Origin of the sequence: Nonomuraea sp. NPDC003804 (assembly GCF_040610675.1) — a bacterium.
Classification (GTDB): domain Bacteria; phylum Actinomycetota; class Actinomycetes; order Streptosporangiales; family Streptosporangiaceae; genus Nonomuraea.
In genome coordinates, this window is record NZ_JBEXMT010000034.1 from 1 (window position 1) to 56,108 (window position 56,108).

The window sequence follows — 56,108 nt, forward strand, 5'->3', positions numbered from 1 at the left end:
TACCCCGCTGCCGGGCGGCGTCGGGCGGTACGCGCCCGATGGCGGCGAGTTGGTGGGCTGGCGAGCCGGCCATGGCCCTGCGCTGGAGGTGCGGGGGGCAGGCGGGGCTGAGGGGTGGAAGTGTGGGAGGCCCGGAGTGCCGCCCGCCGCCTGCCGTCTGCTGTCGGCGCTGCGTCGCCGGGGCGGGCTGGTCACCGCGTGCATCGATCGGTTGCCCCGATGGTGGTGGCGGTGGGGTTGGCGACTGGCCGCGAGTTCGTCACGTTGTGTGATCGTGTGGTTCCGGTTGGGTGTGCCAGTAGTCGCGGGTTTCGACGGCGAGGCCGTCGGGGTCGAAGCGGGCGAAGACGCAGCCGGCCAGGACGGTGGGCTGGTCGCCGTCGAGGGCGTGGACGCGGAACTCGATGGCGGCGCGGTCGGCGTCGACGAGCGGGGTGTGGAAGGAGACGGTGATGGGGGTCTCGCCGTCGAAGGACCAGCGGATGTAGTCGAGGATGGCCGCTTTGCCGTGGTGGGGTGGGCGGAAGGGCATGCTGGTGTGGACGGCGTGGTCGGCGTAGAGGCCGGCGAGGGCGTCGATGTCGTGGTGCGTCCAGGCCTGCTGCCAGGTGTCGGCGAAGTGTTGGGCGGCGGTGCGGGTGTCCATGGCGTTGATTTAATCGGTTGCGGTTTTGTCGGTGGCGTTGGTTAGGGTGCGGGCTCGTGGCTGCTCTTCATCCTCTTATCTACGCGCGCGGGCTGGTCAAGCGGTTCGGTGACTTCACCGCGGTGGACGGCATCGATCTGGAGGTGGCGCCCGGCGAGGCGTTCGGGTTCCTGGGGCCCAATGGGGCCGGCAAGTCGTCGACGATGCGGATGATCTCGTGTGTGTCGATGCCGTCGGCCGGTGAGTTGCGGATCCTGGGGATGGATCCGGTGCGGGAGGGGCCGGCGATCAGGGCGCGGCTGGGTGTGTGCCCGCAGCTGGACAATCTCGATCCCGATCTGACGGTGCGGGAGAACCTGACGACGTATGCGCGTTACTTCGGGTTGTCGCGGGCGCAGGCGCGGGAGCGGGCGGCGGAGATGCTGGAGTTCGCGCAGTTGACGGAGAAGGCGTCGAGCAAGGTGGAGCCGCTGTCGGGTGGGATGAAGCGGCGGTTGACGATCGCGCGGGCGTTGGTGAACGAGCCTGATCTGGTGTTGCTGGACGAGCCGACGACGGGGCTGGATCCGCAGGCGCGGCATCTGCTGTGGGAGCGGTTGTTCCGGTTGAAGCAGCGTGGGGTGACGTTGGTGTTGACGACGCACTACATGGACGAGGCCGAGCAGTTGTGTGATCGGTTGGTGGTGATGGACGGCGGGCGGATCGTGGCCGAGGGGTCGCCGCGGTCGCTGATCGAGACGTATTCGTCGCCCGAGGTGGTGGAGTTGCGGTTCGGGGGTGCGCCGCTGCGGGGGTTCACGGAGCGGTTGTCGGGGGTGGGTGATCGGGTGGATGTGCTGCCTGATCGGATCCTGCTGTACGCCAAGGACGGGGACGATGCGGTGGCGGAGGTGCATCGCAGGGGGCTGGCGCCCTCCAGCGTGCTGGTGCGGCGTTCGTCGCTGGAGGATGTGTTCCTGCACCTGACCGGCCGGACGTTGGTGGACTGATGGCGCATCCGACGGTGGCGGTGCTGGAGCGGCATCTGACGCTGTACAGGCGGTTGTGGCGGGCGTCGTTGTTCTCGTCGTTCCTGTTGCCGCTGTTGTTCCTGGCGAGCATCGGGCTGGGTGTCGGCGGTTATGTCGGCACGGTGGGTGGCGTGCCGTACGTGGAGTGGATCGTGCCGGGGGTGTTGGCCTCGACGGCGTTCCAGATGGCGGTCGGTGAGTGCACCTACAGCGTGATGGGTGAGTTCAAGTGGACGCGGGGTGCGCACGCGATGTTCGCCACGCGGGTGTCGGCGTGGGACATGGTGCGCGGGTGGATGCTGTACATCGTGTTCCGGGTGCTGATCGCGGCCGTGGTGTTCTTGGTCGTGGTGGGTGCGTTCGGGGCGTTGGCGTCGGTGTGGTCGGTGGCGACGGTGCCGGTGGTGGCTTTGCTGGCGGTCGCGGTGGCGGCGCCGGTGACGGCGTTCGCGGCGTCGATCGATCATGACAGTTACTTCGCGTTGCTGTTTCGGTTCGTCATGATTCCCTCGACGTTGTTCGCGGGGGTGTTCTTTCCGGTGGAGCAGTTGCCGGCGCTGGTGCGGTTGGTGGCGTACGCGTCGCCGTTGTGGCATGCGGTGGAGTTGTGCCGGGCGGCGACGTTGGGTGCCGCTCCCCCGTGGCCGGTGTGGGCGCACGTGGGTTATCTGCTGGTGTTCTGTGTGGCGGGGCTGTATTGGGCGGCCGTCGCCTACCGTAAGCGACTTCAGGACTGATCATGGTGACCTTGGTGGTGGCCCGGCGGGTGTCGGCGGGGCGGGTCGGTGCGGTGGTGGGCCGCAATGTGGGGGCGTTGCGGAGCGGGGCCTCGTACTGGCTGGTGCTGGTGTCGGGTTTTTTCGAGCCGTTGCTGTACCTGCTGTCGATCGGGATCGGTGTGGGTGCGCTGGTGGGGCGGATTCCGCTGGGTGATGGGCGGGTGGTGTCCTATGCGGTGTTCGTGGCTCCGGCGATGCTGGCGGCGTCGGCGATGAACGGTGCGCTGGCCGAGACGACGTTCAACTTCTTCTTCAAGATGAAGTACGCCAAGACGTTCGAGGCGATCCTGGCGACGCCGGTGCGGCCGATCGAGGTGGCGCTGGGTGAGCTGACGTGGGCGATGATGCGCAGTGCGTTCTATACGGCGGCGTTCTTGCTGGTGATGGCTGTGATGGGGTTGGCCGAGCCGTGGTGGGCGCTGGCGGCTTTTCCGGCGACGATGCTGGTGGGGGTGGCGTTCGGGGCTGCGGGGATGGCGGTGTCGACGTTCTTGCGGGGGTGGCAGGACTTCGATCTGATGACGGCGGCGCAGTTCTCGTTGTTCCTGTTCTCGGGGACGTTCGCGCCGGTGGGGGGTTATCCGCCGGTGCTGGCGGCGGTGGTGGAGGTGACGCCGCTGTATCACGCGGTGGAGTTGGTGCGGGGTCTGGCGTTGGGGCGGCTGGAGTGGGCGCTGGCGGGGCACGCGCTGTATCTGGTGGTGCTGGCGGGGGTTGGGTTGTGGGTGGCGTCGCGGCGGATTCAGCGGGTGTTGTGTTCGTGAACGGCGGTCACTGAGCTGGTGGGCAGGGGGCCGTAGAGGTGGGGGAAGGTCTCGTCGGTTCCGGGTGGGGTCTCGTAGCGGATGTCGAGGCCGGTGGGGTCGATCTCCAGGAGGAGGAGCGGCTCGGTGACGTCGGCATAGAAGCGGTCGGTGACGGTTCGGGCTTGGCGGCGGTCGGCGCTGAGGTGGATGAAGCCTTCCTGGTCGAGGGTGCGGCCGCGGGTGGAGATGCGGTATTCGCCGCTTTGCTGGGCGTGGTGCCAGTCGGTGGCGTAGGCGATGTGCAGCACGGTCATGTCAGGGCCTCCAGGGCGAGGTCGACGTCGAGTTCGGTGGTGTAGAGGTGGAAGCTGGCGCGTAGTTTTCCGGCGCGTACGGCCATGCGGACGCCTGCGCGCTCGAGGCGTTGGGGGGTGTCGGGGTGGGGGCTGTCGAGGGAGACGATGGCGCTGTCGCCGGGCGGTTGGCCGAGGCCGGTGCGGAAGCGGTTGGCCATGGCGAGGTTGTGCCGGTGGATGTCGTGGATGTCGAGCTGGTTGAGCAGGTCGAGGGTGGGGGCGGCGGCGACGTAGGAGAACCAGGCCGGTGACAGGTCGAAGGCGCGGGCGTCGGGGTGGTGGGTGAGCGGCATGCCGTACATGCTGGTGCCGGAGTACCAGTTGGCGGCGGTGGGTGTCATGCGTTCGCGCAGGCGGGGTGACAGGTAGCCGAAGGCGGCGCCGCGGGGGCACATGAGCCATTTGTAGGCGGCGCAGACGAGGGCGTCGAGGCCGTCGGTGGTGAGGGGTAGCCAGCCGCAGGCTTGGCTGGCGTCGGCGATGACGAGGGTGTCGTGGGCGCGGGCGGCCTGGATGATGTCGTCGAGGGGGGCGAGCTTGCCGGTGGCCGACTGGACGAGGCTGAAGGCGACGGCGGTGGTGTCGGGGGTGATGGCGTCGGCCAGCCGGTCGGGTGGTGCGGTGTCGACGTGGGCGGCGACGGCCCACGGGTAGACGTTGCTGGTGAATTCGATGTCGGGGATGAGGACGCGGGCGCCTGGCGGGAGGGCGGTGGCGAGTTGGGAGACGATCTGGGAGGCGGTGGAGCTGACGGTGATGTCGGCGGTGGGGGCGCCGATGAGGGTGGCGAAGGCGGCGCGGGAGTGGGTGACCTGGTCGTCCCAGGGTTGCCAGTCGGTGCTGCCGTGGCGCCATTGGGTGAGTGCGGTCTGGAGCTGGTCGTAGGCGGGGGTGGGCGGCAGGCCGTAGCTGGCGGTGTTGAGCCAGCCGGGGGTGGGTTGCCAGAGTTTGCGGGCGGCGTCGAGGTGCATGCGGGTCAGCTTAGGTGGCGCGGGTGTGCGGGCCTGTGGGGAGGGCGGCTGTGGGGGTCGGCTCGGGAGCCGGTGTCGCCGGGCCTGCCGCAGGTGGAAATTGTGTCGCCTTCGGGGGGTGTGGTTTCTAGACTGCGGGCGTGCTCACGCCTTCTTTTCCGATCGTGACGGATCGGCTGTCGTTGCGTCCTTTCACCCGTGATGATCTGGCGGCTGTTCATGCATGGGAGCGGTTGCCCGAGGTGGCGCGGTTCCTGTACTGGGAGGCGCGGGATCTTGAGGGTTCGCGCGAGATGCTGGACCAGCGGGTGAGGCGGGTGGCGTTGCGGGAGGAGGGCGATCTGCTCGACCTTGCCGTGACGTTGCGGGAGTCGGGGCAGGTGATCGGGCAGGCGCTGCTGATCTGGACCAGCCGGCAGCACGAGCAGGGCGAGATCGGTTACGTGCTGCACCCTGACTACCACGGCAAGGGGTATGCGCCGGAGGCGAGCAGGGAGATGCTGCGGCTGGGGTTCGAGGAGCTGGGGCTGCATCGGATCGTGGGGCGGCTGGATGGCCGCAATACGGCTTCGGCGCGGGTGCTGGAGAAGCTGGGGATGCGGCGTGAGGCGCACCTGGTGGAGAACGAGCTGGTCAAGGGCGAGTGGACCGATGAGGTCGTGTACGCGATGTTGGGCTCGGAGTGGGCCGGCCGGTCGCGGTAGCGGGGCTGCCTGTTCGTAGCGGGTCGCCTCTTCATCGGAGGATTCGGGAGACCTGCGCCCCTACGGTCAGCCTGTGACCGAGCAGCCACCGGCAGCGCGTCGAGCATCATCGGTGCGACCGCGACCGCGACCGCGACCGCGGATCGGGAGGGGTGCAGGGTGCTGCATGCGGAGATCGCTGCGCTGTGCGGCGCGGAGGCGCGCTTGGCTGCTGTCGAGTGTGGGCTGGTGGAGGCGGCGTGTGATCTGGACGCATGCGGGCCGTGCTGGGTGAGGACCGTCTGAACGGTCTGCGGCGCCTTCTGCGGCGGTCAGGTGTGGGGTTTGCGCGGGGCGGGCAGGCAGGTGCCGCACTCCCCCGGCGATCCAGCGAGGGATTCCGTTTCGCCGTGGCTCCGGCATGCAATCCGTGGCGCCGTGGCTCCGGCGAGGGATTCCGTGGCGCAGGGTCGCCGTAGCGCAGGCAGGGCGCAGCGCCGCGCTGGAGCGGCCGGGCTGCGTGGCCGGGCATGAAAGTGGCCGGGCGTGGAAGGGTGCGCTCTCGGCTCGGCGAGGGCGGATCGCCCCTGGGCGAACTGCAAGGCGTCGACTCTGGCGCTCTTGTCCAGCGGCTGCACCGGAAGCGTGCTGAGCGGGATCAGCTATCAGCTCGGCGAGTCGCGGGCGTCTGGCGCGTGAGGGCGGCGCCGCGGACGGTGGATCGGTCCCTGGCGGGGTTGTAGAGCGTCGGCTGCCGGCGGCGCGCATCGGCGAAGTCGGCGAATAAGGAGACCTTCACCGACGCAGCCGGAGTCGCGGAACCTCTATGCCGCGCAGACGTGGTCGACGCGGGGCTCGGCTCCCCCGACCTGCTCTACGGCGCCAGGGGCAGCCTCGCGTTGTCCTCGCGCCTGGTGATCGCGGTGGGTAGGGTCGAGGAACCGGGAGAAGGGCTGGTGCCGTGGTGGCTGACTCCGATACGCGCAAGCTGCGGCTACGCACGTTCTGGGACCGCCAGGCCCCGGCCTACGACCGGAAGATGGCCTTCGCCGAACGCCGTTTCTTCGGCGACACCCGCGCGTGGCTCTGCCGGCAGGCGTCCGGCGAGGTGCTGGAGGTCGCGATCGGTACCGGCCTGAACCTCGGGCACTATCCGGGCGGGGTGCGGCTGACCGGTGTGGAGTGGAGCGAGGCGATGCTCGCGGTGGCCAGGCGCCGTGCCGGGGTGCTCGGCGTGCCGGCCGATCTGCGGCAGGCCGACGCGCAGGCGCTGCCCTTCCCCGACGCGTTTTTCGGCACGGTGGTCTGCACGTTCGCGTTGTGTGCGATCCCCGACGAGTCGCGGGCGCTCGCCGAGATGGAGCGTGTGCTGCGGCCGGGCGGTCTGCTGCTGCTGGCCGACCACGTCGCCTCTTCGTCGTGGGCGATCCGGGTGCTGCAGGCGGCGGCCGACCTGGTGAGTGTTCCGTTGCAGGGTGAGCACTTCCGCCGCCGGCCGCTGCCGCTGGTCCAGGCCATGGGGCTGGCCGTGGAACGGCACGACCGTTTCAAACTCGGCATGATCGAGCGGTTCGCCGCCCGTAAGCCCGTCGCCTGACGACGACCGCCCCCGCCCCGCCCCGTCTTCGGCGTCGCGCGCGCTGAACGTTCAGCGCGCGCCCGGGCCAGGGCGCCCGTCGTGGGACGAGGTTCCTGTCGCCCGCCTTGAGCGCGTCGAGCAGCGTCCTCATCGAAGGCGCGGCCGGCGAGGCGACCCGCCTGGACCACCTCGGGGTCGAGGTCGCCACCACCGCCGAGGTCGCCGCCGCGACGACCCGCCTGGCCGAGGCCGGGCTGGTGACGTTCGAGGAGAACGACACCTCCTGCTGCTACGCCCTCCAGGACAAAGTGTGGGTCACCGGCCCCGGCGCCGAGCCGTGGGAGGTCTACACGGTCAAGGCCGACGCCGACAACCTCGGCAAGAGCGCCGGCGGCGCCCCGCAGGCCTGCTGCACCAGCACCACCGCACCGGCCGACGCCACCGTCGGTGCCGGCGCGGACCTCGGCCGAGGGCGGCTGCGGGTGCGGCCCGTCCACGCCCTGACCGGACGAACGAGCTCCGGCAACCCGATCAACGGGACACCGGGGCTCGATGCTTCATCAACTTGGACCTGGATCCGGCCACCCGACAGCGGCCACGGGCCCCACTGACAGGAAGACCCTCCTTCGGGGCTGGGGACGCCTTCGGGAGCGGAGGGCCGGGTCGCGTGGGTGGGGCGTTTACCGGACGGGGACCTGGAGGTCGCGGAAGGAAGCGATCTTGACGTTGAGGATTTTGGTGTCCGGGAGGGCGAACAGGCTCCAGAACTCGCGGGTCTGGCCGGGAGCGAACTTCTCGGTGGCGAGGCGGACGCCGGAGACGTCGGTGCAGGCGCAGTAGGAGTCCACGCCGTTGTCGGTGGGGACCTGGAGGCGGCCGGGCAGGTACTGGCGGCGGGCGGTGGCGTCGGTCAGGCGGACGTTGCTGGCAGCCTGGTACTTGTAGGACTCCCAGTCCTGGGCGTGGTGGAGTTCGTTGAACCACGCCTCGGCCGAGCCCTCGTTGGTGACCTTGTAGGTCAGCAGGCCCAGGCCGCCGTCCAGGCGGCGCAGGCCGGTGATCTCCATGGCGATGGGCTGGCCTGCCGCCTTGCCCGTGGCGGTCAGGTCCGCGTCGGGGCCGAGGGTGGAGACGACCTCGGCGGCGGGGTCGGCGGGTTTCGGCTGCGGCTTGGCGAAGGTGACCGTAACGCGGCGGTTGCGGCGCTTGCCCTCGTCGGTGTCGTTGCCGTACAGCGGGCGGCGGGAGCCGTATCCCTTGGCCTGGAAGCGGATGCCGTTCCTGGTGAGATGGCCGGACAGGGCGCGCTGCACCGCCTGGGCGCGGCGCAGTGACAGGGGGTCGTTGATGGCGTTGTTGCCGGAGGAGTCGGCGTGGCCTTCCACCTTCACCACGGTGGTGGGTGAGGAGTCGATCAGCTTGGCCGTACGGGCCAGGACGGCCTTGGCCCGCGGGGTCAAGATTGCTTTGTCCACCGCGAAGAGCACGTCGGAGGAGAGGTTGACCTGGAGGTCGGTGCCGTCGTCCGCGGTCTCCTCCGACTTGTCCAGCGATTCCGACGGCAGGATGACGCGGCGTGTGACGGGGGTGACGGGTTCGGCGTCGGGGTCGGGGAAGTCGCCTGCCGGTGGGGCGTCGCTGATGGGGACGTCCGGCATCGGCACGCCCACGGGGGTGACGACGGTGGTGGTGGCGGGATCACCCGCCGGGGCGGGGGTGACCGCGTAGACGGTGATCGACTGGCCGGGGTCGATGAAGTAGCCGAGGTCGTCGCGGTCCTGGTCGCTGCACAGGCACGGGGAGCCGGCGGGCTTGTACGGCAGGATCCAGGTACGGGATCGGGCGTCGAGGACGCCGATCCCCGAGGCCCATTTCATCTCGCCGAGCGGGCGGGTCTGGTCGCCCATGTCGGCGGCCCAGGGCAGGTCCTCGGTGCCGGTGTTGGACAGGCGGATCTGTACGACCAGGTGTTTGCCCTTGACGCGGTTGAGCCCGACCACTTCGACCTTCATGGCCGCGTTCACGGTGCTGGTGGTCTCTGCCAGAGCCGGGCGGGTGTCCTGGCTTGACGGTGTCGCCGTGGCGGCCGGGGCGCTGGTGGCCGGGGTCGCCGCCGGTGGGGCCGCGGTGGGCGGGGCGCTGTCTGGTGGTGGCGGTGCGGCCTCGCGCAGCGGCAGGACTCCGCACCCGGTGGCGGTGAGGGTGAGGGCAGTGGCGAGGGCCAGGATGCGGTGCGGCATGGCGGAGATTGTGCCATGTCCGAAATATCTCCCGGGTCGCTTCCGGGGAGCGGCCGCCATCAGTCGCGTCCACCGGCCAGAACGGCGACGGCCTCCACCTCGACGAGCTGGTCGTTGTAGCCGAGCACGGTGACCCCGAGCAGGGTGCTGGGCACGTCGTGGTCGCCCATGTACTCCCGGTACACCTGCCAGGCCCGCCCCAGGTCGTCCTGCCGGGACGAGGCCACGTACACCGTCGTCTTGACCACATCGGTCAGCGAGGCGCCCGCCCCTTCCAGCGCGGTCACCAGATTGCGCATTACCTGATGGGCCTGGCCCGCGTAGTCGCCGATCGCGACGGTCCGGCCGTCGCGGTCGAGGGGGCAGGCGCCGGCCACCCAGATGGACCGCACGGGCGCGTCGGCGACCGCGGCGTAGGCGTACTCCACGGTCGAGGCGAGCTGGTCGTTGCGAATCAATCGGACGCCTGTCGTCACGGCATGCTCCTCAAGGTGAAAGTCGGTGCGGCCGGTTCGGTGGGTGGCCGCGGCTTGGCCGGCGGCCCGCGAAGAGGCTGCGAATTCGTAGACGTCCGCATATAATCTATATGTGCTTATTATCTGTCAACGAGTTTTCCCGGCCGCATGACAGAGCGCCGCGACCTCGCCGCCATGCTGCAGCCTCTGGTGCGGTCGCTGATCGCCGCCGAACTGCCGGTGCTGAAGGCGCACGGGATCTCCATGTGGGGCTACGCCGTCCTGAGCGCGCTCGACGACAGCGCGGTGCGTACCCAGGCCGCCCTCGCCGACTCGATCGGCGCCGACAGGACCCGCATCATCAGCACGCTCGACAGGCTTCAGGAGTCGGGGCTGATCTCCCGCACCCCGGACCCCCGCGACCGCCGCGCGAGAGTGCTGGCCATCACCGAGGACGGCCGCGGCGTCCGCAGGTCCGTGCAGGCCGGCATTCACGCCAACGAGGACCGCGTGCTCGCCCGCCTGCCCGCCGCCGACCGTCAGGCGTTCCTGCGCTGCGTGCGGACGCTGTCGGAGCTGTCCCGTGAGGACGTCACCGGCTGAGCAGCCACCGGCGACCCGTGGTCCCGCCGGGCCCGCCGGGCCCGCCTTCCCCCGGTCCGGAGGGCTTGGCCTCCCCCGGTCCGGTACGGCCGGGGCCGCTGGTGCCGGGCCCGGGGCGGGCCGTGGCTCATGCCGTCCAGCTCATGTCGTCCAGCTCATGAGGTGGAAGCGGCGGGTGACCCGGTAGCCGGCCTTGGCGTACAGGTTGGCGGCCGGGCTGTCGGCGCCGGTCCACAGGAACCAGGAGGAGTGCAGGCCTTCGGCGCGCATCATGGTCATGGCGAGGTGGAGCAGGATCGTGCCCAGGCCGGTGCCGCGCTCGCCGGGGTCCACGCCGAAGGGCCCGAACCGCTCGGGGATGCCCCGGTAGGCGCCGTAGAGGGCGAATCCGGCGAGCCGGTCGCGCCGGGTGGCGATGACCATGCGGGTGGTGTCCCTGTGGTGACGGATCGCCTCGCCCCAGTCGGGGTTGAACGTCTCGGCCGCGAACCTGATCAGCTGGGGCAGCCAGCCGTCGGTGGGGTCGCCGAAGCGGTACCCCTGGCTCTGGCGGGCGGCGCGCAGCCGGTGCACCTCGGGCGGCGTGTGGTAGCCGACCAGGGTGCGGTCCATGGCGACCGGAGTGGAGCGCGTGGTGAACCCCAGACTGGTCAGCAGGCCGAGCGCGGCAGGATACAGGTCGGGGTCGGCGCCGGGCAGGACGTAGTGGGGCGTGTAGGAGGCGAAGTCGATCCGGGTCCGCCCGGCGGCCCGCAGGAAGTCCAGGGCTTGGGTGAGCAGTCGCCGGCCGAGCCCGTGGCCGCGGTGCGCGGGGGCGACGAAGAAGAACGGGATCCAGCCGGTCTGCGGTTGCAGGTCGGTGCCGGGGGCCGGCGGGATGAGCCGGCGTACGGCGTAGGCGCATCCCACGACGTTCCCGCCGGACACGGCCACGCGCAGGCCGTCGGGGTCGAAGTTGGGGTCGAGCAGCACGCAGTCGCGAAACCACGCCGCGGTCGTCGGGTCGGCCGGGAGGCTGTGGTTCCAGGATTCGATCAGGGAGCGCTCGTCTCCGGGGGCGAACGCGCGGACTGTGATCGTCATGCCGACGAGCTTGGCGACGGGCGGGGGCGCGGATCAAGAGGGCGGCGGCCGTACCGGGGGCGCGACCGCCGCCCCGCCGTCGTCACGGCCTGATCTCGTACACCAGGTTGAAGGGGGTCTGCGCGGCCCTGCGGAAGCGGGTGAAGCCCGCCTGTTCGGCCAGCTCGCGGACGGCGCTCTCCCCCGCCTGGGCGCCCAGGGCGTAGCCGCCCGGCTGGGAAAGGCCGTTGGGCACGCACAGGAAGGTGGAGGCGCTGTAGTACAGCCGGCCCACGGGGGTGAAGTTGTCCTCGAGCTTGTCGCAGGCGTACGGCTCGACCAGCAGCCACGTGCCGTCGGCGGCCAGCGCCTGCCGTACCTGCCGGGCGGCGCCGAGCGGGTCGCCCATGTCGTGCAGGCAGTCCAGCGTCGTCACCAGGTCGTAGCCGGCGCCGCTGAAGGTCTGCGCGGTGGCCACCTCGAACTCCACCCGGCCGGCCAGGCCGGCCTCGGCGGCCCGCTCGCGGGCCAGCGTGATCGACTCGGTGTGGTAGTCGGAGCCGGTGACCGTGGTGCGCGGGTAGGCCTCGGCCAGCAGGATCGACGACGAGCCGAGCCCGCAGCCGACGTCGGCCACTCGGGCGCCGGCGGCCAGCTTGGCCTCGACTCCCTCCAGGGCGGGGATCCAGCTCGGGATGAGCTCGGCGACGTAGCCGGGCCGGAAGAAGGCGTCGCATCCGACGAACACGTCCTGGTCGTGCTCGTGCCAGCCGAGGCCCGCCCCGGTGCGGAACGCCTCGGTGACGCGCGGTTCGGCGCGCAGCATTCCCAGCGAGATCAGGAAGGCCGCCGGCGCGTTCGGGCCGTTCGGATCGGCCAGGCAGTAGGCCTGCTCCTCGCTGAGCATGAACTGTCCGGTCTGTGGTTCGTAGTCGACGTATCCGCCGGCGGCCTGGCCGCGCAGCCACTCGGTGAGGTAGCGCGGGTGGCAGCCGGTGCGTTCGGCGAACCGCTCGGGCGTGGCGGGCCCCTCGGCCAGCGCGCGGTACAGGCCGAGCCGCTGGCCGATCACGACCGAGCCGGCGGCGTCGGTGGCCGCCAGGTCGGACACGATCCGGCCCATGAACGCCGTCACCTTGTCGTGGTTCATCCCTGGTCTCCTTCCCGTCGGGCCGGCTGGTGCCTGCCTGTGGGGAAAGGTTCGGCGCGGGGGCTGTCACGGCGGTCGCACGGGCTATCTTCGTGCTAACAGGCTGAGATCTGTCCTGGTCGCGGGGTATGCCGGCCGTGGGGAGGTGCCATGTCAGTCCGGTGCGCGCCGCTGGTGCGGGTGGAGGTGCTCGGGCCGCTGCGGCTCCTGGTCGACGGCGCCCTCGTGGGGGTTCCCGGGCCGAAGCGGCGGGCGGTGCTGGCGCTGCTGGCCCTGGCCGAGGGCCGTATCGTGACGACCGATCGCCTGGTCGACGCGCTGTGGCCGGCGCAGGTGCCCGAGTCGGGGCGTCAGGCCCTGCACAACCACATCTCTCGGCTGCGGGCTCACCTCGGCCCGGCGGCGGTCCGGCTCGAGACGCGGCAGGACGGTTACCGGCTCGACCTCGGGCCCGACGAGCTGGACGTGGCGCAGGCGCGGCAGCTGCTGGCCGCGGCGCGTGCGACGGCGCGCCAGGACGCGGCCGCGGCGCTGGAGCTGCTGCGGCGGGCGCACGGGCTGTGGCGGGGGGCGCCGCTGGCCGATCTGACGGGCGTGGTGCCCATCGCCACCGCGGTCGAGGAGTGCGCGCAGCTGCAGCGCGAGGTGAGCGACGCGCTGGTCGCCGCAGCGGTCGCCGCCGGGCAGGCCGACGGCGTGCTGGCTCTGGCCGCCGCCTGCTCGGCCGCCGACCCGCTGCGCGAGCCCGGCGTTCTGCTGCTCATGCGGGCGCTGGCGGCCACCGGGCAGGCGCCGCAGGCGCTGCGCGCCGGCCGGGAGTACCGGCACCGGCTCGTCGAGGAGACCGGTCTGGACCCCACGCCCGCGCTGGACGAGCTCGAGCGGGAGATCGCCAGCGGGCAAGCCGCCTGCTCGCCGCCCGGCCGGTCCGAGGCGCCGGCCGGGCCGGCCACTGCGCTGATCGGCCGCGAACGGCAGGTGGCGGCGCTGCGCCGGCTGCTGGCCGGTGAGCGGCTGGTCACCCTGGTGGGCCCCGGCGGCGTCGGCAAGACCCGGGTCGCCCTCGAGGTGGCCCGGCAGAACGGCGCGGCCACGGTGCTGCCGCTGGCGCCGCTCACCGACCCGGCCGCGCTGCCGCACGCGCTGGCGGCGGTCCTGAACCTGCAGGTCGTCCAGGGCGATGTGCTGTCGGCCTGCCTGGCGCTGCTGGGTGACCGTCCCGGCCTGCTGGTGATCGACAACTGCGAGCACCTGCTCGACGGCGTCCGGGACCTGGCCGATGTGATCCTGTCGTGCTGTCCGGGCCTGTCGGTGCTGGCCACCAGCCGCGAACCGCTCGGGCTGGCGGCCGAGTACGCCGAACGGCTGGCGCCGCTCGCGCTGCCCGGCCCCGGCGAGGATCCGGCGCGGGCCGCGTCGGTGGCGCTGTTCGTGGAGCGGGCCGGCCGGGTGCGTCCCGGGCCGCCGCCGTCGCCGGCCGAGCTGGGTACGGTCGCCGAGATCGTGTGCCGGCTCGACGGGATGCCGCTGGCCATCGAGCTGGCCGCCGGCCGGCTGTCGACCTTCTCCCTCACCGATCTGCGTGACCGCCTCGACCGCTCGCTCGACCTGCTGGGCGGCGGCAGGCCCAGCGCCGACTCCCGGCACCGGACGCTGCGGGCGACCATCGAATGGTCCTACCAGCTGCTCACGCCCGACGAGCGGCGGCTGTTCCGGCAGCTGTCGGTCTTCGCCGACGGCGTCGACCTCGAGACCGCCGAACGGCTGGCCGCCGAGCTCGGCCTGGACAGCGATCCGGGAAGCGTGCTGGCCCGCCTCGTCGACGCCTCCATGATCGAGGCCTGTTTCGGCGGCGGCACCCGGTACCGCATGCTGGAGACGCTGCGGGCCTTCGGGCTGGACCGGCTGGCGGCGGCCGGTGAGCAGGAGGCGGCCGCCGGGCGCATGCTGCGGTGGGCGGTCGAGCTGACCGCGTGGATCAGCGCCGCCATGACCACCGAGCGGGAGCCGCAGGCCGACGCCGTCCTGCGCCGCGAGATGGCGAACCTGCGGGCCGCCTGGCGGCTGGCCCGCAGCAGCGGGTCCGTGGACGAGGCCGCGGCGATGGTGGTGGCGCTGTTCGACGCGATCGCCTACCGCGATCTGCTGGAGATCCTGGACTGGGCCGAGGAACTGGCCGAGGAACTGGCCGGTGATCCGGCGCTGGCCGCGCACCCGCGTGCCGGGGCCGTGCTCGGCACGGCGGCCGAGGCGGCCTACCATCGCGGTGACTACCGCCGGGCCGACCGGCTGGCCCGCGCCGGGCTGGAGAAGGCGGCCCGCGGCACCGGGTCGTGGCACTGCCTGGTGGCGCTGTCGGCGGCCGACCTGGCGCGCGGCGCCTACGACGAGGTCGTCGAGCACGCGCTGGCCGCGGCGGTCCTGGCCGACCGGCAGCTGGAGAGCTTCGGGATCGCGGCGCTGGCCAGAGCGTACGCGGGTGACCTGGAGCAGGCGCGCAGGCTCAGCGAGCGGCAGCGGCACGGCGGCGCGGGATCGCCCACGATGGCCTCCTGGGGCGCCTACGTCACCGGGGAGATCGAGAGCAGGGCCGGCCACAGCGAGCCGGCCGAGTGGCACTACCTTCGCGCGATCGAGCTGGCCCGCGCCTCGGGCGCGACTTTCCTGGTCGGTGTCGCCACCGTCGGGCTGCTGTCGGTGCGCGCCGGCGCCGGCCGCGTCCACGAGGCGCTGGGCGGCTACCGCGAGGTCATCGCCTACTTCGCCCGCAACGGCAACTGGACGCACCTGTGGGTCACCCTGCGCAACCTCGCCGGGCTGCTGCGCCGGCTCGGCGACGACGAGCCGGCCGCGCTGATCGAGGCCGCGGCCGAGCAGGCTCCCGACGCTCCGGCGGGAAGCGGCAGTCGCGACGCCGAACCGCTGCCCGGCGCCCCCGCCGGAAGCCGTCCTTCCGGGGGCGTCCCCATCGGAGGCGGCCGTCGCGACGGCGACACGCATGCCTGGGCGGCCGGGGCGCCGCCGGTGCCCAACAGGGTCGCCGTCCTGGAGGTGGCGCGGCAGGCGATCGAGCGGAACCTCACCCGCTCATGAGACTCCGCTCGACGAACGCCTCGTCGCTCACCCACGCCGTGTAGAGATCGACGCCCAGGCCGGCGATGAGCCCGGCGGTCTGGCTCTCCTGCGCCGCCAGGGCGCGGACCTTGCGGGCCGCGGTCGCCGGGTCCAGCACGAGGTCGACGGCCAGCCGGTGGGCGGGCGTCATGATCGGGTGTCCCGGCGGGAAGACGCCCAGGCTCTTGTTGAGCGCGCTCCAGCGCGGTGCCCGCCGTTCGGAGAAGGTGGCGTACAGCAGCCGCGCCCCCGGCGGGGCGGCGCGGTCGAAGGCCGCGCTCGCCCAGGCCGAGACCGCCCGATGGTCGGGGTGGCCGGTGATGCCGTCCGGGCCGAAGGTCAGCACGGTGTCGGGGCCTACCCGTTCGATCAGCTCGCACAGCGGCGCGACGGCCTCCGGTTCGGGGGCCGCCGCGCAGTGACCGTCGCGGTGGTCGAGCCAGTGATGCTCGGCGACGCCGAGGATGCGCAGGCAGCGTGCCAGCTCGCCGGTGCGGGCGGCGGCCAGCCTGGGCGGCGGCCAGTCCACGTGGGCGGTGCCGCGCTCGCCGCGGGTGGCGGTCACGCACACCACGCGCGACCCGTTGTCGCGTGCCATCGCCATCAGCCCGCCGGACAGGTAGGCCTCGTCGTCCGGGTGCGCCCAGATCCCCAGGACGGTGCCCAGCCCGGCGACGACGGCCGCAGGAGAGTCGATCATGACGTGCCGGCCTTTCTGGTGTAGATCTTGTGGAGGGCCAGCGCCGCGGCCAGGCACGCCACGGCCGGCAGCCACAGGCGGCCGGCGCCGGCCGTATCGACCAGGAGGCCGCCGAGCAGCGCGCCGGTGGCCGACCCGAGGTGGACCGCGCAGCTGTTGAGGGCCAGCGGCAGCGGCGCGGGCCCGTCGCCCAGGCCGATCAGGCGGTGCTGCTGGGCGGGGACGAAAGCCCAGGCCGCGATCCCCCACCCGGCTGTGACGGCCAGCGCCCCGGCCGGTACGGCCGCGACGTGCGCGAGCGCCGCGAACATGACCGCCAGGGCGGTGAGCGCCGGCACGATGACCCGGCCGGTGCCGCTGCGGTCGGCCGCGCTGCCGCCCCACCACACCCCTGCCAGGCCGCCGATGCCGAACGCCGCGACGGCCGCCCCGAGCTGTCCTGGCGCGGCCTCCAGCAGCGACGGCAGGTAGGTGTACATGCCGAAGGAGGCGGTCATCACCAGGAAGGTCACGCCGAGCGCCCCGGCCACGGCCGGCGAACGCAGCGGGCGCAGCCGCTCGCGCACGGTCGCGCGTGCCGGCGGGGCGGACCCGGCCGGGGTCAGCAGCAGAGCGCCGACGGTGACCGCCGCGAGCACGGCGACCAGCCCGAACGCGGCCCGCCACGACAGCGCCGCGGCCAGCGTCACACCCAGCGGGGCGCCCGCCACCATCGCCGCCGACGTGCCGGCCAGGATCACCCCCAGTGCGCGCCCCCGGTGCGCGGCGGGGACGGCGGCCACGGCCGCCGCGCCGGCGGCAGGCACGTAGACCGACGCGGCGAGCGCGGCCGGCACCCTGACGGCGAGCAGCGCGGGGAAGGCCGGTGCCGCCGCCGCCAGCACGCTCAGCGTCCCGAACAGCGCCATCGAGCCGACCAGCACCCGCCGTGGGGGCCGCCCTCCCAGCAGGGCGCTGAGCAGCACCGCGCCGATCGCGTACGCCAGCGCGAACACCGTCACCGTCAACCCGGCGGTGCCGATCGTGACGTCGAGGTCGTGGGCGATCCCGGCGAGGAGGCCGGCCATGACGAACATGTCGGTACCGATCGCGAACGTGCCGGCGGCGAGCGCCGCGACCGGGAGCCAGCGCTGCCGCCCGGGTGTGCGGGTCGTCCGGTCCAGGACCGTTGCCATCTCATCACCTCCGTGGTCCTGCTTGCGATGCTCGGAGCACGGCCTGGCACGGCACTACCGCGGCGCTGACATGGCGATAACACGGCGCTAACACGGCCCTGATGCAGGCGCGCGGTGAGAGATGCCCGGCGCCGGCCGCTCACTGGTGCCGCGGCGCGGGGTCCTCGCCGGCCAGGAAGCGCGTGATCTGGGCCGCTCCGGTCCTGGCCAGCCAGGTGCGCAGGTCCATCAGGCCGGGGTGCAGCGCGCGGGTGAAGGCGACGTCGGCGCGGTAGCCGCGTTCGTTGAGCCAGGTGTAGGCGTAGGCGAACTCCTCGCCGATCTGCGCGATCACCCCGATCGGGATCTGGACGTACGGCAGCCGCCGCCCGACGGCCTCGGAGACGGCCGCGGCGAGCCGTACCGGGGTCAGCTCGTCCCCTGCCAGGTCCACCGCCCGGCCGATCCAGTCGTGCGGGTGGGCGAAGGCCATGGCGGCGAAGACGCCGACATCGTCGACGGCCATGATCTGCTGCGGCACGTCGGCCGCGAACGGGGCGGTCACGCTGCCGTCGCGCAGGTGGTAGCCGCCGGTGTAGTTCTCCATGAACGAGACCGGGCGCAGGAAGGTGGCGGGCAGGCCGAGGCGGGCGATGTGCTGTTCGACGCGCCACTTGCTCACCACGTTCTGGGGCAGCTTCTCGGTGTTGTGGCGGCCCGCTCCGGCGACCGAGGCGTACACCAGGTGCCGGACGCCGGCGGCCTGTGCCGCGTCGGCGACGTTGCGGCCCCAGCGGACCTCGTCCTCGGTGGAGAAGCCGGCCGGGGTGCCCGGGGAGCCGACGGTGGGCTGCACGCCGAACAGGCCGTGCGCGCCGTCGGCCGCGGCGATGAGGGAGGCGACGTCGTCCATCTCGGCGCTCACGAGGTCGGCGCCCGCCGCCGCGAGTGCCCTGGCGCGGGCGCCTTCCGGGTCGCGGGTCACCGCGCGTACCCGCCAGCCGTCGGCCAGCAGGTGCGCCGTCACGGTACGGCCCTGCAGGCCGGTCGCCCCCACCACCACGATGGTGTTGTCCGCGGGGTTCACAGTGTTCACAGTGTTCACGTTGTGGCTCCAGAAGATGGGCATGCTGAGGCCGCCCCACTAAGTGGGGTGGTCCTCCGGTTATGGTCGGCTAGAATATGGAGGGACACCCCGTTTCTGCAAGCCCCCAGGAGAATCGATGCCGTCCGAGCGGCCGATGCGCGCCGACGCGCGCCGTAACTACGACCGCCTGCTCGCCGCCGCCGCCGCGGTCGTCGCCGAACAGGGAGCCGAGGCGTCGCTGGAGGAGATCGCCCGGCGCGCGGGCGTCGGCTCGGCCACCCTGCACCGGCACTTCCCCTCCCGCCGGCGGCTGCTGGAGGCTGTCTTCCGCGACAAGGTCGAGACCCTGTGCGCCGCCGCCACCGACCTGGCCGGCGCCCCCGACCCCGAACAGGCGCTGGTCAGCTGGCTCGGCGCCGTGGCCGCGCACGCCGTGTCCAACCGGGGCCTGGCCGCCTCACTGATGGTCGGCTCCGACGACGGCGATCCCCTCGTGGGAGCCACCTGCCACACGATGATCGTCGAGGCCGGACAGGGCCTGCTGGCCAGGGCCCGGCAGGCGCGCGCCGTACGGTCCGACGTCTCGATCGTCGAGCTGCTCACCCTCGTCCACGCCATCTCCCTGGCCGCCGAGCGGCAACCCGACGGCGCGGCCCTGGCCGACCGGCTGCTCACCCTCGTTCTGGACGGCGTGCGCCCCCGGCCGGAAGGCCCGCCTCGCTGATGGCGCCGCCGGGAGGGTACCGGCTCCCCGGCAAGGCGTGACGCTCAACGGCCACCCGCCGCGACGGACCGGAGAAGGATCTCAGCGGCCACCCGCCAAGCCGGCCCTGGAAAGGTGCGAGCCGCCCGCGGGGCGGGCGACTTCACCGGCCGGGCCCGCGAGCTGGGGCCGCTGCGTGAGCCGGCGGGCAAGGCCGCACCCGACCGCGCGCGAGGGGGGCCGAAGGAGTTCACCATCGAACGCTCCCGGTCACCGCAAGGATCGTCGTGAACGCCTCAAGAGGGGCGGCTCAGCCGATGGCTCGCAGGGCCAGGTCGAGCAGGGTACGGGCGTCGCCGGCCGGGCGCTGCTCGACCACGTGCTCCAGCCACAGCGCCGAGACGGTGGTGTAGAGCAGCCGCACGCGGGCGTCGGAGGCGGGCAGGCCGAGCGCGTCGGCGATGACGGCCACGCAGCCGTCGGTCCAGCGGCGGGCGATCTGTTGCAGGACGGGATCGCGTCCGGCGTGCACGTACAGCTCCCACAGCGCCAGCTGGCGCATGCGGTCGGCCGCGACGACCTCGTCGAGGACGGCACGCGGCCCGTGGTCGGCCACCCACCGGCGGGTGGCGGCCAGCTCGACGTCGACGAGCCGGCCGAACGCCTCGGCCAGCAACTGGTCGCGGGAGGCGAAGTAGTAGGTGGTGGCCGCCAGCGGGAGCTCGGCCCGCTGGGCGACGGCGCGATGGCTCACCGCGGCGAAACCGCCCTCGGTGAGCAGGTCGACGGCCGCCTCCAGCAGCGCGGCCCGGCGCTTTCGGGCGCGCGTCTGCTGCGGCCGGCCGGCCGCCTCAGGCCTGTCCCGCTGCGCGGTCCGCGCCGGCCGTTCCGGCCGCTCGGGCCCCTGGGGCTCCTCGGGCCGCTTGAGCTCCTCCGGCTGTTCGGGCTGTTCCGGCTGCTCGGGCCGCTCGGCCGGTACGGCGTGCCCGGCCGCCCGCCCCGTCAATGGGCACCGGCCAGGTTGAGCACGACCACCCCGCCGATGATCAGCAGGATCCCCGCGACTTTGGCCAGGGTGAGACTCTCCCCCAGGAACGCGGCGCCGATGAGCGCGATGGCGGCGGTGCCCACACCGGACCAGACGGCATAGGCGGTTCCGACGTCCATGTGCGCCTTCAGCACCTGGGCCAGCAGGACGAACGAGGCGACGTATCCGGCGACGACGACCAGGCTCCAGCCGAGATGGCTGAAACCGTTGCTGAGTTTGAGCGCGGACGTCGCCACGACCTCTGTCGCGATCGCGCCGAAGAGCAGCAGCCAGGCCATGGGGGACCCTCCCGCAAAAACTGGTACGACCGTACCAGTTTAGCGGGTGGCCTGCCGCGACGCCTAGCCCCCGGATCCCGTCGCCCGGGCCGGGCGCGCAGGACTGGGAGCCCCGGACCGGGCACCGTTGCCGGAGACGGGCCGGAGACGGGCCGGCCGACAGGGCCGACGACGGCGGAGGCGGCGCGGGGACGCGGGGACGCGGGGCCCGCGAAGATCTGGTCCGCGATGCGCCCCGCCCGTCCGCGGTCCCTGGGGCGAGGTGTACCCCGCCCGGCCGCGGTCCTGGGGCGAGTGGAGGCCGGACGGGTCGCGTCTGTTGTGCTCAGGCGGTCTTGACGGCGGACAGGTCGAAGTCGAGGGTGACCTTTTCCGAGATCATCACTCCGCCGGTCTCCAGGACGGCGTTGTAGGTGATGCCGAAGTCCTTGCGGTTGATCACGGTGCTGCCTTCGAAGCCGACCCGGGTCAGACCCTGGGCGTCGACCGCGGTGCCGGTGTAGTCGAGGGGGATGGTGATCTGCCTGGTCACGCCACGGATGGTCAGCCGGCCGGTGACCTCGAAGCTGTCGCCGCCGACGTGCTTGACCCCGGTGGACTCGAAGGTGATGGAAGGGTGGCCGGCGGCGTCCAGGAAGTCGCCGGTGCGCAGGTGGGCGTCACGCTGCTGGTTGCCGGTCTGGATCCCGGCCACGTCGAGGACCACGTGGACGCTGGAGGCGGCGGCGTCGCCGGCGTCGAGGAAGGCGGTCGCCTCCTTGACGGGGATGCTGCCGTGGACCTTGGTGACCATCGCGTGCCGGGCGACGAAGCCGAAGCGGCTGTGCGCGGGGTCGATGGTGTAGGTGCCGGTGGACGCGCTGGGATGCATGTCTCGCTCCAAGCCGATTAGTTCAGTGCTGGAAGATTCGGCAGGACAGTACATCGGCTTATTTCAGCGCGCAACTTTTGAGTACGATGGCTTCGTGACACGATGGCTCAACGACGACGAACAGCGCGCCTGGCGGGCATTCGGGCTGGCCACCCGCCTGCTGACCGACCGCCTCGAGCGCGACCTGCATGCCGCGGCCGGCATGCCGCCCACCTACTACGAGCTCCTCGTCCTGCTCTCCGAGGCGCCCGAGCGGACCATGCGCATGAGCGAACTGGCGCACTGGACCAACTCCAAGCCGAGCCGCATCTCCCACGCGATCAACAAGCTCGAGGCGAAGGGGTGGGTGCGCAGGGAGCACTACGCCGACGACCGGCGCGGCTGGCTCACCGTCCTGACCGACGACGGCCTGGCGGCCCTGCAGGCCGCGGCCCCCCGGCACGTGGCCAGCCTGCGCGAGCATCTGATCGATCTGCTCACCCCCGAGCAGCTCCGGCACCTGGGCGACATCAGCCAGGTCCTCCTCGACCACCTGACCGCCGACCCGGAGCCGGCCAAGGACGCCGGAGCCGGCCATGGAGAGTGAGGCCGTGGCGCCGAACCTCGATCGCCGGCTACCGGGCGGGGCCCCGAGGTGCACGTCGGTGAGGAGGGCCCAGGACGTGCGGTGATCTCAGCGCCGGCGTCGCCGTGTGGCCGGCACTCCATGCCGGGCGGCGCGACTCCAGCGGGGGGCCACAGCGTGGCGGCCTCAGGCCGGCAGCATGATGAGGCCTGCGACAAGCAGCCCGGCGACGACCAGGACCGCCACGAGCAGCGCCACCGTCCCGAACCGGCGGCGGATCAGTTTCGCGTTGTGTGCCATCGGTATTCCTTCCCTTCGCGGATGTCTGTCGTCTCGCCACGAACCGCTGTCGTGGCGCAGCGCGCCCGGGCAGGCGTCACCGTTGAGGGCCGGGGCGGCCGTTCACTCCTGCTGCCCGCCGGTCAGTTCCCGCACGCGGCGCAGCAGCGCCGCCCTGCGGGCATGGGCGCGCACGGCCAGCACCAGCGCCGCCGCGACGAACAGTCCCCCGACGGCCAGCGCCAGGACCAGGCCGGCGCCACGCTGAACGGCGGCCGCGGCCAGGACCGCCGTGGTCGCCAGCGAGGCGGCCAGGCCGATCGAGGCGGCGATCACCCGGTCGGTGGCGAACAGCGGCACCCGGCGCGTCAGCAGCCACCCGCCGTAACCCGTCCAGGCCAGGCAGAACACGGTGAACAGGGCGAAGGCCAGGTGGGTACGGCCGGGCAGCGGGCCCGGCTCGCTCCACCACAGCGCGGCCACGAACACCGCCCCGGCCAGCCCGGCCACCAGCGCCGTCACCGCCCGCAGGCGCCTGCCCGGTGACAGCGACGGCTCCAGCCGTTCGATCATCTCCTGCGCCGACAGGCGCGGTCGCTCCTCGGTCACGGCCGGTATCCCTTCTCCTCCAGGCGGGCGCGTAGCAGGCGACGGGCGCGGTTGAGCCGGGACTTGACGGTGCCGACCGGGACCCGGCAGATCTGCGCGCAGTCCTCCACCGGCAGGTCCTCCAGGTAGAACAGCACGAGGACCTCCCGCTCCGGCACCGGCAGGGCCGACAGCAGGCTCACCAGCTCGGCCCGATCCACCACGGCCTCCACCGGGTCCTCGGCGACCACGTCGCCGGCCGCGAGCGTCTCCTGTTCCCGGGCGTACTGGTCGCGCAGGCGGTCGGTCACCGACCGGCGGGCGATCGTGAACAGCCAGGGCGCGAACCGGGACGGCTCCCGCAGCCGGGGCAGCCCCCGGACCACGGCCAGCCAGATCTCCTGGGTCACGTCATCGGCCCGTTCGGCATCCAGCATGCGCCGCACGTAGGTCCACACCGGCATCCGCCAGCGGGCCACCAGTTCGGCCAGCGCCGCCCGCTCGCCCAGCTGCGCGCGCACCACCAGCAGCTCATCGGTCATCACGTCCTCCCGTCACCCCGAACAGTCGGGCGGCGCGCCGGTCAGGTTCACCACTTGCGCATCTTTCCGGCCATCGGGCAAGGGCGGCCGGGTCCTGGCTGCTCAGGCCGCGCGTCCTTGCCGCCGGCCGGGCCGGGTGCGCCGGGCGGCGTGAACCTGTCGCGGCCGTGACGGCAATCAACAGATGAGGACGCGGGACCGCCCTCCGGCGCCACGCCGAGCCGTTCCGCGTGCCACGACTCGGTAACCGTTCCGCCCGTGACACGACGGGAACGGCCACACGATCACGTCGGCGGGGGCTCGGGTGAGCAGCCCCGGCCGGCCCTGCCGAAGGAGCCTCCCCATGACGGCGCCGGCCGTTGTCTTCGTGCTGCCAGGAAAACGGCACCTGCCGCTGCTGATCGCGTTGGTGCCCGCGCTCGCCCTGAGGGGGCTGGCGATGCTCGGATACCGGCCGGCGCTGTGGTTCTGGGCCGACTCCTTCACCTATCTGAAGGCGGCAGCCGCGCCCGAGCCGGGCGCGTTCCGGCCGCTGGGCTACCCGCTGTTCCTCGCCGCGCTCTCCCCCGGTCCCGGGCTGACGCTGGTCACCGCCGTCCAGCACCTGCTCGGGCTGGGTACGGCCGTGGCGGCCTACGCGCTGCTGCGGCGCCGGGGGCTGCCCGGTTGGGGCGCGACCGCGCTGGTGGCGCCGTTGCTGTACGACGAGTTCCTGATCCTGCTGGAACACATGATCATGGCGGACTCCCTGTTCGTGGTGCTGACCACGGGCGGGATCCTGGCGCTGCTACGGCGGCAGGTCACCCCGGCGGCCGCGGCGGCAGGGGGCGCCCTGCTCGCCCTGGCCACGCTCACCAGGACCATCGGTGCCGTGGTGCTCGTCCTGGCGGCCGGCCACCTGCTGTGGCACCGTCACGGGTGGCGGGTCTGGAGCCGTTTCGTCCTGGCGGGCGCGGTGCCGTTGCTGGCGTACGCGGCCTGGATGGGCGCCACGAGCGGCACCTTCGGCCTGACCAGGGCCGGCGGCCAGTTCCTGTGGGCCAGGACGACCACGTTCGCCGACTGCGCCGTGATCCGCCCCGAACCCCGCCTGGCTCCGCTGTGCCCCCGCGTGCCGGTGGCCGCCAGGCCGGCGCCGCCGTTCTGGCTGTGGGCTCCGTGGTCGCCGATCAGGGCGGTGCGCGCCGACCGGAACGCGCTCGCCGGCCGGTTCGCCAGGGCCGCCATCCTGGCCCAGCCGGGCGACTACCTGGCCGCCGCCGGCGCCGACCTGCGGTGGCTGTTGCGCTGGGAACGCACCACCGAACGGGACCCGTCCGTCAGGCGGACCAACCCGTACTGGTTCCCCTTCGAGGCGCGGCCCTTGCGGGAGTCGGTGCGGGCCGTCGCCGAATCGTACGAGAAAGGCCCGGCCGCCACCAGGATCGCCGAGCCGTACGCGGGCTGGCTGCGCGCCTACCAGCGTGTCGGCTATCTGCCGTTCCCGCTGCTCGTGCTGGCTCTGGCCGCCGCGCTGGTCCTGGCGGTCGTACGGCGGCGCGGCGAGGCGCTGCTTCCCGGCCTGGCCGCCGTGGCGCTGGTCCTGCTACCGCCGTTCGCGGTCGGCTACGACGTTCGCTATGTGGTCCCGGCCATCCCGCTGACCTGCCTGGCCCTGGGCCTGGCCGTCACGCGCGGGCCGCGCGGGGAGGACGACGGCGGGGTGAGCCGGACACCGGGGGCCCTCCCGCGGGTCTCCTGTGCCGGTGGAGCGCGATCAGCGTGACCGTCTCGGGGCCGCCGGACCGGGGTGGCCGGGGTTTCGGCCGGGGTTCAGGCGTCGGCGCGCCGTCCGTCCTCGGTCCCGAAGCCGTCGAGCGACTCGCGCTCCTCCAGGGTGCGCAGTTCCTGGAACAGCGTGATGTGCAGGCCGCCCGGCGTGTCGAGCCTGGAGTTCAGCGACTGCCACGGCGTGACGGTGGGCGGCGCGACCTGCTCGGCGCCGGCTGCGACCAGCTCGTCGGTGGTGGCTCGGGCATCGTCGACCTCGAAGGCGACCCGGATCTTCGGCGCCACCTGACGACCCACCTCGACGTCGTCGATCATCTTCTTCTGCGCGGGATTGGCGATCTCCAGCGTGGCCTGGCCCGCGTCGAGGATGGCCACGCGGGCGCCGTCGCCGCTGGAGAAGGCGGCCTGCTCGGGCAGGCCCAGAACGTCCCGGTAGAAGGCCAGGGCGGCCTCGTAGTCCTCGGCCTCGACGACCAGGCGCAGCTGGCGGACGGCGGGCGGCCTGCGGTTCCCTGCATCGTGGGGCGCGGTCATATGGGATCTCCTCGTCCGAGACGCTGATGTCGGGGTTCACGATAGAGGGGCGCCGGACGCGCGCTCTCGGCGGCACGGGCCTCCCCTGTGGAACGGCGATCGCCGACCAGGGGACGCCTCGTCCAGCCGGCGAAGGCCGCCGAGCCCGCCCGGCGCGGGACAGTGGTGTCGCCCTCGTGGCCGGCCGGAGGTCCCGGCGGCGCAGTGGCGGCGCAGTGGCGGCGCGGTGGCGGCGCGGTGGCGGCGCTGTCGCCGTTCTGCTTGAAACCGGTGTCGAATGCGTGTTCTATGGTGGCTGTGGCTTGGGACGCGCTTCCGCTCGTGGACGTCGTCGACGAGCGCCCCGCGATAGAGCGGCGCGCCGTCGTGCGCGACGGGTTCTACGAGACGCAGGCCCGCACGATGATCGAGAAGGTGCCCGTGACCTCGGCCGTCGCCGAGCGGTGGGCGGTCAGCCCCTACCGGGGGTGCGCCCACGCCTGCCGCGGCTGTGTGGCCAGGCGCGGCCACCGTTCGCTCGGCTGGGACACCGGGCGCGACTTCGACACCAGGATCGTGGTCAAGGCCAACGCCGGCTCGCGGTTGCGCGACGAGCTGGCCCGCTGGCCGGGCGAGCCGCTCGCGATCGGCGTGGCCGGCGACTGCTACCAGCAGGCCGAGGCCACCTACCGGCTGATGCCCGCGCTGGTCACGGCGCTGGCCGAGGCGGGCGTGCCGTTCACCGTCTACACCAAGAGCCCGCTGGTGCTGCGCGACGCCGGGCTCCTGGCGGCGGCGCGGGCACCGGTGGCGGTCTCGATCGCGTTCGTCGACGAGAAGATCCGCCGGGTGGTCGAGCCGGGCGCCCCGACCGCGCAGCGGCGCCTGGAGCTGGTGGCGGCCTTGCGTGAGGCGGGGGTCGACTGCCAGGTGCTGATGTCGCCGGTGCTGCCGCTGCTGAGCGACGCGGCCGACCAGCTGGCCGCCACCGTGCGGCGCATCGCGGCCGCGGGGGCCTCGGGGGTGCGGCCGGTGGTGCTGCGCCTGCCGTACGGCACGCGGCAGTGGTACCTGTCGTGGCTGGAGCAGGCGCATGCCGGGCTGGTGGAGCGCTACGCGGAGCTGTACGACGCGGCGGGGCTGCCCGCGCCGGGCTACGAGGAGCGCATCACCGGGCAGATCGAGCAGCTGGCCCGCGCCTACGGCATGCGGTGCGGCGCCGCGCCTTCCCCCGCCCGCCGCACGCCACGGGCCGACCAGCTCACCCTGGTCTGACGGGCGCCCGCCGGCGCCGTAAGGGGCCGGCGCCAGGGCGGATCCGCCGCCGGAAAACCGGTTGACCGCGCTTGTAGCGTGGCCGTCATGAGTTGGACTGACCAGTTCGTGAAGCAGGGTTTCGTCAAGGTGCAGGCGGCCTCGCCGCAGGTGGGTCTGGCCGCGCAGGAGCTGCTGTGGAAGCAGATCGGCCTGTCTCCCGACGACCCTTCGGGCTGGACGCAGCCCGTGGTGTGGGCCGCCGACATGACCGGTGTGGGGCCGTTCGGGCAGATCATCCGCTCTCCGGTGCTCGCGCAGGCGCTGGACGAGGTGTGCGGGCAGGGCGGCTGGCGGCCGAGCGGCGCCTGCGGCAACATCCCGATCCGGTTCCCGAACCTGCCGCCGGCCGATGACAGGGGCTGGCACATCGACCTCAACGTCATGCATGAGGACGGCAGCTGGGCCGTCAGCGGGCGCCCCGGCACGCTGCTGCTGCTCATCCTGTTCTCCGAGGTGGGGCCGGACGACGCGCCGACCAGGATCAGGGTGGGTTCCCAGCGCGACGCGGCCGCCGCCCTCGGCGACGGCACGTACGAGCATGTACCGGCCAGCCGGCTGATTGAGGCCGCCAGCGCCGAGCGGCCCCTGGCGTACGCCACCGGGCTGCCCGGCGAGGTGTACGTGGTGCATCCGCTGACCGTGCACGCCGCCCAGGAGCACCTGGGCAGCCGGCCGCGGTTCATGGCGCAGACGCCGATCTTCCTGTCGGCGCCGCTGGACCCGTCGGCGGACACGCCGCTGGCGCGCGCCGTACGGGAGTGACGTGTCCCTCCGGGGTCGCCCTCGGAGGGAGGTCCGGGCGCTACGTCCCCGGCCGGGTGCCGACACGGGTCGCGGCGGCTGACGGCAGGGGACGCGGCGGCGGTGGGCGTGCCGGCGGACCGCTCGTAGGATTCCGGGATGAATATCCGTAAAGGTGGGCCGGGCGACGTGGCGGCGGTGGTCGCGATGTTCGACAGCGCGATCGAGTGGCTGGTCTCGCAGGGCCGGACGGGACAGTGGGGCAGCGAGCCGTTCTCGGCCAGCGCCAAGCGCATGGAGATGGTGACCGGCTGGGCGGGCGGCGACGGGATGCGCATCGCCGAGATCGACGGCCTGCCGGCCGGGTGCATGACGCTCGGCGAGCCGGTCACCTACGTGGCGCCGGCGCCCGAGCCCGAGGTGTACGTGCAGGGCCTGGTCATCGACCAGCGTTTCCACGGCCGCGCGGTGGGCCGGACGCTCCTGGAACAGGCGATGGCCGAAGCCGCCGAGCAGGGTGTGGACCTGGTGCGGGTCGACTGCTACGCCGGCGATGACGGGCAGCTGGTGCGCTACTACGAGAGCTGCGGGTTCCGCCCCACCGAGCGGTTCACGGTCGGCGAGTGGCCCGGTCAGGTGCTCGAGCGGAGGGTCTCGGCCGCCTGAGAGGCCCGCCGGGTGCCCGGCGGGCACCCGGCGGCGGGGGCGTGCTCCAGCCGTACGGTCCGCAGGACACCGTGGGCGCGGATGCGTGATCCGACTGCGGCAATCAGCCGGACGCGGATGTTCTTGTGCAGGAGTATGGGGCGATGGATCCTGTTCGGAATGGCGACCCCCGGCAGATAGGGCCGTACCGGCTGATCGGGCATCTGGGCAGCGGCGGGATGGGCCGGGTCTTCCTGGCCCGCTCCCGCGGCGGCCGGGCGGTCGCGGTGAAGGTGGTGCACGCCGAACTGGCCGGCGATGCGGAGTTCCGGCGCCGGTTCGCCGAGGAGGTCACGGCCGCCCGCCGGGTCGGCGGCTTCTACACCGCCGAGGTGGTCGACGCCGACCCTGAGGCCGACCCGCCCTGGCTGGCCACCGCCTACATACCCGGCCCCTCCCTGTCCGAGGCCGTCGCGGCGCACGGGCCGCTGCCGGCCGCGGCGGTCCGCGTGCTGGGGGCGGGCCTGGCCGAGGGACTGGCCGCGATCCACTCAAGCGGCCTGGTCCACCGCGACCTCACCCACCGCAACGTGATCCTCGCCGACGACGGGCCGCGCGTCATCGACTTCGGCATCGCCAAGGCCCTCGACACCGTGCACGCCTCCACCCGCGTCATCGGCACCCCCGGATTCATGTCTCCCGAACAAGCCAGGGCCGGCCAGATCGGCCCGGCGAGCGATGTGTTCTCCCTCGGCTGCGTGCTGGCCTACGCCGCCACCGGCACCGGACCGTTCGGCGGCGGCATGGCCGACCTGGTCGTCTACCGGATCGTCCACGAACCGCCCGACCTCGACGGCGTCCCCGCAGGCATCAGGGCCCTGCTGCGTTCCTGCCTGGCCAAACTTCCGGCCGACCGGCCCACGCTGGACGACATCCTCGACCAGTTGGAGGCGCCCGCGGCCGACGTCACCGCCGCCACCCGCTGGCTCCCACCGGACGTCACCGCCATGATCACCGAGCGCGGCACGGTGCTCCGCACCCCGACCCGGCCCAGCGCCCCCGTACCGCCACCAGAGCCCGTACCGCGACAAGACGCCGTACCGCCACGCGAGCCCGTACCGACAGAAGGCACCGGGATCGGCGGAACGGTGCCCGGCGATCGAGCGGGCCGCGTCGCCGTCGAGGCGGACCCGCGACGCCCCGCTCCCGAGGCGCGGCCGGCGGACAGCCGCTCAGGCGCGACGCCCGCTCCTCATCCTTGGCAGCCCGCGGACCGTCCGGCGGCGGCGACCGGGCCCGGTGGCGGCACCGCGACCGCCGCGACAACCCTGGCACTGCTGTGCCTTCCCGGGCTCCTGATCCTGATCCTCAAGGCCGCCCAGATGTTCCTGCGCTTCGCCGACGAGCCGTTCGGGTTGCTGATGGCGGCGAATCTGGCGGTGGCTGTGGCGGAGGGGGTCGTACTCGTCATGGGCGCTCTGCTGCTGTTCCAGGGCAGGGTGGCAGGGCGCCGGATGATCGCGACGGCCGGCGGTGTGGCGGCTGTGCACAGCATGAGCGCCGGCGTGCAGTTCTTTCTGACGGGCGGGGAACTGACGACGGACACGCCCGTCTCCGTGATCGTGCCGCTCTTCGTGGCCGCCCCGCTGACGGGCTTGTTCGCGCTCGCCGCCGTGCTCATGGCCATGCTCCCGGCCACCGGCCGATGGTGCCTTCGCCGGCACTAGAAGTTCCGACGTCCCGCCACGAGGCCGGGCCCGCTCCGTCACAGGGGTGTGCGGCGGGCCGTTCCTCGACCATGATGTGATCACTGCATCTGGCGACAGGAGGCGGCTGTGCGACTCGGATTGAGCATCGGCACCCTCGGCCCCGCGGCGGCCGACCCGCGAACGCAGCTCACACTGGTACGGGAGGCCGAACGGCTCGGCTACGACTCCGCATGGGCCGCCGAGGGCTACGGCGCCGACCCCGCCACCACCCTGGCGTGGCTGGCGGCCGGCACCGAGCGCATCGCGCTGGGCAGCGGGGTGATCCAGATGTCCAGCCGGACGGCGGTCGCCACCGCCATGGCCGCGGCCACGATCGACAGGGTCTCGGGCGGCCGGTTCCTGCTGGGCCTGGGCGCCTCAGGGCCGCAGGTGGCCGAAGGCTGGCACGGCCAGCGCTACGAGCGGCCGCTGGCCCACTTACGCGACTACGTGACGGTCGTGCGGACCGCGCTCGACCAGCGGCCCGTCGAGCACGAGGGCCCGGCCATCGTGCTGCCGCTGCCCGGCAGCCGCGGCAAGGCGCTGACGATGACGACCGGCCCGCTCCGGCAGCCGCTGCCGATCCACCTGGCGGCCATGGGGCCCAAGGCCGTCGAGCTCGCGGGGGAGATCGCCGACGGCTGGCTGCCCATCCACTTCCCGCCCGAGCACGTCGCCGAGACGCTCGACCGCCTGCGGGCGGGGGCGGCGCGCGCCGGCCGCGACGCCGCGGGGATCGAGGTGTCGCCGATGGTCATGGCGATGGTTGACGACGATCCCGACTACGCGCGCGACATGGTGCGGCCGATGGTGGCGCTGTACCTGGGCGGCATGGGCACCAAGGGCGTCAACTTCTACAACCGGCTGGCCCACCGGCTCGGCTTCGGCGCGGCCGCCTCCCGGGTGCAGGACGCCTATCTCGACGGTGACATGGGTGAGGCCGTGGAGGAACTGCCCGACGACCTGATCGACGCGCTGACCCTGTGCGGCACGCCGGATCGGGTCCGGCGGCTGCTGGCCGACTACCGCAAGGCGGGTGCGACCCGGCTCATCGTCGGGCTCAACGCGCCCACCACGGACGACCGCCTCGAGCAACTGGCCTGGCTGGCCGAGCTCAACGACTGAGCCGAACGACTGAGCCGAACGGCCTGCCGCCTGGTGTCGCGGGAATCGGGAATGCGGAGGGTGACGAATTCCGGCGGCTGGCGGCTCCTTGGACCACTCGGTGGGCGTGACCGCCGATTCGGTGACCGGACCAAAGAAGGCGCCGGAAAGATGATATCCGGCGCCTTCTCATTCCTTTTCCAGGAGTTTCCGGGGATTTCTGCGAATTTTAGGAATTCCATTAATTGTTCTTGTTGCTGCCTCCGCCGCCGGGATTGGTGCCGCCGGAGTCGCCAATACCGGGGTCGTCGATACCGGAGGCGCTGACGTGCGTCGCGGCCGCGGCGCCGGCGCCGAAGATCTCGGCCGACAAGGTCACGGGCGCCATGAGAGCGACCGCCGCCGCGGTTCCAGCTGCCAGAACGTTCCTCAGCTTGATCATCGAGCTCAGCTCCAGTCGGATCGGATGCGTCCCGGGCGATGCCCGGCCGGCGAAGCGCCGAATCGGTACGGCGAACGGCACCGACACGACGCCTGGATTTCACGCTAAGGGCGGTTTCGCCGAGCATGGTAGGAGTGTCGCTCCCAGGGAGCGGTGCTCACCGTTTGCGCAGCGTCATGGGTGCGCGGCGGTCGGCGCATACGGCGACGATCGCCGCCGTGTCCCGACGCCCCGCCTCCCGCCGGAATCGGTAAAAGTTAAATCACCGTAAATCCGGAATACTGCATCCGGCCGCCTGGTTTCTGCCGTTGTGCGATGAACCCGAATATCTGGTGATGAGATGGACAGTCACAACCTTTTGGGGGAGTTCCTTCGCGCTCGACGCGAGGCGACCACGCCGGCCCAGGTAGGACTGCTGGACTCAGGTCCTCGCCGGACCCCGGGACTGCGCCGGGAGGAGGTGGCCATGTTGGCCGGGGTCAGCACCGACTACTACGTCCGTTTGGAACAGGGACGCGAGCGCCACCCGTCCGACCAGGTGATCGACGCCCTGAGCGCGGCGCTGGACCTCGCGCCCGAGGCCGTGACGCACCTGCACGAGCTCGCCCATCCCAGGCCGCGACGGCACAGAAGGCCCGGCGACACCGGACGGGCCGGCCCAGAGCTGCTGCGGCTGATACGGAGCTGGCCGTACACCCCGGCCCTGGTGGTCAACCGCCGGATGGACGTGCTGGCCGCCAACCCGCTGGCCGCCGCCCTCTTCGAGGGCCAGGAACACGCGGACAACCTCCTGCGGATGGTCTTCCTGAACCCGGCCGCGCGCGACTTCCACGCCGACCGGGACCGGGGCGCCCGCGTCATGGTCGCCCAGCTGCGCGCCGACGCGGGAGCCGACCTCGACGACCCGCACCTGAGCGATCTGGTCCGTGAACTGTCTCGCGGCAGCCCCGACTTCCGCCGGCTGTGGGCGCGCCAGGACCTGTCCCCGATACGGCACGGCATGACGCTCGTCTGCCGTCACGACGTCGGCGACCTGGTCCTCGCCGGTGAGTCGTTCACCGTCGACAGCGCCCCGGGCCAGCGGCTGATCACGCTGCAGGCCGAGCCCGGCAGCCCCTCGGAGTACGCCCTGACCGTGCTCGGCAGCCTTCACTTCCTGATGGCCGACGAGGAGGACACCGGTTGCGCGCTGTGGGAGGCCCGGCGCTGAGTCCGGCGTCATGCGCGCGCGGTGACGACGTCGGGCTCACCGTGCCCGCCACGGACGATCGCCCGGCGTCATGCGCGGTGACGACGTCGGGCTCACCGTGCCCGCCACGGACGATCGCCCGGCGTCATGCGCGGTGCCGGTGCCGCCGCCGGTGCCGCCGCCGTCCCGGCGCGCTCGGCGGCCTTTACGGCGCCGGGACGTCCGAGGACGTCCGAGGACGTCTCAGGCGGCCACCGGGGCCTCGGGCACCGTGCGCATCTTCGGGATCGGCGACAGCGCCAGCACCGCCATCGGCACCAGCGCCCCGATCAGCGCCGCCACCAGCACCACCGGACGCATCCCCACCGCCTGGCCGAGCAGGCCCGCCACCAGGGCGCCCACCGGCGCCGGCACCAACCCCATGGCCCAGATCGTGGCGATCACCCTGCCGGTCAGCTCCCTGGGCGTCGCCGTCTGCAGCACGGTGATGTTGTTGACCATGAACACCTGAGCGCACAACCCCACCAGCAGCTGCGCGAACGCCAGCATGCCCACCGCCAGCCACAGCGGCCCGCCCGCCAGCGGCACCAGGATCAGCGCGCTGTTGCCGACGACCGTGGACCACAGCATGGTCGGCCCGGGACCGATGCCGTTCATCAGCCGGACCGACAGCCACGCGCCGATGATCGCCCCGATGCCGCCGACCGCCAGCGGCCGCCTGACCACCTCCGCCATGGCCCTGGCCAGCCGGTCGTGGCCGGTGCCCTCGGGCAGGCCGACCACGATGTTGACGTGGTGCGCGGGCAGGCCGGGGTCGAATCTGGACAGGAACCACAGGCGTTCCTGGGCGTAGGAGGCGGGGAAGACGTACGAGCCCGCTCACCGGTCCTTCCTCCTACCCCTCCATGGCCTCACGCAGGCTGCGCGGGCGCATGTCGGTCCAGACCTGTTCGATGTGGTCCAGGCACTGCTGCTTGTCGCCGGCGAAGCCCGCCTCCTGCCAGCCGTCCGGCAGCGGCCGGTCGGCGAACCAGAGGGAGTACTGCTCCTCGTCGTTGACCACGACTTTGTACTGGCCGTCGCGCATGTCACGCCCTTTCCTGCCGGGGCAGCCTGGTCAGGGCCACCTGCTTGTCCGGTTGCCGGCCGCGCAGTTCCTCCACCAGCGCGGCCATGCCCGCCACCGTCGGGACCTGGAAGAGGCTGCGCATGGGCAGCCTGACGCCGAGCTTCTTCCTGATGAGGGCGATCAGCTGGACGGCGACGAGTGAGTTGCCGCCGAACTCGAAGAAGTCCTGCTCGACGCTGACCTGCTTGGCGCCGAGCACCTCGCCCCACAGTCCGGCCAGCGTGCTCTCCAGCTCGTTGCGCGGCGCGACGTGGTCGGCGTCCAGGGCCGTGGCGGCCTCCCCTGCCGCGGCCGCGTCCAGCTCCTCGGCGACGGTGTCCTGGGTCAGGTCGCGGACGCCCGCGACGAACTCCTCCAGCGGGGTGGCGTTGACCACGACCTGGGTGCCCAGGCCGACCGACAGCAGCCGGCGGAAGGCGTCGGCGCCGGCGGCCGGCGAGATGCCGGACTTGGCGCCGTCGAGGTCCATGGCCATGCCGGCGGCGGCCGACTCCTCGTCCACGGCCTGGTCCTCGACGCTCTCCTTGGCCCCGTCGTCGACGGACTGGGTGACGGCCGCCGTGTCGATCCTGCGCAGCACGAAGTCGGAGATCGTCAGGACCTTGCCGCCGTCGTCGTCGTAGAGGGTGTAGTCGGCGGCGACGATCTCGCCCCCGCCGCCGTCGCGGCGGACGGCGTGGCTCCACACCCGCGGTGGGATCGGGGCGTGCACCACGAGCCTGCCGTAGCCGAGCGGCAGGTACGGGTGCTCGGCCGAAGGGTCGAGGAAGGCGGTGGACTCGTCGAGCAGCGCCGGGTGGATGGTGAACGTCCCGGTCTCGGCCGCGACCTGCGGGCCCGCCTCCAGCCGGGCCAGCGCCTCGTTCTGCCCGAGGTGGATCGAGCGCAGGCTGGTCCAGTGCGGGCCGAACGACAGCAGGCCGGAGGCGGAGGTGAAGATGCTGGAGACGTCGTCGGTGCCGGTCAGGGAGCAGCGGGCGCGTACGTCGGCCAGGTCGTCGGTGTGCTCCTGGTCGGTGCGGACCCAGGCCGCCGCGCCCCTGGCGTGCTGGTGGGAGCGGCCGCCGACGACGCTGACGACCTCGAACTCCATGCCGTCGCCGCTGGGGGTCAGCAGCACGCGCAGCTCGGCGCTGCCGCCGTCGGCCACCGGCAGCGGCGCGACGAAGGCCACGTCGCGCAGTTCCATCCGGTAGCCGGGGCCGGGGCTGGGCACGCTGTCGCGGAAGGCGGCGGCGGCGCTCTCCAGGTAGGCGGTGCCCGGCATCACGGGCACCGCGCCGATGCGGTGGTCGGCCAGGAGCCAGTGGGTCTCGGGCGCGACCGTCCCGCTGTACCAGGGGGTGCGGCCCGGGGTCTCGTGCCGGTGGGTGAGCACGGGGTGGGCGAGCGAGGAGACCCGGTCGCCGCGCTGCAGCGCGCGGAAGGCCACGGGCGCGGCGACCTCGGCCGCCATCCCGACCTCCAGCCAGGCGCCCCAGTTGACCGACAGCACCCGGCCGGGCCAGGTGTGGGCGTAGGCGTCCATGAAGGAGTTGGCGCCGCAGTAGTCGACCTGGCCGAAGCCGCCGGCGACGGCGGTCACCGACGAGCACAGCAGCACGAAGTCGAGGTCGAGGTCGCCGAACGCCTCGCGGAGAGCGATCGTGCCCGCCAGTTTGGGCGCCATGACGAGGTCGGCCGCCGCGCGCTCCTTGACCTCGGCCATGCCGCCGCCGGGCAGGCCCGCGGCGTGGATGAGGCCGTCGACGCGGTCGAACCTGTCGACGGCGGCCGCCCTGACCCGCCGGAGCGCGTCGGGGTCGGTGACGTCGGCGGCCAGGACGAGCACCTCGGCTCCCGCTGCCTCCATCCTGCGGACGGCACGGACGGCGCGGCCCGTGCGGTCATCGGCCGGTTCGAGGGCGTCCCACTGCTCGCGCGGGGGCAGCCCCGACCTGCCGAGCAGGACGAGCCTGGCACGCAGGCGGGCGGCCAGGTCCTCGGCCAGGGTCAGGCCGATGCCGCCGAGGCCGCCGGTGATGACGTAGACGCCCTGCTCGCGCAGGTTCGCCGGCTCGTCCGTGGCGGTCAGCGGCACCTGCTGGTAGCCGCGCACCCAGCGGCGGCCGGCCCGCAGGGCCACGGGGGACGGCGGCACGCCCTCCTCCGGCTCCTCGGGCGTGGCGGCCAGCTCGGTCAGCAGGGCCGCCAGGTCGCCGGTCGGCGACTCCAGGTCGATGTGGCGCACCGACAGCCAGCGGGCCTCGAGCGGGACGACCTTGGCGATGCCGGCCACCGTGGCGTGCTCGGGTCTGGTCAGGTCGGGGCCGGTGACGCCCTGGGTCGCGGCGGTGACGACGTCGAGGTGGACGTCGTGCTCGCGCTCGGCCTGGGCCAGGGCCTGAACGAGGCCGAGCAGGCTGTGGAAGCCCACCTCCTGGGCGTCGAGGGTGTCCTGGACGCCGGTGGCCGGCGCGCCGTCGAGTGCCCAGGCGTGGATGACCCGCGCCGGGACGCCGACGTCGGCCAGCAGCGTCTCGTAGTCTTCGCGGTGGCCCGGCCTGAGGGAGACGGTGCCGTCGGCAGCCACGCCGTAGGCCTGGCCGGGAACGACCGGCACGACGTCGGCGCCTGCCGTCCGCAGCGCCGCCACCAGCGGCGCGGCGGCCTCGCCGGCGAACACGACCTGGCGGCCGGTCCAGGTGGCCGGGCTCGCGGTGACGGCCAGGGGGGTCTGCCGCCAGGTGGGGACGGAGTACCACTCCTCCGGTGGGAGCGCGCCCGCCCGCGGCGGCAGCGGGTAGATCAGCTGGGAGTCGATGGGCGTCTGGACCCAGTGGTGGGTGCGCTCGTAGGGGTAGGCGGGCAGCGGGACCCGGCGGGCCGGGTCGCCGAAGGCGTCGGCGTCGAGGGGGACGCCGCAGGTCCACAGCTCGCCCGCCGCGGCGTAGAGCACCTCGAGGTCCTGCTTGGGGTCGGCGGGGCCGGGCAGGCTGGCCAGCGGCGCCGGCCCGGTGCGCGGCAGCTGGGTGCGGGCCAGTCCGACGAGCTGGCGGCCGGGGCCGCATTCCAGCAGGCGCCACTCCCCTTCGGCGGCCAGGGTCGCCACGCAGTCGCCGAACCTGACGGCCTCGCGCAGGTGGCGGGTCCAGTAGGCGGGGTCGACGGCGTCTTGCGCGGTGATCCAGGTGCCGGTGACGTTGGACAGGAACGGCATGCTCGGCGCGTGCCGTTCGGCCTGGGCGACGATGTCGTGGAAGTCGCCGAGGACGGGGTCCATCATCGGGGAGTGGAAGGCGTGCGAGGTGCGCAGCCGGGTGTGCCCGACGCCGGCCTCCTCCAGGTGGGCGGCGAACTCCTCGACCAGGCTGGTCGGCCCGGCCACGACGCAGGTGCCGGGGCCGTTGACGGTGGCGATCGACAGGCCGTCGGGCAGCTGCCGGCGCACCTCGTCCTCGTCCAGGCGCACGGCGAGCATCGAGCCCTCCGGCATGCTCTGCATGAGCCTGCCCCTGGCGGCCACCAGGCGCAGCGCGTCAGGCAGGTCGAAGACGCCTGCGCAGGTGGCGGCGACGTACTCGCCGATGCTGTGGCCGATCATGGCGGCCGGCTCCACGCCCCACGAGCGCCACAGCTGTGCCAGCGCCCATTCGAGGGTGAACAGCGCGGGCTGGGTGAGCGCGGTGCGGCGCAGCTGCTCCTCGGCCTGCTCGCGCTCGTCGTCGGCGGGGAACATCAGGGTCCTGATGTCGCGGCCGAGGTCCTCGTGCAGGAGTTCGGCGCACTCGTCGACGGCCGCGGCGAAGACCGGCTCGGTGCGGTACAGCTGGGCGCCCATGCCGGCGTACTGCGCGCCTTGCCCGGAGAACAGCCAGGCCACGCGCGGCTTGCCCGCCTTGCCCTTGACCAGGCGGCGCGCGTCACGCAGCGCGGCGACGGCGTCGGCGGCGTCGGCGGCGACCACGGCGGCGCGGTGGGTCATCTCGCGCCGGCCCTTGCGCAGGGTGAAGGCCACGTCGGCCAGGTCGATCTCGGCGCCGTCCAGCCGGTCGGCCAGCCGGCGCACGGCGGCCTCCAGCGCGGTGGGCGTGCGGGCCGACAGCTGCAGCAGGTGGGCGGGGCGCGGCTGGGTGGTGGGCACGGCGGCGGGCGGCGCCTGCTCCATGACGATGTGGGCGTTGGTGCCGCCGATGCCGAAGGAGCTGACGCCCGCGCGGCGGGGGAAGCCGTCGGTCTCCCACTTGGCCAGCTGCGAGGCGACGTAGAAGGGGTTGGTGCCGAAGTCGATGCGCGGGTTGGGCTTCTCGAAGTGGAGGTTCGGCGGGATCATGCCGTTCTCGACGGCCAGCACGGCCTTGATGAAGCCGGCGATGCCCGCGGCCGGGCCGAGGTGGCCGATGTTGGTCTTCACCGAGCCGATGCCGCACCAGCCGGCCTCGTCGGTGTCCCGGCTGAAGACGCTCGACAGGGCGGCCACCTCGATCGGGTCGCCGAGGGCGGTGCCGGTGCCGTGGGCCTCGACGTAGGTGACGGTGCGCGGGTCGACCTGGGCGACGCCCAGCGCCAGCGAGACGGCGGCGGCCTGGCCCTCGGCGCTGGGGGCCGAGAAGCCGACCTTGGTGGCGCCGTCGTTGTTGATGGCGTTGCCGACGACGACGGCGCGGATGTGGTCGCCGTCGGCGATGGCGTCCGACAGCCGCTTGAGGACGGCGACGCCACCGCCGCCGCCCCAGATGGTGCCTTGCGCGGCGGCGTCGAAGGTGCGGCAGTGCCCGTCGCCGGCGTAGATGCCGTCCTGGTGGTACTGGTAGCCCCACTCGGCGGGCAGTTCCAGGGAGACGCCGCCGGTCAGCGCCATGTCGCACTCGCCGGCGCGCAGCGCCTCGCAGGCGACGTGGACGGCCACCAGCGAGGAGGAGCAGGCGGTGTGCATCGTGACGCTGGGCCCGCGCAGGTCGAGCTTGTAGGAGACGAGCGTCGCCAGGTAGTCGGGGTGGTTCCCGGTGAAGACGGCGAGGTTGCCGACGGAGGCGAACACCTTGCGGTTGGGGCGGATGTACAGCCATTGGTATTCGTCCGACCCGATGGTTCCGTAGACCCCTACCTCCCCGTGGTAGCGGGACGGGTCATAGCCGGCGTCCTCCAGAGCGGTGTTGGACAGCTCGAGGAACATCCGCTGCTGCGGGTCACGCAGCTCGGCCTCCCTGGGAGACATCCCGAACAAGGCCGCGTCGAGCCCGCCGTAGTCCTCGGCCACCGAGGCCGCCCGCACGAAGGTCGGATCGTCGAGCATGTAGTCGGGGACGCCGAGCGCCTCCTGCTCCTCGCGCGTGTAGAACTTGACGGACTCCACCCCGTCGACCAGGTTGCGCCAGAACGCGGGCACATCCGCGGCGCCTGGCACTCGGCAGGCCAGGCCGATGACCGCGATGGGCTCGACGGCCTGCTCGGGTACGTGGTTCGCCGGACCGGTCATTCCTTGTTCTCCTGTCTGGCCTGGTAGGGCCTGCGAGATGACGGTCGTGCCTGGCGCGCCGCGATGCGTCGGGCGGCGCGCTCCGGTCCGGCCGTGCGGCGCTCGCCGTCGAGGTGGGCGGCCAGCGCGCGGACGGTCGGGAAGCGGAAGAGGTCGACGATCGGCACGTCCCTGCCGAGCGCGGCGGTGAGACGGGCCTGGACCTGTGCGGTGGCGAGCGAGTGCCCGCCGATCTCGAAGAAGTTCTCGCCGGCCGAGATCCTCGGCCTGCCGAGGATCTCGCGCCAGACGCCGGCGATGAGCCGTTCGGTGCCGGTGGCGGGCTCCTCGCCGCGCCGGGGGGCGGGCCTGGGCGCCGGCGCGGGCAGCGCGGACCTGTCCACCTTGCCGTTGGGGGTCAAGGGCAGCGCGGGCAGCAGGACCAGGTCGGCGGGCACCGCGTGGTCGGGCAGGCAGGCGCGCAGGTGCCGCTGCAGCTCGCCGGCCTGTGTCGCCGCGCTCGCCGGTACGGCGTAGGCGCGCATGACCTGGCCGCCCGGCTGGTCGACGGCCACGGCGACGGCGGCCCGCACGCCGGGGTGGGCCAGCAGCGCGTGCTCGATCTCGCCCAGCTCGACCCGGTAGCCGCGGATCTTGACCTGGCCGTCCTCCCGGCCGGCCACCACCACGCCGCCGTCGGGGTCGTACCTGCCGAGGTCGCCCGTGCGGTAGCGGCCGGTCACGCCGTCGGCCTCGACGGTGAAGCGCTCCTTGGTGAGGTCCTCGTCGAGGTAGCCGTCGGCCAGGCGGCGGCTCCTGACCACCACCTCGCCCAGCTCCCCTGCCGCGGCGGGCGCGCCACCGGCGTCCAGCACCAGCAGTTCGGCGCCGTCGACGCCGTGGCCGACCGGCACGGGGTCGCCGCTGTCGCCGCCCGGCCCGATGATCCCGGAAGTCCCGGAGTTCCCGGTCCCGGTGACCCCGGTGATCCCGGTGATCCCGGTGATGAGGTGCATCGCCTGGATCTGCGGCGTCTCGGTCGTGCCGTAGGCGTTGACCATGCCGGCTCGCGGGGCGACCTTCGCGAACCTGGCCACGTCCGCCCGGGTCAGCCGGTCGCCGCCGAACACCGCCAGCCGCAGGTCCGGCAGTGGCGTGCCCGCCGCGGCGACGAGGGTGGCCAGCTGCGGGGTGAGGTGGGCGACGGTGACGGCCTGGTCCCGCAGCCACGCCGACAGCCTGGCGGGGTCGCGGACGTGGTCCTGGTGGGGCACGCACAGGCGGGCGCCGAGCACGAGCGGGGTGAACGCGTCACGCAGCAGCGGGTCGTGCGCGAGGCCCGCCAGCAGGGCGAAGGTGTCGCCGGCCGTGAGCTCGAAGGCGGCGGGGTACCAGGCGAGGAAGCGGGCCAGCGGCCGCTCGCCGGTGCGGACCGGTTTGGGCGCTCCGGTGGTGCCGGAGGTGAAGGACAGATACCCTCGCCGCTCCAAAGGCACGACGGGGAGCTCGTCCCCGGGGCGCGCGCCGGGGGCGGCCGGCTGGCTGAGGAGGGGCAGCCGGTCCAGCTCGGGGGGGACCGCCACACCCTCGCAGGCGATCATGGCGTGCGCGCCGGCCGCCCTGGCCTGCGCCTCCAGCCTGGCGGGCGGCAGCGCGGAGTCGAGGACGGCCCAGCGCGCCCCCGCCGCCAGGACGCCCAGCAGCAGGGCGGGCAGCTCGGTTCGCCGGGCGGCCAGAACGGCGACCGCCTCCCCCGGCCGCACCGCCGCCGCGACCCGTGCCGCCGTCGCCGTCACGGTCGCGGCCAGCGCGGCGTAGGTCAGCTCGCCGCCTTCGCCGCTGACGGCCACCCGCCGCGGATGGGCGGCCGCCTGCCGCAGGACGCGCTCCACGATCCCGGAGCCGCTCCAGCCGGGCAGCGCCGCCGTTCCCCCCGGCAGCGCCGCCGTTCCCCCCGGCAGCGCCGGAACGCCGCCGGGCGGCGCCGGAACGCCGCCGGGCGGCGATGCGGCACCGGGCAGGACAGCGGGCGGCGCCGCGGTCCCGCCGGGCAGGACAGCGGCGTCGTCGGGCGGGTCGATCGTGGCGGGGCGCAGGGCGGCGTGCCGTACCGGCTCGTCGGGCGCGGCGACCAGGTCGCCGAGCAGCCTGAGATAGCCCGCCAGCAGCGCCTCGACCCGCTCGGCCCGGAACAGCCGCGGGTTGTAGACGGCCTGCAGGACGTGGCGGCCCTGCCGCTCGCCGACGTACAGGGTGAGGTCGAACAGCGACCCCGGCAGTCCGGGAGGCAGCGGGGTGGCGGTGATCCCGGGCAGGCTCAGACGGGGCTCGGTGAAGTCGTACATGTTGAACAGCACCTGGATGAGCGGGTTGCGCGACAGGTCACGGCCGGGGCCCAGCCGGTCGACCAGCCGCTCGAGCCGCACGTCGAGGTGGGCGAGCGCGTCCGACAGCGTCGCCTGGCAGCGCGTCACGTGCGCGGCGAACGCCTCGCCGTCGGCCACGCGCATCCGCACGGGCAGCATCTGCACCAGGCATCCGGCCATCGGCTCCAGCGCCGGGTCGCGCCGGTCGGCGACGGGGGTGCCGACGACGAGGTCCCGCTGTCCGGTCAGGCGGCGCAGCGCCTGGGCGAAGGCGGCCAGCATGACCGTGTACGGCGTGGCCCCCAGACGCGCCGCGAGCGCCCGGACGGCGGCGCTGACCGCCGGGTCCGCCTCGGCGCTCGCGCTCGCGCCCTCGAAGGTCTGCACGGCCGGCCGCGGGTGGTCCCTCGGCAGGTCGAGCACGGTCGGGGCGCCGTCGAGGTGGGCGCTCCACCAGTCGAGGTCCGCCGTGGCCTCCCTGCCGCCGAGCCAGGCGACGTAGCCGCCGAACGTCGCGGGCAGCGGGGCGAGCGCTTCGCCGCGGTAGGCGCGGCCGATGTCGTCGTAGAGCACCGACTGCGACCAGCCGTCGAAGACGATGTGGTGCGCGGTGACGGCCAGGACGTGCTCGTCGCCGCCCAGGCGCAGCAGGCGCGCCCGCCACAGCGGGCCCTCGGCCAGGTCGAACGGCTCGGCCGCCGCGGCCTGCAACCGCTCGCGCACCTGCTCCCCGGTGACCTCTTCCACGGGAAGCGGCACCTCGCCGGGCGGGTCGACGGCGACGGCAGGGACACCGCCGGACTCCGGCACGCGCCACCTGAGCACCTCGTGGCGGCGGGCGACGGCGGCCAGGGCGGCGCGCAGCGCGCCGACGTCGAGCCTGCCCGACAGGCGCTGCGCCATCGCGATGTTGTGGACGGGCGTTCCCTGCGCGAGCCGTTCGACGAACCACATCCGCCGCTGGATCGCCGACAGCGCGGCGGGCGCGACCCCGGGCGCCTCGTGCAGCGGCGGCGCGCCGGCCACGCGCGCGGCGATGCCCCCCACCGTACGGCCGGACAGCACGTCCTCGACGGCGATCTCCCTGCGCAGCCGGGCCCGCAGGCCCGCGGTCAGGCGCATGGCCAGCAGGGAGTGCCCGCCGGCCGCGAAGAAGTCGTCGTCGAGCCGGGGCTCGGCGCTCTCGAACGTCCCGGCCCACACCGCGGCGACGGCGCGCTCCTCGGCGCTTCGCGGCAGCCCGCCCCGCGCCGGTGCCGAGGACGGCCGGTGGGCGCGCAGTGCCGCCATGTCCACCTTGCCGCTGACCGTCATCGGCAGGACCGGCAGGCGCACCACCCTGGTGGGCACCATGTAGGCGGGCAGCGTCCGCAGGCAGTGGGCGCGCAGCCCGGCCAGGTCGGGGGCGTCCGCGGGAGTCAGGTAGGCGGTCAGCTCCTTCAGCCCGCCGGCCCCGGTGTCCAGGTCGACGACGGCCTGGCGGACGCCCTCGTGGGCGCGCAGCACGGACTCGATCTCGCCGATCTCGACACGCTGGCCCTGCACCTTGACCTGCCGGTCCAGGCGGCCGAGGAAGCCGATCCGGCCGTCGGCGTCGAGCACGACCCTGTCGCCGGTCCGGTACATGCGTGCGCCGGGCGGGCCGTAGGGGTCGGGGACGAACCGCTCGGCCGACAGGCCGGGCCGGTCGAGGTAGCCGCGGGCCAGCTGCGGGCCGCCGATGTAGAGCTCGCCCGGCACGCCGGCAGGGCAGGGGTCGAGCTGGTCGTCCAGGACGTGCGCGGTGCAGCCCGGCAGGGCGTGGCCGATCGGCAACGGCCGGTCCCATGCGCCCTTGAGCTCGGTGCCGACGACGCACACCGTGGTCTCGGTCGGGCCGTACCAGTTGTGGAAGCGCCGCCCGCCCGGCCTGGCCCAGCGCGCGACCTGCTCGGGCCCGGCGGGCTCGCCCGCGGTGAGCAGGTCGGCGAGCGAGGGCAGCCGGTCGGGGTCCAGCAGCGGCAGCAGGGCGGGCGGGATGGTGCCCCAGGTGACCTCGTGGCCTTCGAGGAAGCGCTGGAGCCTGGCCGGGTCGACCCTGTCCTCGTCGGGCACGAGCATGACCGATCCGCCCCTGGCCAGCGGGGCGAAGATGTCGAGCACCGACACGTCGAACCCGAGCGCGGCGAAGCCGATCGAGCGGCAGCCCTCGCCCAGCTCGAACCGCCCGCCCGCCATCGTGACGAAGGCGACCACCGCGTCGTGGCTCACCACGACGCCCTTGGGCCGTCCCGTCGAGCCCGAGGTGTACAGGACGTAGGCCGCGCCGGCCGGGTGGGTGCGCCGCGCGGGCGGCTCGGGCGCCGCGCCGGCGTCCGGCGGCAGGAGCACGACGGGGGCGTCCGCCAGCGTCCGGTCGCCGGCGGGGTCGGCGACGACGAGGTCGATGGCGGCGTCCTCGACGATCGTCAGCAGCCGTTCGCGGGGGTGGGAGGGGTCCAGCGGCACGTAGGCGCCGCCGGACAGCAGGACGCCCAGCACCGAAACCAGCAGGTCGGGGGTGCGCCTGGCGCAGACGCCGACGCGCGTCTCGGGGCCCACCCCGTGCCCGCGCAGGCGGTGCGCCAGCGCGTTGGCGGCGCGGGTGAGCTCGCGGTAGGTCAGGCGCCGGTCCCACTGGCGGACGGCGACGGCGTCGGGCGTGCGGTCGGCCTGGGCGGTGACCAGCTCGTGCAGGAGCGGGCCCGGCTTCACGTCGGTCATCCGGTCCGGCCCTCCAGCGTGAACAGCGCCGGTCTGGCCGGCCCGTACGGCACGGCGACCGCCGCCTGCGCCTGGCCGCGCGGGGTGTGCAGGGGCAGGTGGAGCACGTGCCAGCCGTCGACCTGCCACGGGCCGCCATCGCCGAGGTCGGCGAAGGGGCCCGGCGCGCCGCGGCCCGCGCCCGCGACGAGCGCCCGCCTGGCCGTGACGGCGCGCTGGGCGAGCCAGTGCCGGTCCTCCTCCGCCGCGTCCTCGATCTGCTCGCGCTCGCCAGGGTCGAGCTCGGACAGTTCGACGGGCTCGGCCGCGGTGGTCAGCCGCAGGGCCACGCCCGCCCGGTGGTCGCGGGTGACGGCGATCAGGGTCAGCCCGCCGGTTTCGGCGATGCCGGCCACAGGGGTGCCGCCGTAGCGGCTCAGCACCTCCTTCGCGTCGGCCGGGCGGTCGGCCAGCCAGAGGTGGACCTCGTCCGCCTCCGGTCCGTCGACCTGTTCCGCCTGGTCGGCGGTGATCAGGTGGGCCAGCTCCTCGGGCGCGTCCTTGACGAACAGGTGGCCGGCGCGCACGGTGCGCAGCCCGAAGCCGGCGGCGGTGTGCCGGGCCCAGCCCAGCATGTCGGGCGGGGCCACCTCGCCGTCGTGCAGACCGGCCACGGCCACGACGGGGGTGTCCAGCGGAGGTTCGGGGGTGTACCGGTAGCGCTTGATCCAGGCCATGTCGGATCGCAGCAGAGGCAGCATCAGCTCGCGCAGCTCGGGCTCGTCCCTCAGCTCGGGCAGCGCGCCGGCGCGCCGTACGAGCTGGTCGATGAACGCCTCGTCGGGCAGGTCGGCGGTGGCCGCCAGCGGCACCCTGAGGTGGGGCGGGTGGGCGGCGCCCACGTACAGGCGCGCGGGCGGGGGCAGGCCGCGGCGGCGCAGCTCCCTGACCACCTCGAAGGCCAGCCGCGCGCCCATGCTGTGCCCGTACAGGGCGTAGGGGGAGGTGGTGGCCGGGGCTATCTGGTCGGCGACCTCCTCGACGGTGAAGGCGGGCGGCTCGGCGAGCCGGTTCTCCCTGCCGGGCAGCTGGAGCGCCACCACCTGGAGGCCGGTGAGGGCCCGCTGCAGGGAGGAGAAGGCGCTGGCGCCGCCGCCGGCGAAGGGGAGGCAGAACAACGTGCGGGCGCGGCGCGCGGTGGCCTGGAGGGGGCCGCGCGGAGCCACGGTCAGCTGGCCGCTGATCGCTGCGCACCTCCCCCGCCGCGTCGGGTGTCGCGTGCGACGGTGAGGACGGGACTGGGTGGCCAGGGTGTCGGTCGCGCAGGAGGGGATTGCTTCGTCGCCATGGTGCGAGCGCTCCTCGGCAGAGCTGCGAAAACACTGGAAATTGAATCCCGTACAAAAAAGTACGTCGTGCCCCGGTTTTGCCGCATTCGCGGTCAGAACCTCTTATATCGACTCCTAACGGGAGGCGTCAACGGCGCTTATCGCGGCCCGCGATCCGATGCCCAGCCGGCAACTCGTACACTTGGGGCCTTCTCGTATCGGCGTTCAGGTGATATGGGCCGCTCTTTACGTCCTGGGACCAAATCGAGGATTCGGTCACACCCATACCGGTGGGCCCTCTGGCGGGGAAGTGAGCGGAATTCGCCTCCCCTGCCTGAAGATGGGAAAGGCGGCAATAGCAAGATCGTCTTCTTGTCGGGCGGGTGAGGCGGCGGCACCGGAATCGCTGAACGGCCCGGTGTCAAGGCGCCGTCATCCTTGCCGGGATCCTCTGGTTTCGGTCCCTTTCTGCACGGTAGTCCGGCTCCCTCGAGGGGAGCCGAAACTCCGCTAAATCAGCGAGATAACAGAAGAGGGAATTGATATCGACTTTTCCTTGTCAGCGGCTTCTCCGGCCAGCGGGATAATGCGGATCCTCTTCGGCCTCGGAGAAAAGTTCCTCGCTCCACAGCCGCCGCATTTCCGCGCAGCCGTCCAGCAGCTCGGACAGCCGGCCGCGGCCGGCGACGCGCCCGCGGTCCAGGACGATGATCTGATCGGCCCGCTCCAGAGCCGCCTTCCGGTGCGACACCACTACGAGCGTCGCGGGGCCGCCGCCGTCTCCGGCCGCGGCGATCCGGTCCCACAGCAGCAGCTCGGTCTCGACGTCCAGCGCGGACGACAGATCGTCGACGACCAGCAACTCCGGTGCCCGCACCAGCGCGCGGGCCGCCGTCGCCCGCTGCACCTGACCGCCGGACAGCCGCACCCCGCGCGGCCCGACCACCGTGGCCGCGCCGTCCGGCATCCCGGCCAGGTCCTCGTCGAAGGCGGCCAGCCTCAGCGCGCCGGCCAGATGGTCGTCGGGCCGGCCGAGCAGCAGGTTCTCGCGCAGCGAGGCCGAGAACAGCCGCGGGACCTGGCTCACGTAGGCCGCCCTGGGCGGCACCATGAACGTGCCGGGGTCCTCGACGCGCACGCCGTTCCAGGCGATGGTGCCACCGGTGAGCGGCACCAGGCCGAGCAGGGCACGCACCAGCGTCGTCTTGCCCGACCCGACGGCGCCGGTGACGACCGTGAACGACCCCCGCCTGACCGTCAGGTCGACCTCCCGCACGCCGTGGCCGCCGCCGGCGTGGCGCACGCTCAGCCCGCGGATCTCGACCACCTCCAGCGGGTCGGCGCGATCGGGCACCGGGCCGGCGGGCGGCGGCTCGCGGTGGAACCACACGCCGCTGCTCCTCGACAGGTCCGCGGCGTCCTCGTGGCCGGCCATCAGCCCGGTGAGCCGCTCGGTGGCGACCGCGGCCTGTGGCAGCCGGTAGAGGATCCCGCCGACGGTGCGCGGCAGGGCCGCCAGCCAGCCGACGTAGCTGGTGAACAGCGCCAGGTCGCCCACCGTGAACTCGCCACGGCGCATCGCCGCCGCTGACAGCAGCAGGACCAGGCCGATGCTGACCTCGACGCTCGCGGCCGTCGCGGCGCCGAGCAGGTCAGTGGCCATGCCGTCCTTGACCGCGGCGGCGCGCCGCCTGCTGTTGTGCAGGCGCAAGCGCTCCAGCACCGCCTCCTCGGCCCCCGCGGTCTTGATCGCCAGAACGGCGCCGAACATCTCGCCGACGTAGGCGGTCACGGCCGCGCCGAGCGTGCGGGCACGCTGGTGCAGCCGCCTGACGACCTCGTTCATCAGCCGGCTCAGCACCCCGATCCCGATCATCGGCAGGACCAGCACGAGGGTGATCAGGGGGTCGATCGACACCATGATCGCGACCGCGGCGCCGCCGAAGAGGAGCGCCCCCGCGAGCGGCACCGACTCGTCGGCGAGCTCGACGAGGTCGCTCACGTCGTCGCGCAGCCGGCCCACCGACTCACCCGGCGCGTGCGGCAGCCTGGCCGCCGCGGGCCCGCGCGCGGTCATGACCGACCGCAGCACGTTGGCGCGCAGCAGCGTCGCGGCGGCGTCCCACCAGTAGACCCCGTAGGTGAAGGCGACGACCAGGACGGCGCCGCGAACCAGCTCGACCCCCACGAACGCCGCGCACAGCCACAGCGACACCTCCAGTGCGGCGGCGCGCTGCCCGCTGATGTGGTCGAACAGCGCCCGCAGCAGCAGCCCGCCGGCCAGCGGGATGACGCTGACCGGCAGCCACAGCAGCGCGCCGATCAGGTACCGGCGCAGGTCGAAACCGGTCAGCCGGACGGCGACCAGCAGGGCGGCCCTCATCGGCGCACCCCCGCCACATCCAGCAGCCGCCCGAACCGGCTGCCAGGGTCGGCGGCGAGGTCGGCGCGCCGGCCGTACTCGACGATCCTGCCCTCGGCGACGACCGCGATCTTGTCGACCCGTGACAGCGACGACAGCCGGTGCGCGATGAGCACCCCCGTCCGGCCGGCCAGCAGCCGGTCGATGCTCCGCTCGACGCGCCGCTCGGTGACCGGATCGAGCCTGCTCGAGGCCTCGTCGAGGATGACGAGTCCCGGGTCGGCGAGGAACGCCCGCGCCAAAGCGAGCAGCTGCGCCTCACCGGCCGAGACGCCGCGCAGCTCGGTGTCGAGCCCGTCGGGCAGCCCGGCCAGCCACGGGCCGAGACCCACCTCGTCCAGGACGGCCCGCAGCCGGTCATCGTCCGCGTGCGGCCGGAACAGCGTCAGGTTGTCGCGGACGCCGGCGGCGAACAGCTGCACGTCCTGCGTGACCGCGCACACCCGCCGCCGCACCGAGGCGGGATCGGCCGCGCGCAGGTCCAGCCCGCCGACCAGGACCGCGCCCTCGGTCGGGTCGTACAGGCGCAGCAGGAGCCTGGCGATGGTCGTCTTGCCGCTGCCGGTCCTGCCGACCAGGCCGAGCGTCTCGCCCGGCGCCAGCGTCAGGGTGATGCCCGACAGCACCTGCTCGTCGTCGCCGTAGGCGAACCCCACGCCGTCGAGCTCCAGGCCGAGCGGTCCCGCGGCAGGCAGCGGACGCGGGTCCACGGGGTCGGGCAGCGCCCGCCGCCGCGCCAGCAGGTCGCCGACCCTGGCGAACCCGGCCAGCGCCGACTGGTACTGCCGCAGCTGCTCGATCAGCCGCTCGAAGGGCGCGCGGACCATCAGCGTGTACTGGAACAGCAGGACGGCGGTGCCGACGGTGAGCGTGCCCGCCTGCTGCGCCCACGCGGCGAGGGCGAGGATGATCGCGGTGCCGGCCGCGAACGCCACGCCGGTCGAAGCCAGCAGGACGCTGCCGATCCGCGAGGCCCGCAACTCCTCCCGGTACCAGGAGGAGGCGACCTGGTGGAAGCGGTAGACGGTGTGCTCGCCAGCGCCGTTGGCGCGGATGTCCTCCGCGCCGGCCAGCCATTCCTCGAGGTGGCCGAAGAGCATGGCGCTCGCCGCCCGCGACCGGGCGGCCGTCGGTACGGCCAGCCGCTGCGCGCGGGCCATCCCGAAGCCGGCGAGCAGGCAGTAGGCCAGCAGCGCGCCGCCGATGAGGGGATCGACGGCGAACACGACGACCAGCACGCCGCCGAGCAGCAGCAGGCTCGCCACGACGTCCATCAGGAACGCGACGACGAATCGGGCGACGGCCACGACGTCGCCGTCCACCCGCTCGATCATCTCGCCGGGCGTGTGCCGGCCGTGGAAGGCCATGTCGAGGCCGAGGGCGTGCTGGGCCAGCCGCTCCCTGAGCCGGTTCGTGCCGTCCCAGGCGAGCCGGCCGGCGAGCCAGGCGGTGACCACGCGCGCGGCCTGCGCGGCCACGGCGACCGCGAGGAAGGCCAGGGCGAGCAGGACCAGGTGGCGGGTGCCGGCTCCGGCGACGGCGTCGTCGACGAAGCGGCGGGTGAGCTGGGGCGCCGACAGCGGCAGGAGCGTGGCGGCGCTGATGGCGGCGGCGAGCGCCACGGCGGAACGGCGTCCGGGCCGCAGCTCGCGCAGGACGCCGGTGATGGGTGTCGTCATCGGGCGGCGTCACCGCCCGGCGCGGGTCTACCGGCGGCTACACAGGCCGCCGTCGGTGGGGTCAAGGCGTGCACGAAGCGTCATGTCCTTGGGGTCGGGGAAGGTTCGCGGCTGGGTGGACATGAACGCTCTCCGCATCGCTGCGCTCCCTTTCTCGACGACTCGCTGCCCGGGAGTACAACAGACGGCCGCACCGGCGGACAACCGATTTTGCCGGCCGCCGTGGGCCGTACGGCCGTACTTCCTGCGTCGTAGCCGAAGGAGTCTTCCCTCGTACGACGACCGGAGGCGGCCGGCACCGCGACGATCACGGCATGGAAGACACACTGCGCGCCCTCGTCAAAGGCGCTGTCCTCACCCCCGGCCACGAGCGCTACGACACCGAACGGCAGGCGTGGAACCGCACTATCGACCCCCGGCCCGCCGCCGTCGTGGAAGCCGAGGGCCCGGGCGACATCCGGGCCGCGATCGCCGTCGCCCGCGAACACGGCGTGCCCTTCGCCGTGCAGTCGACCGGGCACGGCACCCTCGTGCCGGCCGACGGCGGCATCGTGCTGAAGACCTCCCGCATGGCCGAGGTGCGCGTCGATCCCGAACGGCGCACCGCGCGCGCCGGCGCAGGAGCGGTGTGGTCCGACGTCATCGCCGCCGCCGCGCCGTACGGGCTGGCGCCCGTGTCCGGCACGCCCGCGATCGGCGTGGCCGGCTACACGCTGGGCGGCGGCACCGGCTGGCTGTCGCGCCGGTACGGCTACGCCGCCGACAACCTGCTGGGCGCCGAGGTCGTGACGGCCGGCGGCAGGCGCCTCACGGTCAGCGCCGAGGAGCATCCCGACCTGTTCTGGGCGCTGCGCGGCGGCGGCGGCAACGTCGCGGTCGTGACGTCGCTGGAGTTCGCGCTGCACCCGGTCACCGACGTCTACGCGGGCATGACCCTCTTCCCCGCCGAGCGGGCGGCCGACATGCTGGCCCGCTACCGGGAGTGGGCGCCGGACGAGCCCGACGAGTCGAACACCTCGATCATCCTCATGCGGATGCCGGACACGGGCGGGTGGGCGCTGGCCGTACGGGCCTTCTACACGGGCGGTGCCGAGGCGGCCGAGCGCTGCCTGGCCCCGCTGGTCGACGCGGCGGGCCCGGCGCTGGCCGGCGGGTTCGCGGCGATGAGCTTCGCGGAGGCGGCGACCGCGTTCGGCGGTCCCCCTCCCCCGCCGATGGCCGTGCGCCAGCACCTCGACCTGCTGCGCGAGGTGCCGGACGACGCGATCGAGGCGATCGTCAAGGGCGCGGAGCAGCCGGTGAGCGCGATCGAGCTGCGCCACTGGGGCGGGGCCATGGCGCGGCCCGCCGAGGGGGCCGGCCCGGTCGGTCACCGCGACGTGCCGTTCTCGGTGATCACGACGGCCGTCCTGGACGGCTCCCGCGACGCCGCCGAGGTGGACGAGCGGATGCGCGAGGTGACCGGCTGGCTGGGCCCGCACGTCACCGGCGGGTCGTTCCTGAACTTCCTCACCGACCCGGGCCGGACCGCGGCCGCCTACACTCCCGCCGACCACGCGCGACTGGCCGAGGTGAAGCGGGCCTGGGACCCGGACAACATCCTCGGGCGCTCGCACAACATCCCGCCCGCCGCGGCCGCCCGCGCGGCTTCGTGAGGGCCGTGACGCCCCGGCGCCGGCCGGGTCGGTGTCCTTCAGCGTCCGTGTCGCCGGCCGTGCAGGGCGGCGGCCTGGAACGCGCCGATGCGCAGCCGCAGCGAGTCACCGCCGCGGGGTCACCCCGAGAGCCTGCGCGGCGGCCGAGAGGGAGCCGTGCCGCTCGATCAGGGCGAGCAGCTGCAGTTGCGCGGGATCGGGGAGCATCAAAAAATCTTATAAGAGCCTTGATGATCATTCGCTTCTGTTGAGGGCGGGCCGCCGCGAGACTGGGAGCCCCACCCACGAGCGCCTGACATGAGGTTCCGCATGCCCACCCAGCTACCCGTCTTCGTCGTCACCACGTGGCTGCTGGCGATGCTGCCGGGCGCGGGACAGGCGCTCGTGCTGCGGCAGACCCTGCAGGGCGGCCGGCGGGTCGCCTGGGCAGGCATCGCCGGAACCTGCACCGGCCTGCTCGCCTGGACCAGCGCCGCCGCCGCGGGGCTGTCGGCCGTCCTGCTGTCGAACCCCGCGGCGTACGCGCTGATCCGCGTCGCAGGCGGAATGCTGCTGTTCGGGCTCGGGGTGAGCACCCTGCTGTCGGCTCGCAGGACCGCCACGCCCGCCGCCCACGGCGGACCGGCCGCCTCCGGCTACCGGCGCGCCTATGCCGCCGGCCTGGCGACCAACCTCGCCAATCCCAAGGCAGGCGTGTTCGCGATCTCGCTGCTCCCCCAGTTCCTGACCCCGCACGGCCCGGTGCTGCTGTCGAGCCTCGCCCTGGGGGCGCTGTGGGCGGCCGTCACCGGCTGCTGGTACCTGCTGTTCACCTGGACGGTCGACCGCGGACGGGCCCTGGTGTCCAGCCCGGCCGTCCACCGGGGCCTGCGGATCGCCACCGGCTGCGCACTGCTGGGTCTGGGCGTGGCGGTCGCGGCCGGGCTCTAGCCATCCCCTCGTCAGTCAGCCCCTCGGCTCATCGGCGGCCGGGACGGGGCCACATGGCGTCGAGCCGGTCGGCCGTCGCCCGGTAGGCGGCTTCCTGCGCCGGGGTGAGGACGACGTCGGCGCCGGGCCCCGCGGCGGCCAGGCGCTCGCGCAGCACGATGGACTCCGCCGTGTCCGCCAGATCCAGCAGGCCGCTGACACCGGCGGCCACGACGACGAGTTCCGCGCCGGACAGTTCCTTCCGGGCCGCGTCGAGGACGTCCCGTACCGTGTCGCTGCCGGGCTCGCTGGTGTGGCCTGGCGTGCCGTCCCCAGGGCGATCGCCGCGGGCGCAGGTGCCGAGCGCGGCGGCGGCCGCCGACAACGTCGCCACGTCGACGGGGTCGATGTCGACCAGGCGGAGTGGGACGTGCTCGATCCGGCCGCCGGGGGCGTACAGCCGTCCCCCGAGCCGGGCCCGGACCGCGCGCCGCCCTTGGGTGGGCGCCACCGCCCGCCACAACCTCCGCAGCGCCGCCAGTGCTGCCCCGTGCGCCAGCGGGCTCGGCAGCACCGCCCCGCCGTCCTCGGCGGCCCGCAGGTTCAGCAGGAGCTCCTCCAGCTCGCCGATCGCGCGGGCCAGGTCCTCGCCCAGATCGGGCACGAGGACCGCGCGCGGGCCGAAGCCGGTCATGCGCCGCTCCCCGTGCGCGAGGAGCGAGAGGCGCGGGCGGCCGGCTCCTCAGGTCCATGGCCGGCGCCGATCTCGCGTCCGGTGCCGGCCGGACGGCGGTCCGGCGGCAGAGGACGGAGCGGGATCGTCATAGCCGAACGGTACGCCGCCTCCCGCGCCCACGCCCGCCGTCTTCGCGCACCAGGGGCGTCAGTCGCCGCCGAGGCCGTCGAAGTCGTTCCAGCCGGGGCTCTGGGACATGAGCTGGTCCCAGGTGGGCCAGCTCCCCCGCGTCTTCTGGCGGACGAGCTCACCCATCATGCTGTACGGCGGAGCCTTGTGCGGCTTGTCGAGCGCCTGGCCGACGATCGCGTCGCGCAGCGCGGCAGCGGCGTGCAGGCGGGGCAGCACGGCGTGGATGCGATCGGCGTAGCCCGCGGGGAGGGGGTGCGCCGCCGCGGGGGTGAGGTCGTATCCGGCGCCGGCCGTCACGAGCGCGATCTCGGGCCGCTTGCGGTGGGCGACCTCGAAGAACAGGTGGAGGGCTACCGCGTCCCAGACGATCTCGACCTTGTCAGGCGCGACTCCCTGCTCGGTGAGGAAGCGCGCGGCCACGTCGGCGCCGTCGACGTCGAAACGCTGGTCGCCGTTGCCCTCGTCGCTGAGTCCCACGTCGTGCAGGACACACCCCAAAAACAGCAGTTCGTCGTCGTAGTCATGGCCGGGTCGCAGACCCTGCTGTTCGCCGAGGAAGCGCCCGTAGAGGTAGGTGCGCATGCTGTGGTTGAAGATCGCCGGCTCTTCGATGTCCCTGGCGAAGCGCATCGCCTTCAACGCCGGCTCGGTTCGGGGAAAGGGCAGGTCGCCGTACATGTCCATCGGGTCAGCCTTCCTGGGCGCCGGGGGCGGGGTGTCGCACGTCGGAGTGGAGGCGGCGCAGGGCGAGCAGGCCGCCGACCGCCGGGACGCAGGCAAGCCGGCGGGCGCCGGAGGAGGCCCGCGGGACCAGCGACGCGGCTCCGATGACGGCGACGTAGCACATGCCGTGCACCGGGCCGACGAACGTCGTGATCGCCTTGGCGTGCACGGTGAGCAGGTTGACGATGAGGATCACCAGGGAGGCGGTCTCGAGACCGGCCGCGATCCGCAGGGCGCGCACGGACATCACGCTCCCGTGCCCGAGCCGGGTCGGACGATCATGAGGACCACCACGGTCGCCCATGCCAGGTTGTAGATCCCGGTGAACATCGACAGCCGGCGCAACCGCCTGCCGTCGTCGGGACGGCTGAGCGCGTCACGCTGGCGCGGGTAGATCTGCGTGGCCAGCAGGCCGCCGGCGACGGCGGTGAGAACCATGGAGATGGTGATCCAGATCTCGCCCATACGGCCCTGGCCACTGGCCAGGATGATCCCGGCGGCGGGCACGACGAGCCCGAGGATGCTGTAAACCCGGGTGATGCGGTGCAGGGCGACGGCCACCGCCCGGTTCCTGTCGCCCTGGTCGGGTGGCGGCGAGGGGTCGGCTGCGCCCGCGCCGGCCGGTAGGCCGGCGGCGACGGGCGCGTAGCGGGGAAACAGGCTCGTCGCGACGGCCGAACCGCCGACGAACACGATGCCGGCGAGCACATGCACCGACAGCAGCAGACCTTCCACAGGTCCTCCTCAGGTCATCCTTCAGGCAGGCTGAAACCTACCATGAACCTTCAGTCGGCCTGAAGGTAGCCCCTGTCCCGGCCCGCCGGGCCACACGGCCCGACCACGAGCGGCCGTTCTGGGCGGCGCCCCGAGCGGCGGCGATGGCCAGGACCGTGATCCGCTGAAAAGATCTCCCGAGAACTCCTGTCAGGGGCGAGACGGTGTGCCGTGAGGGTGTGAGATCACTTGCTGCCGTGTCCACCGTCGGTGGACGCCGCGCGCGGGCGACGACCAGGCACCCGCCGGGCCCGGACAGCGGATGACCAGCGAGGAAGCGAGGACAGAGACGAGTGTCAGATCGTGACGACCCGGTAGCCGGGGATGGACGAGGACACCGGCCGGGGCCCGGCGAGGACCCGGTGGACGTCTTCATCGGAGAGTTACGGGCGCTGCATCGGCAGCAGGGGTCTCCGTCGGTGCGGGAGCTGGCGGACCGGACCCGGCGCGCCCAGGCGCCCTACTCGAAGTCGGTCATCGGCCAGGCGCTGCAGGGGCATCGTCTGCCGTCGGAGGGAGTGCTGCGAGCGCTGGTTCACGCTCTCGGTGTCGACGATCCTCAGCCGTGGCTGGATCGCCGTGCACAGATCATCGCCGCCGGCAGAACCGCATCGACGGCGCGGCACAACCCTGTCGAGCAGGCGGCCGGCGAAGGCGCCGGCACCGATGAGCCGGGCGCCGCAGCCGAGGGCCCGGTCGTGGGCCATGCGGACGCCGGCGCCGGCCGCGGGCTCCTGACGCGGAAGAAGTCCCTGCGATGGGTGATCACGACGGCGGTCGTGGCGGCGACCGCCGTCCTCTTCGCGGCGGGGATGTCGGCGCTGGGCGGCACGGAGACGGCCGCCGGCCCCGGGCCCGTCGTGACAAAGGTGTCGCCCGCCCTGCCTGAGGCCGTGTCCTCCCAGGTGAGCGCCCCTGTCACGGGCTCCTCGCCAAGCCGTGCCACGCCTGCCGCCACGAACACCTGGAGCGCGGTGCACGGCCTCGGCTGCCAGGCGGAATGGTCCTACGCCGACCCCGGCTGGCGACCGACCGGCGGCGGCTGGAGGCAGGACGGCTGCACAGGCACGGCGCTGTTCCTGCAGGTGACGTCCGAGCTGGGCCATGCCACGCAGCTGGTGAACTGGTACTTCGACACCCGGCCGCACGCCAGGTGCACCGTCGAGGCCTTCATCGCCGACGACCGCCGGTCGGCCGGCACCGCCTACTACTACCTCGACGACGACGACACCACCGCCCCGCACCTGGGCGGACCGGTCACCGTCGACCAGAAAGCCCATCGGGGCACCTGGGTCACCCTGGGCAGCTGGCCGGTCCCCGGACCGGGACGCCTGACCCTCATCCTGGCCAACCAGCCCCATCGCGCCCACGACACCTCCACCGTGACGGCATCCGCGGCCCGCGCCACGTGCCGCTGGA

47 protein-coding genes and 1 pseudogene (1 of these 48 running past the window's edge) are annotated in these 56,108 nt (G+C 73.4%); 20 read left to right on the top strand and 28 right to left on the bottom strand.

Annotated elements, in window-relative coordinates; genetic code table 11:
* Positions 1 to 259: 259 nt before the first annotated feature.
* Positions 260 to 646 carry a nuclear transport factor 2 family protein gene (locus tag ABZX22_RS36105; protein ID WP_354918495.1) on the bottom strand — a complete coding sequence of 129 codons (387 nt, stop codon included), beginning with the start codon at positions 644 to 646 and terminating at the stop codon, positions 260 to 262.
* 56 nt (positions 647 to 702) lie between these two features.
* Between ABZX22_RS36105 and ABZX22_RS36110 the strand changes: the two genes are divergently transcribed.
* Genes ABZX22_RS36110 through ABZX22_RS36120 form a run of 3 tightly spaced genes read left to right on the top strand, consistent with a single transcriptional unit; the run spans position 703 to position 3,199 of the window.
* Positions 703 to 1,635 carry an ABC transporter ATP-binding protein gene (locus ABZX22_RS36110; RefSeq protein ID WP_354918498.1) on the top strand — a complete coding sequence of 311 codons (933 nt, stop codon included), beginning with the start codon at positions 703 to 705 and terminating at the stop codon, positions 1,633 to 1,635.
* The gene (locus ABZX22_RS36115; protein ID WP_354918501.1) at positions 1,635 to 2,393 is read left to right on the top strand and encodes an ABC transporter permease; all 759 of its coding nucleotides are present in this window, start codon (positions 1,635 to 1,637) and stop codon (positions 2,391 to 2,393) included. The genes ABZX22_RS36110 and ABZX22_RS36115 overlap by 1 nt, the downstream gene beginning before the upstream one ends.
* Before the next feature lie 2 nt (positions 2,394 to 2,395).
* Positions 2,396 to 3,199, top strand: a complete 804-nt coding sequence (locus tag ABZX22_RS36120; protein ID WP_354918504.1) for an ABC transporter permease — start codon at positions 2,396 to 2,398, stop codon at positions 3,197 to 3,199.
* Here the strand turns inward: ABZX22_RS36120 and ABZX22_RS36125 are convergent.
* Both ABZX22_RS36125 and ABZX22_RS36130 read right to left on the bottom strand, forming a co-directional pair.
* On the bottom strand, positions 3,178 to 3,495 hold the full coding sequence (locus tag ABZX22_RS36125) for a DUF952 domain-containing protein (protein ID WP_354918507.1): 318 nt from the start codon (positions 3,493 to 3,495) through the stop codon (positions 3,178 to 3,180). The two genes, ABZX22_RS36120 and ABZX22_RS36125, sit on opposite strands and share 22 nt — an antisense overlap.
* On the bottom strand, positions 3,492 to 4,508 hold the full coding sequence (locus tag ABZX22_RS36130; RefSeq protein ID WP_354918510.1) for an aminotransferase class V-fold PLP-dependent enzyme: 1,017 nt from the start codon (positions 4,506 to 4,508) through the stop codon (positions 3,492 to 3,494). Before ABZX22_RS36130 ends, ABZX22_RS36125 begins: the two co-directional genes overlap by 4 nt.
* Positions 4,509 to 4,648: 140 nt before the next feature.
* Here ABZX22_RS36130 and ABZX22_RS36135 point away from each other — a divergent pair, with 140 nt between their 5' ends.
* From ABZX22_RS36135 to ABZX22_RS36145, 3 genes and pseudogenes are all read left to right on the top strand, one after another.
* Positions 4,649 to 5,212: a GNAT family N-acetyltransferase gene (locus ABZX22_RS36135; RefSeq protein WP_354918513.1), complete on the top strand. Its 564-nt coding sequence runs from the start codon at positions 4,649 to 4,651 to the stop codon at positions 5,210 to 5,212.
* Positions 5,213 to 6,155: 943 nt separating this feature from the next.
* Positions 6,156 to 6,788: a class I SAM-dependent methyltransferase gene (locus tag ABZX22_RS36140; RefSeq protein ID WP_354918516.1), complete on the top strand. Its 633-nt coding sequence runs from the start codon at positions 6,156 to 6,158 to the stop codon at positions 6,786 to 6,788.
* A 125-nt stretch (positions 6,789 to 6,913) separates the two neighbouring features.
* Positions 6,914 to 7,147, top strand: a pseudogene (locus ABZX22_RS36145) (glyoxalase/bleomycin resistance/dioxygenase family protein); the annotation flags it as partial.
* A gap of 303 nt (positions 7,148 to 7,450) precedes the next feature.
* Here the strand turns inward: ABZX22_RS36145 and ABZX22_RS36150 are convergent.
* Positions 7,451 to 9,010, bottom strand: coding sequence for an OmpA family protein (locus ABZX22_RS36150; protein WP_354918519.1), 1,560 nt, complete (start codon positions 9,008 to 9,010; stop codon positions 7,451 to 7,453).
* A gap of 59 nt (positions 9,011 to 9,069) precedes the next feature.
* Positions 9,070 to 9,486, bottom strand: a complete 417-nt coding sequence (locus ABZX22_RS36155) for a RidA family protein (protein WP_354918521.1) — start codon at positions 9,484 to 9,486, stop codon at positions 9,070 to 9,072.
* Positions 9,487 to 9,633: 147 nt separating this feature from the next.
* On the opposite strand from ABZX22_RS36155, the gene ABZX22_RS36160 reads away from it, so the two are divergent.
* Entirely contained in the window at positions 9,634 to 10,068 is a 435-nt protein-coding gene (locus ABZX22_RS36160; protein ID WP_354918524.1) for a MarR family transcriptional regulator, read from the top strand.
* Between the two features lie 141 nt (positions 10,069 to 10,209).
* Here the strand turns inward: ABZX22_RS36160 and ABZX22_RS36165 are convergent, their stop codons facing one another.
* Positions 10,210 to 11,151 carry a GNAT family N-acetyltransferase gene (locus ABZX22_RS36165; RefSeq protein WP_354918527.1) on the bottom strand — a complete coding sequence of 314 codons (942 nt, stop codon included), beginning with the start codon at positions 11,149 to 11,151 and terminating at the stop codon, positions 10,210 to 10,212.
* Positions 11,152 to 11,233: 82 nt separating this feature from the next.
* Positions 11,234 to 12,280 carry a class I SAM-dependent methyltransferase gene (locus ABZX22_RS36170; protein ID WP_354918530.1) on the bottom strand — a complete coding sequence of 349 codons (1,047 nt, stop codon included), beginning with the start codon at positions 12,278 to 12,280 and terminating at the stop codon, positions 11,234 to 11,236.
* A 150-nt stretch (positions 12,281 to 12,430) separates the two neighbouring features.
* On the opposite strand from ABZX22_RS36170, the gene ABZX22_RS36175 reads away from it, so the two are divergent.
* Positions 12,431 to 15,373 carry a BTAD domain-containing putative transcriptional regulator gene (locus ABZX22_RS36175; protein WP_354918533.1) on the top strand — a complete coding sequence of 981 codons (2,943 nt, stop codon included), beginning with the start codon at positions 12,431 to 12,433 and terminating at the stop codon, positions 15,371 to 15,373.
* Here the strand turns inward: ABZX22_RS36175 and ABZX22_RS36180 are convergent.
* The 3 genes from ABZX22_RS36180 to ABZX22_RS36190 all read right to left on the bottom strand — a co-directional run bounded on the left by ABZX22_RS36180 (position 15,360) and on the right by ABZX22_RS36190 (position 18,344).
* On the bottom strand, positions 15,360 to 16,094 hold the full coding sequence (locus tag ABZX22_RS36180) for a PIG-L family deacetylase (protein ID WP_354918536.1): 735 nt from the start codon (positions 16,092 to 16,094) through the stop codon (positions 15,360 to 15,362). The genes ABZX22_RS36175 and ABZX22_RS36180 overlap by 14 nt on opposite strands.
* A complete protein-coding gene (locus ABZX22_RS36185; protein WP_354918539.1) occupies positions 16,091 to 17,269 on the bottom strand; it encodes an MFS transporter in 1,179 nt (392 codons plus the stop codon). The genes ABZX22_RS36180 and ABZX22_RS36185 overlap by 4 nt, the downstream gene beginning before the upstream one ends.
* A 139-nt stretch (positions 17,270 to 17,408) precedes the next feature.
* Positions 17,409 to 18,344, bottom strand: a complete 936-nt coding sequence (locus tag ABZX22_RS36190) for an NmrA/HSCARG family protein (protein ID WP_354918542.1) — start codon at positions 18,342 to 18,344, stop codon at positions 17,409 to 17,411.
* 127 nt (positions 18,345 to 18,471) lie between these two features.
* Here ABZX22_RS36190 and ABZX22_RS36195 point away from each other — a divergent pair, with 127 nt between their 5' ends.
* Positions 18,472 to 19,059, top strand: coding sequence for a TetR/AcrR family transcriptional regulator (locus tag ABZX22_RS36195; RefSeq protein ID WP_354918545.1), 588 nt, complete (start codon positions 18,472 to 18,474; stop codon positions 19,057 to 19,059).
* 289 nt (positions 19,060 to 19,348) lie between these two features.
* On the opposite strand, the gene ABZX22_RS36200 is transcribed toward ABZX22_RS36195, so the two are convergent.
* From ABZX22_RS36200 to ABZX22_RS36210, 3 genes are all read right to left on the bottom strand, one after another.
* The gene (locus ABZX22_RS36200) at positions 19,349 to 20,044 is read right to left on the bottom strand and encodes a TetR family transcriptional regulator (RefSeq protein WP_354918548.1); all 696 of its coding nucleotides are present in this window, start codon (positions 20,042 to 20,044) and stop codon (positions 19,349 to 19,351) included.
* Positions 20,041 to 20,364: a multidrug efflux SMR transporter gene (locus tag ABZX22_RS36205; RefSeq protein WP_354918551.1), complete on the bottom strand. Its 324-nt coding sequence runs from the start codon at positions 20,362 to 20,364 to the stop codon at positions 20,041 to 20,043. Before ABZX22_RS36205 ends, ABZX22_RS36200 begins: the two co-directional genes overlap by 4 nt.
* Before the next feature lie 325 nt (positions 20,365 to 20,689).
* Positions 20,690 to 21,235 carry a YceI family protein gene (locus ABZX22_RS36210; RefSeq protein WP_354918554.1) on the bottom strand — a complete coding sequence of 182 codons (546 nt, stop codon included), beginning with the start codon at positions 21,233 to 21,235 and terminating at the stop codon, positions 20,690 to 20,692.
* 94 nt (positions 21,236 to 21,329) lie between these two features.
* On the opposite strand from ABZX22_RS36210, the gene ABZX22_RS36215 reads away from it, so the two are divergent.
* Positions 21,330 to 21,821, top strand: a complete 492-nt coding sequence (locus ABZX22_RS36215; RefSeq protein WP_354918556.1) for a MarR family transcriptional regulator — start codon at positions 21,330 to 21,332, stop codon at positions 21,819 to 21,821.
* Positions 21,822 to 22,202: 381 nt separating this feature from the next.
* Here ABZX22_RS36215 and ABZX22_RS36220 read toward each other — a convergent pair whose 3' ends face one another.
* Together ABZX22_RS36220 and ABZX22_RS36225 are read right to left on the bottom strand one after the other, a co-directional pair.
* The gene (locus tag ABZX22_RS36220) at positions 22,203 to 22,688 is read right to left on the bottom strand and encodes a hypothetical protein (RefSeq protein WP_354918559.1); all 486 of its coding nucleotides are present in this window, start codon (positions 22,686 to 22,688) and stop codon (positions 22,203 to 22,205) included.
* Positions 22,685 to 23,209, bottom strand: a complete 525-nt coding sequence (locus ABZX22_RS36225; protein ID WP_354918562.1) for a sigma-70 family RNA polymerase sigma factor — start codon at positions 23,207 to 23,209, stop codon at positions 22,685 to 22,687. The genes ABZX22_RS36220 and ABZX22_RS36225 overlap by 4 nt, the downstream gene beginning before the upstream one ends.
* 343 nt (positions 23,210 to 23,552) lie before the next feature.
* Here ABZX22_RS36225 and ABZX22_RS36230 point away from each other — a divergent pair, with 343 nt between their 5' ends.
* Complete coding sequence (locus ABZX22_RS36230) at positions 23,553 to 24,974, top strand: hypothetical protein (protein ID WP_354918565.1); 1,422 nt, start codon at positions 23,553 to 23,555, stop codon at positions 24,972 to 24,974.
* Positions 24,975 to 25,021: 47 nt separating this feature from the next.
* Here the strand turns inward: ABZX22_RS36230 and ABZX22_RS36235 are convergent, their stop codons facing one another.
* Positions 25,022 to 25,513 carry a VOC family protein gene (locus tag ABZX22_RS36235; RefSeq protein ID WP_354918568.1) on the bottom strand — a complete coding sequence of 164 codons (492 nt, stop codon included), beginning with the start codon at positions 25,511 to 25,513 and terminating at the stop codon, positions 25,022 to 25,024.
* A gap of 297 nt (positions 25,514 to 25,810) precedes the next feature.
* Between ABZX22_RS36235 and ABZX22_RS36240 the strand changes: the two genes are divergently transcribed.
* From ABZX22_RS36240 to ABZX22_RS36260, 5 genes are all read left to right on the top strand, one after another.
* Entirely contained in the window at positions 25,811 to 26,767 is a 957-nt protein-coding gene (locus tag ABZX22_RS36240) for a radical SAM protein (RefSeq protein WP_354918571.1), read from the top strand.
* Between the two features lie 87 nt (positions 26,768 to 26,854).
* Positions 26,855 to 27,571, top strand: a complete 717-nt coding sequence (locus tag ABZX22_RS36245; RefSeq protein ID WP_354918574.1) for a phytanoyl-CoA dioxygenase family protein — start codon at positions 26,855 to 26,857, stop codon at positions 27,569 to 27,571.
* 138 nt (positions 27,572 to 27,709) lie between these two features.
* Positions 27,710 to 28,216 carry a GNAT family N-acetyltransferase gene (locus tag ABZX22_RS36250; RefSeq protein WP_354918577.1) on the top strand — a complete coding sequence of 169 codons (507 nt, stop codon included), beginning with the start codon at positions 27,710 to 27,712 and terminating at the stop codon, positions 28,214 to 28,216.
* Between the two features lie 143 nt (positions 28,217 to 28,359).
* A complete protein-coding gene (locus ABZX22_RS36255) occupies positions 28,360 to 29,922 on the top strand; it encodes a protein kinase (RefSeq protein WP_354918580.1) in 1,563 nt (520 codons plus the stop codon).
* Positions 29,923 to 30,030: 108 nt separating this feature from the next.
* Positions 30,031 to 31,068 (top strand): LLM class F420-dependent oxidoreductase, encoded by a 1,038-nt coding sequence (locus tag ABZX22_RS36260; RefSeq protein ID WP_354918583.1) that lies wholly within the window; start codon positions 30,031 to 30,033, stop codon positions 31,066 to 31,068.
* A 220-nt stretch (positions 31,069 to 31,288) separates the two neighbouring features.
* Here the strand turns inward: ABZX22_RS36260 and ABZX22_RS36265 are convergent, their stop codons facing one another.
* Positions 31,289 to 31,576 (bottom strand): hypothetical protein, encoded by a 288-nt coding sequence (locus tag ABZX22_RS36265; RefSeq protein ID WP_354918586.1) that lies wholly within the window; start codon positions 31,574 to 31,576, stop codon positions 31,289 to 31,291.
* Positions 31,577 to 31,829: 253 nt separating this feature from the next.
* Here ABZX22_RS36265 and ABZX22_RS36270 point away from each other — a divergent pair, with 253 nt between their 5' ends.
* Positions 31,830 to 32,699: a helix-turn-helix transcriptional regulator gene (locus ABZX22_RS36270; protein WP_354918588.1), complete on the top strand. Its 870-nt coding sequence runs from the start codon at positions 31,830 to 31,832 to the stop codon at positions 32,697 to 32,699.
* 222 nt (positions 32,700 to 32,921) lie between these two features.
* Here ABZX22_RS36270 and ABZX22_RS36275 read toward each other — a convergent pair whose 3' ends face one another.
* From ABZX22_RS36275 to ABZX22_RS36305, 7 genes are all read right to left on the bottom strand, one after another.
* A complete protein-coding gene (locus tag ABZX22_RS36275) occupies positions 32,922 to 33,461 on the bottom strand; it encodes a hypothetical protein (protein WP_354918591.1) in 540 nt (179 codons plus the stop codon).
* 112 nt (positions 33,462 to 33,573) lie between these two features.
* The gene (locus tag ABZX22_RS36280) at positions 33,574 to 33,765 is read right to left on the bottom strand and encodes an MbtH family NRPS accessory protein (RefSeq protein ID WP_354918594.1); all 192 of its coding nucleotides are present in this window, start codon (positions 33,763 to 33,765) and stop codon (positions 33,574 to 33,576) included.
* 1 nt (position 33,766) lies between these two features.
* The gene (locus tag ABZX22_RS36285; RefSeq protein WP_354918597.1) at positions 33,767 to 39,265 is read right to left on the bottom strand and encodes an SDR family NAD(P)-dependent oxidoreductase; all 5,499 of its coding nucleotides are present in this window, start codon (positions 39,263 to 39,265) and stop codon (positions 33,767 to 33,769) included.
* Entirely contained in the window at positions 39,262 to 44,352 is a 5,091-nt protein-coding gene (locus tag ABZX22_RS36290; protein ID WP_354918600.1) for an amino acid adenylation domain-containing protein, read from the bottom strand. Before ABZX22_RS36290 ends, ABZX22_RS36285 begins: the two co-directional genes overlap by 4 nt.
* Positions 44,349 to 45,557, bottom strand: a complete 1,209-nt coding sequence (locus tag ABZX22_RS36295) for a thioesterase domain-containing protein (protein ID WP_354918603.1) — start codon at positions 45,555 to 45,557, stop codon at positions 44,349 to 44,351. Before ABZX22_RS36295 ends, ABZX22_RS36290 begins: the two co-directional genes overlap by 4 nt.
* 661 nt (positions 45,558 to 46,218) lie before the next feature.
* Entirely contained in the window at positions 46,219 to 48,042 is a 1,824-nt protein-coding gene (locus ABZX22_RS36300) for an ABC transporter ATP-binding protein (protein ID WP_354918606.1), read from the bottom strand.
* Complete coding sequence (locus ABZX22_RS36305; protein ID WP_354918609.1) at positions 48,039 to 49,760, bottom strand: ABC transporter ATP-binding protein; 1,722 nt, start codon at positions 49,758 to 49,760, stop codon at positions 48,039 to 48,041. Before ABZX22_RS36305 ends, ABZX22_RS36300 begins: the two co-directional genes overlap by 4 nt.
* Before the next feature lie 314 nt (positions 49,761 to 50,074).
* Between ABZX22_RS36305 and ABZX22_RS36310 the strand changes: the two genes are divergently transcribed.
* Positions 50,075 to 51,415 (top strand): FAD-binding oxidoreductase, encoded by a 1,341-nt coding sequence (locus ABZX22_RS36310; RefSeq protein ID WP_354918612.1) that lies wholly within the window; start codon positions 50,075 to 50,077, stop codon positions 51,413 to 51,415.
* A 309-nt stretch (positions 51,416 to 51,724) separates the two neighbouring features.
* Complete coding sequence (locus ABZX22_RS36315; protein ID WP_354918615.1) at positions 51,725 to 52,345, top strand: LysE family translocator; 621 nt, start codon at positions 51,725 to 51,727, stop codon at positions 52,343 to 52,345.
* 28 nt (positions 52,346 to 52,373) lie between these two features.
* Here ABZX22_RS36315 and ABZX22_RS36320 read toward each other — a convergent pair whose 3' ends face one another.
* The 4 genes from ABZX22_RS36320 to ABZX22_RS36335 form a co-directional block, all read right to left on the bottom strand.
* Positions 52,374 to 53,018: a hypothetical protein gene (locus ABZX22_RS36320; RefSeq protein WP_354918618.1), complete on the bottom strand. Its 645-nt coding sequence runs from the start codon at positions 53,016 to 53,018 to the stop codon at positions 52,374 to 52,376.
* 189 nt (positions 53,019 to 53,207) lie between these two features.
* On the bottom strand, positions 53,208 to 53,876 hold the full coding sequence (locus tag ABZX22_RS36325; RefSeq protein ID WP_354918621.1) for an HD domain-containing protein: 669 nt from the start codon (positions 53,874 to 53,876) through the stop codon (positions 53,208 to 53,210).
* A gap of 4 nt (positions 53,877 to 53,880) precedes the next feature.
* Complete coding sequence (locus ABZX22_RS36330) at positions 53,881 to 54,162, bottom strand: hypothetical protein (protein WP_354918624.1); 282 nt, start codon at positions 54,160 to 54,162, stop codon at positions 53,881 to 53,883.
* Entirely contained in the window at positions 54,162 to 54,650 is a 489-nt protein-coding gene (locus ABZX22_RS36335) for a hypothetical protein (RefSeq protein WP_354918627.1), read from the bottom strand. The genes ABZX22_RS36330 and ABZX22_RS36335 overlap by 1 nt, the downstream gene beginning before the upstream one ends.
* 401 nt (positions 54,651 to 55,051) lie before the next feature.
* Here ABZX22_RS36335 and ABZX22_RS36340 point away from each other — a divergent pair, with 401 nt between their 5' ends.
* Positions 55,052 to 56,108 carry the 5' portion of a hypothetical protein gene (locus ABZX22_RS36340; RefSeq protein WP_354918630.1) on the top strand. 11 nt of this gene lie beyond the right edge of the window, so 1,057 of the gene's 1,068 nt are visible here — the first part of the coding sequence; it begins with the start codon at positions 55,052 to 55,054; the stop codon falls past the right edge of the window.

Coding starts and splice junctions, on each gene's coding strand:
- ABZX22_RS36105 (WP_354918495.1), bottom strand. CDS start 646: ATGGACACCCGCACCGCCGCCCAACACTTCGCCGACACCTGGCAGCAG.
- ABZX22_RS36115 (WP_354918501.1), top strand. CDS start 1,635: ATGGCGCATCCGACGGTGGCGGTGCTGGAGCGGCATCTGACGCTGTAC.
- ABZX22_RS36120 (WP_354918504.1), top strand. CDS start 2,396: ATGGTGACCTTGGTGGTGGCCCGGCGGGTGTCGGCGGGGCGGGTCGGT.
- ABZX22_RS36125 (WP_354918507.1), bottom strand. CDS start 3,495: ATGACCGTGCTGCACATCGCCTACGCCACCGACTGGCACCACGCCCAG.
- ABZX22_RS36130 (WP_354918510.1), bottom strand. CDS start 4,508: ATGCACCTCGACGCCGCCCGCAAACTCTGGCAACCCACCCCCGGCTGG.
- ABZX22_RS36150 (WP_354918519.1), bottom strand. CDS start 9,010: ATGCCGCACCGCATCCTGGCCCTCGCCACTGCCCTCACCCTCACCGCC.
- ABZX22_RS36160 (WP_354918524.1), top strand. CDS start 9,634: ATGACAGAGCGCCGCGACCTCGCCGCCATGCTGCAGCCTCTGGTGCGG.
- ABZX22_RS36165 (WP_354918527.1), bottom strand. CDS start 11,151: ATGACGATCACAGTCCGCGCGTTCGCCCCCGGAGACGAGCGCTCCCTG.
- ABZX22_RS36170 (WP_354918530.1), bottom strand. CDS start 12,280: ATGAACCACGACAAGGTGACGGCGTTCATGGGCCGGATCGTGTCCGAC.
- ABZX22_RS36175 (WP_354918533.1), top strand. CDS start 12,431: ATGTCAGTCCGGTGCGCGCCGCTGGTGCGGGTGGAGGTGCTCGGGCCG.
- ABZX22_RS36180 (WP_354918536.1), bottom strand. CDS start 16,094: ATGATCGACTCTCCTGCGGCCGTCGTCGCCGGGCTGGGCACCGTCCTG.
- ABZX22_RS36185 (WP_354918539.1), bottom strand. CDS start 17,269: ATGGCAACGGTCCTGGACCGGACGACCCGCACACCCGGGCGGCAGCGC.
- ABZX22_RS36195 (WP_354918545.1), top strand. CDS start 18,472: ATGCCGTCCGAGCGGCCGATGCGCGCCGACGCGCGCCGTAACTACGAC.
- ABZX22_RS36205 (WP_354918551.1), bottom strand. CDS start 20,364: ATGGCCTGGCTGCTGCTCTTCGGCGCGATCGCGACAGAGGTCGTGGCG.
- ABZX22_RS36210 (WP_354918554.1), bottom strand. CDS start 21,235: ATGCATCCCAGCGCGTCCACCGGCACCTACACCATCGACCCCGCGCAC.
- ABZX22_RS36225 (WP_354918562.1), bottom strand. CDS start 23,209: ATGACCGATGAGCTGCTGGTGGTGCGCGCGCAGCTGGGCGAGCGGGCG.
- ABZX22_RS36230 (WP_354918565.1), top strand. CDS start 23,553: ATGACGGCGCCGGCCGTTGTCTTCGTGCTGCCAGGAAAACGGCACCTG.
- ABZX22_RS36235 (WP_354918568.1), bottom strand. CDS start 25,513: ATGACCGCGCCCCACGATGCAGGGAACCGCAGGCCGCCCGCCGTCCGC.
- ABZX22_RS36245 (WP_354918574.1), top strand. CDS start 26,855: ATGAGTTGGACTGACCAGTTCGTGAAGCAGGGTTTCGTCAAGGTGCAG.
- ABZX22_RS36250 (WP_354918577.1), top strand. CDS start 27,710: ATGAATATCCGTAAAGGTGGGCCGGGCGACGTGGCGGCGGTGGTCGCG.
- ABZX22_RS36255 (WP_354918580.1), top strand. CDS start 28,360: ATGGATCCTGTTCGGAATGGCGACCCCCGGCAGATAGGGCCGTACCGG.
- ABZX22_RS36270 (WP_354918588.1), top strand. CDS start 31,830: ATGGACAGTCACAACCTTTTGGGGGAGTTCCTTCGCGCTCGACGCGAG.
- ABZX22_RS36280 (WP_354918594.1), bottom strand. CDS start 33,765: ATGCGCGACGGCCAGTACAAAGTCGTGGTCAACGACGAGGAGCAGTAC.
- ABZX22_RS36285 (WP_354918597.1), bottom strand. CDS start 39,265: ATGACCGGTCCGGCGAACCACGTACCCGAGCAGGCCGTCGAGCCCATC.
- ABZX22_RS36290 (WP_354918600.1), bottom strand. CDS start 44,352: ATGACCGACGTGAAGCCGGGCCCGCTCCTGCACGAGCTGGTCACCGCC.
- ABZX22_RS36300 (WP_354918606.1), bottom strand. CDS start 48,042: ATGAGGGCCGCCCTGCTGGTCGCCGTCCGGCTGACCGGTTTCGACCTG.
- ABZX22_RS36305 (WP_354918609.1), bottom strand. CDS start 49,760: ATGACGACACCCATCACCGGCGTCCTGCGCGAGCTGCGGCCCGGACGC.
- ABZX22_RS36310 (WP_354918612.1), top strand. CDS start 50,075: ATGGAAGACACACTGCGCGCCCTCGTCAAAGGCGCTGTCCTCACCCCC.
- ABZX22_RS36315 (WP_354918615.1), top strand. CDS start 51,725: ATGCCCACCCAGCTACCCGTCTTCGTCGTCACCACGTGGCTGCTGGCG.
- ABZX22_RS36320 (WP_354918618.1), bottom strand. CDS start 53,018: ATGACCGGCTTCGGCCCGCGCGCGGTCCTCGTGCCCGATCTGGGCGAG.
- ABZX22_RS36325 (WP_354918621.1), bottom strand. CDS start 53,876: ATGGACATGTACGGCGACCTGCCCTTTCCCCGAACCGAGCCGGCGTTG.
- ABZX22_RS36330 (WP_354918624.1), bottom strand. CDS start 54,162: ATGTCCGTGCGCGCCCTGCGGATCGCGGCCGGTCTCGAGACCGCCTCC.